50 protein-coding genes, 1 pseudogene and 1 riboswitch (1 of these 52 running past the window's edge) are annotated in these 57,671 nt (G+C 50.1%); of the genes and pseudogenes, 23 read left to right on the top strand and 28 right to left on the bottom strand.

Going from position 1 to position 57,671, the window contains the following annotated elements:
* Positions 1-184 precede the first annotated feature (184 nt).
* Genes BM030_RS00005 through BM030_RS00020 form a run of 4 tightly spaced genes read right to left on the bottom strand, consistent with a single transcriptional unit; the run spans position 185 to position 4,107 of the window.
* Complete coding sequence (locus tag BM030_RS00005) at positions 185-799, bottom strand: PspC-like choline-binding domain-containing protein (protein ID WP_090969850.1); 615 nt, start codon at positions 797-799, stop codon at positions 185-187.
* Entirely contained in the window at positions 799-1,524 is a 726-nt protein-coding gene (locus BM030_RS00010; RefSeq protein ID WP_090969852.1) for a YebC/PmpR family DNA-binding transcriptional regulator, read from the bottom strand. The genes BM030_RS00005 and BM030_RS00010 overlap by 1 nt, the downstream gene beginning before the upstream one ends.
* Before the next feature lie 2 nt (positions 1,525-1,526).
* Complete coding sequence (locus BM030_RS00015; protein WP_090969853.1) at positions 1,527-2,480, bottom strand: NAD-dependent epimerase/dehydratase family protein; 954 nt, start codon at positions 2,478-2,480, stop codon at positions 1,527-1,529.
* Positions 2,481-2,511: 31 nt separating this feature from the next.
* The gene (locus tag BM030_RS00020) at positions 2,512-4,107 is read right to left on the bottom strand and encodes a T9SS type B sorting domain-containing protein (protein ID WP_090969855.1); all 1,596 of its coding nucleotides are present in this window, start codon (positions 4,105-4,107) and stop codon (positions 2,512-2,514) included.
* Positions 4,108-4,209: 102 nt separating this feature from the next.
* Here BM030_RS00020 and BM030_RS00025 point away from each other — a divergent pair, with 102 nt between their 5' ends.
* Together BM030_RS00025 and pncA are read left to right on the top strand one after the other, a co-directional pair.
* Positions 4,210-5,205, top strand: coding sequence for an aspartate-semialdehyde dehydrogenase (locus tag BM030_RS00025; RefSeq protein ID WP_090969857.1), 996 nt, complete (start codon positions 4,210-4,212; stop codon positions 5,203-5,205).
* Between the two features lie 3 nt (positions 5,206-5,208).
* Positions 5,209-5,799: a bifunctional nicotinamidase/pyrazinamidase gene (pncA, locus tag BM030_RS00030; protein ID WP_090969859.1), complete on the top strand. Its 591-nt coding sequence runs from the start codon at positions 5,209-5,211 to the stop codon at positions 5,797-5,799.
* A gap of 12 nt (positions 5,800-5,811) precedes the next feature.
* Here the strand turns inward: pncA and BM030_RS00035 are convergent, their stop codons facing one another.
* A complete protein-coding gene (locus BM030_RS00035; protein WP_170845576.1) occupies positions 5,812-8,586 on the bottom strand; it encodes an outer membrane beta-barrel protein in 2,775 nt (924 codons plus the stop codon).
* A 249-nt stretch (positions 8,587-8,835) separates the two neighbouring features.
* Here BM030_RS00035 and BM030_RS00040 point away from each other — a divergent pair, with 249 nt between their 5' ends.
* Both BM030_RS00040 and BM030_RS00045 read left to right on the top strand, forming a co-directional pair.
* Positions 8,836-9,375 (top strand): TetR/AcrR family transcriptional regulator, encoded by a 540-nt coding sequence (locus BM030_RS00040; protein ID WP_090969864.1) that lies wholly within the window; start codon positions 8,836-8,838, stop codon positions 9,373-9,375.
* A 123-nt stretch (positions 9,376-9,498) separates the two neighbouring features.
* A complete protein-coding gene (locus BM030_RS00045; RefSeq protein ID WP_090969866.1) occupies positions 9,499-11,208 on the top strand; it encodes a glycoside hydrolase family 3 protein in 1,710 nt (569 codons plus the stop codon).
* 7 nt (positions 11,209-11,215) lie between these two features.
* On the opposite strand, the gene BM030_RS00050 is transcribed toward BM030_RS00045, so the two are convergent.
* Positions 11,216-12,772 carry a glycoside hydrolase family 10-like protein gene (locus BM030_RS00050; RefSeq protein WP_090970862.1) on the bottom strand — a complete coding sequence of 519 codons (1,557 nt, stop codon included), beginning with the start codon at positions 12,770-12,772 and terminating at the stop codon, positions 11,216-11,218.
* A gap of 241 nt (positions 12,773-13,013) precedes the next feature.
* Here BM030_RS00050 and BM030_RS00055 point away from each other — a divergent pair, with 241 nt between their 5' ends.
* The 3 genes from BM030_RS00055 (at position 13,014) to BM030_RS00065 (ending at position 16,777) form a co-directional block, all read left to right on the top strand.
* Positions 13,014-14,441: an L-serine ammonia-lyase gene (locus BM030_RS00055; RefSeq protein ID WP_090969868.1), complete on the top strand. Its 1,428-nt coding sequence runs from the start codon at positions 13,014-13,016 to the stop codon at positions 14,439-14,441.
* A 20-nt stretch (positions 14,442-14,461) separates the two neighbouring features.
* On the top strand, positions 14,462-15,145 hold the full coding sequence (locus BM030_RS00060; RefSeq protein WP_244518569.1) for an MBL fold metallo-hydrolase: 684 nt from the start codon (positions 14,462-14,464) through the stop codon (positions 15,143-15,145).
* 186 nt (positions 15,146-15,331) lie between these two features.
* Positions 15,332-16,777: a S41 family peptidase gene (locus BM030_RS00065; protein WP_090969869.1), complete on the top strand. Its 1,446-nt coding sequence runs from the start codon at positions 15,332-15,334 to the stop codon at positions 16,775-16,777.
* Here BM030_RS00065 and lipB read toward each other — a convergent pair.
* The 3 genes from lipB to BM030_RS00080 form a co-directional block, all read right to left on the bottom strand.
* Positions 16,774-17,487, bottom strand: a complete 714-nt coding sequence (gene lipB, locus BM030_RS00070) for a lipoyl(octanoyl) transferase LipB (protein WP_090969871.1) — start codon at positions 17,485-17,487, stop codon at positions 16,774-16,776. The genes BM030_RS00065 and lipB overlap by 4 nt on opposite strands.
* Before the next feature lie 26 nt (positions 17,488-17,513).
* Positions 17,514-18,719, bottom strand: coding sequence for a GTPase HflX (gene hflX, locus BM030_RS00075; protein WP_090969873.1), 1,206 nt, complete (start codon positions 18,717-18,719; stop codon positions 17,514-17,516).
* A gap of 238 nt (positions 18,720-18,957) precedes the next feature.
* Positions 18,958-19,443: an anthrone oxygenase family protein gene (locus tag BM030_RS00080; protein ID WP_090969876.1), complete on the bottom strand. Its 486-nt coding sequence runs from the start codon at positions 19,441-19,443 to the stop codon at positions 18,958-18,960.
* Between the two features lie 139 nt (positions 19,444-19,582).
* On the opposite strand from BM030_RS00080, the gene BM030_RS00085 reads away from it, so the two are divergent.
* Positions 19,583-19,813, top strand: coding sequence for a (2Fe-2S)-binding protein (locus BM030_RS00085; protein WP_090969878.1), 231 nt, complete (start codon positions 19,583-19,585; stop codon positions 19,811-19,813).
* On the opposite strand, the gene miaE is transcribed toward BM030_RS00085, so the two are convergent.
* From miaE to BM030_RS00150, 14 genes are all read right to left on the bottom strand, one after another.
* Complete coding sequence (miaE, locus tag BM030_RS00090) at positions 19,781-20,362, bottom strand: MiaE family protein (protein ID WP_090969880.1); 582 nt, start codon at positions 20,360-20,362, stop codon at positions 19,781-19,783. The genes BM030_RS00085 and miaE overlap by 33 nt on opposite strands.
* A 112-nt stretch (positions 20,363-20,474) precedes the next feature.
* Complete coding sequence (locus BM030_RS00095) at positions 20,475-21,029, bottom strand: hypothetical protein (protein WP_090969882.1); 555 nt, start codon at positions 21,027-21,029, stop codon at positions 20,475-20,477.
* Between the two features lie 170 nt (positions 21,030-21,199).
* Positions 21,200-23,305, bottom strand: coding sequence for an ATP-dependent DNA helicase RecG (gene recG, locus BM030_RS00100; RefSeq protein ID WP_090969884.1), 2,106 nt, complete (start codon positions 23,303-23,305; stop codon positions 21,200-21,202).
* Positions 23,306-23,325: 20 nt separating this feature from the next.
* Entirely contained in the window at positions 23,326-24,225 is a 900-nt protein-coding gene (locus tag BM030_RS00105; protein WP_090969886.1) for an EamA family transporter, read from the bottom strand.
* Positions 24,226-24,612: a RidA family protein gene (locus tag BM030_RS00110; RefSeq protein WP_090969887.1), complete on the bottom strand. Its 387-nt coding sequence runs from the start codon at positions 24,610-24,612 to the stop codon at positions 24,226-24,228. It abuts the gene before it with no gap.
* Between the two features lie 30 nt (positions 24,613-24,642).
* Positions 24,643-24,786 (bottom strand): DUF6728 family protein, encoded by a 144-nt coding sequence (locus BM030_RS20385; protein ID WP_317615080.1) that lies wholly within the window; start codon positions 24,784-24,786, stop codon positions 24,643-24,645.
* 72 nt (positions 24,787-24,858) lie between these two features.
* Positions 24,859-25,725: a cupin-like domain-containing protein gene (locus BM030_RS00115; RefSeq protein ID WP_090969889.1), complete on the bottom strand. Its 867-nt coding sequence runs from the start codon at positions 25,723-25,725 to the stop codon at positions 24,859-24,861.
* A 161-nt stretch (positions 25,726-25,886) separates the two neighbouring features.
* Entirely contained in the window at positions 25,887-26,849 is a 963-nt protein-coding gene (porN, locus tag BM030_RS00120; RefSeq protein ID WP_090969891.1) for a type IX secretion system ring subunit PorN/GldN, read from the bottom strand.
* A gap of 18 nt (positions 26,850-26,867) precedes the next feature.
* The gene (gene porM, locus BM030_RS00125; RefSeq protein WP_090969892.1) at positions 26,868-28,388 is read right to left on the bottom strand and encodes a type IX secretion system motor protein PorM/GldM; all 1,521 of its coding nucleotides are present in this window, start codon (positions 28,386-28,388) and stop codon (positions 26,868-26,870) included.
* A 48-nt stretch (positions 28,389-28,436) separates the two neighbouring features.
* Positions 28,437-29,234 (bottom strand): type IX secretion system motor protein PorL/GldL, encoded by a 798-nt coding sequence (gene porL / locus BM030_RS00130; protein WP_090969894.1) that lies wholly within the window; start codon positions 29,232-29,234, stop codon positions 28,437-28,439.
* 40 nt (positions 29,235-29,274) lie between these two features.
* Positions 29,275-30,579, bottom strand: coding sequence for a T9SS ring complex lipoprotein PorK/GldK (porK, locus tag BM030_RS00135; protein WP_090969896.1), 1,305 nt, complete (start codon positions 30,577-30,579; stop codon positions 29,275-29,277).
* A 381-nt stretch (positions 30,580-30,960) separates the two neighbouring features.
* Positions 30,961-31,734, bottom strand: a complete 774-nt coding sequence (locus BM030_RS00140; RefSeq protein WP_090969898.1) for a uroporphyrinogen-III synthase — start codon at positions 31,732-31,734, stop codon at positions 30,961-30,963.
* Between the two features lie 10 nt (positions 31,735-31,744).
* A complete protein-coding gene (locus BM030_RS00145) occupies positions 31,745-32,698 on the bottom strand; it encodes a DUF4271 domain-containing protein (protein WP_090969900.1) in 954 nt (317 codons plus the stop codon).
* Positions 32,699-32,746: 48 nt separating this feature from the next.
* Positions 32,747-34,126: a 3-keto-disaccharide hydrolase gene (locus BM030_RS00150; protein ID WP_244518624.1), complete on the bottom strand. Its 1,380-nt coding sequence runs from the start codon at positions 34,124-34,126 to the stop codon at positions 32,747-32,749.
* Between the two features lie 150 nt (positions 34,127-34,276).
* On the opposite strand from BM030_RS00150, the gene BM030_RS00155 reads away from it, so the two are divergent.
* A complete protein-coding gene (locus BM030_RS00155) occupies positions 34,277-34,618 on the top strand; it encodes an MGMT family protein (protein ID WP_090969902.1) in 342 nt (113 codons plus the stop codon).
* Here BM030_RS00155 and BM030_RS00160 read toward each other — a convergent pair.
* The 3 genes from BM030_RS00160 to BM030_RS00170 all read right to left on the bottom strand — a co-directional run bounded on the left by BM030_RS00160 (position 34,615) and on the right by BM030_RS00170 (position 37,737).
* Positions 34,615-35,031, bottom strand: a complete 417-nt coding sequence (locus BM030_RS00160) for a CBS domain-containing protein (protein WP_090969904.1) — start codon at positions 35,029-35,031, stop codon at positions 34,615-34,617. The two genes, BM030_RS00155 and BM030_RS00160, sit on opposite strands and share 4 nt — an antisense overlap.
* A gap of 84 nt (positions 35,032-35,115) precedes the next feature.
* The gene (gene hpt, locus BM030_RS00165) at positions 35,116-35,655 is read right to left on the bottom strand and encodes a hypoxanthine phosphoribosyltransferase (RefSeq protein WP_090969906.1); all 540 of its coding nucleotides are present in this window, start codon (positions 35,653-35,655) and stop codon (positions 35,116-35,118) included.
* 6 nt (positions 35,656-35,661) lie between these two features.
* The gene (locus tag BM030_RS00170) at positions 35,662-37,737 is read right to left on the bottom strand and encodes a transglycosylase domain-containing protein (protein WP_090969908.1); all 2,076 of its coding nucleotides are present in this window, start codon (positions 37,735-37,737) and stop codon (positions 35,662-35,664) included.
* A gap of 201 nt (positions 37,738-37,938) precedes the next feature.
* Between BM030_RS00170 and BM030_RS00175 the strand changes: the two genes are divergently transcribed.
* The 12 genes and pseudogenes from BM030_RS00175 to BM030_RS00225 all read left to right on the top strand — a co-directional run bounded on the left by BM030_RS00175 (position 37,939) and on the right by BM030_RS00225 (position 52,296).
* Complete coding sequence (locus BM030_RS00175) at positions 37,939-39,000, top strand: Mrp/NBP35 family ATP-binding protein (protein ID WP_090969910.1); 1,062 nt, start codon at positions 37,939-37,941, stop codon at positions 38,998-39,000.
* Between the two features lie 436 nt (positions 39,001-39,436).
* A riboswitch (TPP riboswitch) is annotated at positions 39,437-39,541 on the top strand.
* A 43-nt stretch (positions 39,542-39,584) separates the two neighbouring features.
* A complete protein-coding gene (gene thiS, locus BM030_RS00180) occupies positions 39,585-39,788 on the top strand; it encodes a sulfur carrier protein ThiS (protein WP_170845577.1) in 204 nt (67 codons plus the stop codon).
* A 20-nt stretch (positions 39,789-39,808) separates the two neighbouring features.
* Positions 39,809-41,677 carry a phosphomethylpyrimidine synthase ThiC gene (gene thiC / locus BM030_RS00185; protein WP_090969913.1) on the top strand — a complete coding sequence of 623 codons (1,869 nt, stop codon included), beginning with the start codon at positions 39,809-39,811 and terminating at the stop codon, positions 41,675-41,677.
* Complete coding sequence (locus BM030_RS00190; RefSeq protein WP_139215763.1) at positions 41,661-42,287, top strand: thiamine phosphate synthase; 627 nt, start codon at positions 41,661-41,663, stop codon at positions 42,285-42,287. The genes thiC and BM030_RS00190 overlap by 17 nt, the downstream gene beginning before the upstream one ends.
* 21 nt (positions 42,288-42,308) lie before the next feature.
* Positions 42,309-42,905: pseudogene (thiE, locus tag BM030_RS20110) on the top strand (thiamine phosphate synthase); the annotation flags it as partial.
* A gap of 144 nt (positions 42,906-43,049) precedes the next feature.
* Entirely contained in the window at positions 43,050-43,823 is a 774-nt protein-coding gene (locus tag BM030_RS20115) for a thiazole synthase (RefSeq protein ID WP_079718083.1), read from the top strand.
* 5 nt (positions 43,824-43,828) lie between these two features.
* Complete coding sequence (gene thiH / locus BM030_RS00200; protein WP_090969919.1) at positions 43,829-44,980, top strand: 2-iminoacetate synthase ThiH; 1,152 nt, start codon at positions 43,829-43,831, stop codon at positions 44,978-44,980.
* A gap of 13 nt (positions 44,981-44,993) precedes the next feature.
* Positions 44,994-46,043 (top strand): HesA/MoeB/ThiF family protein, encoded by a 1,050-nt coding sequence (locus BM030_RS00205; RefSeq protein WP_244518571.1) that lies wholly within the window; start codon positions 44,994-44,996, stop codon positions 46,041-46,043.
* 79 nt (positions 46,044-46,122) lie between these two features.
* Positions 46,123-48,972 carry a TonB-dependent receptor gene (locus tag BM030_RS00210; RefSeq protein ID WP_090969921.1) on the top strand — a complete coding sequence of 950 codons (2,850 nt, stop codon included), beginning with the start codon at positions 46,123-46,125 and terminating at the stop codon, positions 48,970-48,972.
* Between the two features lie 52 nt (positions 48,973-49,024).
* Positions 49,025-50,437 carry a hypothetical protein gene (locus BM030_RS00215; protein ID WP_090969923.1) on the top strand — a complete coding sequence of 471 codons (1,413 nt, stop codon included), beginning with the start codon at positions 49,025-49,027 and terminating at the stop codon, positions 50,435-50,437.
* A gap of 7 nt (positions 50,438-50,444) precedes the next feature.
* On the top strand, positions 50,445-51,443 hold the full coding sequence (locus BM030_RS00220) for a hypothetical protein (protein ID WP_090969925.1): 999 nt from the start codon (positions 50,445-50,447) through the stop codon (positions 51,441-51,443).
* Positions 51,444-51,468: 25 nt separating this feature from the next.
* The gene (locus BM030_RS00225) at positions 51,469-52,296 is read left to right on the top strand and encodes a leucine-rich repeat domain-containing protein (RefSeq protein ID WP_090969927.1); all 828 of its coding nucleotides are present in this window, start codon (positions 51,469-51,471) and stop codon (positions 52,294-52,296) included.
* Positions 52,297-52,404: 108 nt separating this feature from the next.
* Here the strand turns inward: BM030_RS00225 and BM030_RS00230 are convergent, their stop codons facing one another.
* Positions 52,405-55,305 carry a PD-(D/E)XK nuclease family protein gene (locus BM030_RS00230; protein WP_090969929.1) on the bottom strand — a complete coding sequence of 967 codons (2,901 nt, stop codon included), beginning with the start codon at positions 55,303-55,305 and terminating at the stop codon, positions 52,405-52,407.
* A gap of 39 nt (positions 55,306-55,344) precedes the next feature.
* Here BM030_RS00230 and BM030_RS00235 point away from each other — a divergent pair, with 39 nt between their 5' ends.
* A complete protein-coding gene (locus BM030_RS00235; protein ID WP_211657477.1) occupies positions 55,345-56,067 on the top strand; it encodes a Crp/Fnr family transcriptional regulator in 723 nt (240 codons plus the stop codon).
* 57 nt (positions 56,068-56,124) lie between these two features.
* The gene (locus BM030_RS00240; RefSeq protein ID WP_090969931.1) at positions 56,125-57,069 is read left to right on the top strand and encodes an NAD-dependent epimerase/dehydratase family protein; all 945 of its coding nucleotides are present in this window, start codon (positions 56,125-56,127) and stop codon (positions 57,067-57,069) included.
* Here the strand turns inward: BM030_RS00240 and BM030_RS00245 are convergent.
* Positions 57,046-57,671 carry the final stretch of a UvrD-helicase domain-containing protein gene (locus tag BM030_RS00245; protein ID WP_170845578.1) on the bottom strand. The gene runs 2,683 nt beyond the window's last position, so the window shows 626 of its 3,309 coding nt (coding positions 2,684-3,309); its start codon lies beyond the right edge, outside the window; the stop codon is at positions 57,046-57,048. The two genes, BM030_RS00240 and BM030_RS00245, sit on opposite strands and share 24 nt — an antisense overlap.

Consider the following 57,671-nt stretch of genomic DNA (forward strand, 5'->3'; position numbering starts at 1 on the left):
GCAGTTAAGCCCGCCAGAGCCGATGGTATTGCCGTAACAGGCGTGAGAGTAGGTCGGTGCCGGATTTCATTCAATGCCCCGCTGCGTAGAACGCAGCGGGGCTTTTTTGTTAGGCGTACCGTGCTAATAACTAGGTCATTGCTTTAGATTAGCTGTTCCGCAAGGAGCGGTATTCTACAGAAAATTAAGACGAAGAGGAATCGCCTTTTTTAAATCCTGTGATTCCGGGCTTATATCGTGGTTTGAAACCTAAGGGTTTAGCGGGGGGCTGGGATTGTTCTGCCGCTGGCGTACTTGTTGGCTCCGCAGTGTCGTTTTTTTCCCGGGGTTGGGCGGGCTCTTCATCCGTCTTGGCAGGGGCAGTGGTTCCGGCCTTGAATCGTGGTTTGAAACCTAAGGGTTTAGCGGGGGGCTGGGGTTGTTCTGCCGCTGATGTACTTGTTGACTCCACATTATCGTTTTTCTCCTGGGGTTGGGTAGGCTCTTCATCTGTTTTGGCACGGGCAGTTCCGGCCTTGAACCGTGGTTTGAAACCCGCTGGTATCGCTTTTGCGTCTACTTTGTCGGTTCTTACAGACTTGTTGGGATTTGGCTCGTCCGTTTTTCCGTCCGTAACTTCTTCAGTAGTTAATTGGAATTCTTTACGAAGACGGTTGAACCAGTATTTTTTTGTGTGATCAAAGCTCTTTTCCCCCATCAGCGCGTAGTGTTGCCGGAATTCTTGATATAGATCCGGCCTGGCACGCTGAAATTGCGCCAAATCAATCTTTTTCTTTGCAAAAAAATCTTCAAACGTCATCAGGCCATATTGTGGTAGACCGCTTGGACGTCATCGTCCTCCTCAATTCTATCAATAAGTTTCAACACATCAGCAGCATTTTCTTCAGAAACGTCCGAATTTGACAACGCGATGCGTTCCAGTTTAGCGCTTTTTACTTCCACACCTTTTTCTTCCAATAGTCTTTGCATGTTACCGAAATCTTCAAAAGAAGTTTGAGCAACAACTACATCGTTTCCCTCTTCATCGGCTTCTACGTATAACTCTTCCAACCCACCATCGATAAGCTCAAGTTCCAATTCCTCCAAATCAGTATCTTCCGGTATGGTAAACCGGAAGATGGATTTCCGCTGAAAAATGAAATCAAGAGAACCTGTCTTGCCTAAGGTGCCTCCAAATTTGCTGAAATAACTACGGATATTAGCCACCGTCCGGTTAGTATTGTCGGTGGCTGTTTCGATTAGTATGGGAACCCCGTGAGGTCCATAACCCTCATATACATGTTCTTCATATCCCTTAGCGTCTTTGTCCGAAGCTCTTTTAATAGCTGCTTCTATGCGATCTTTGGGCATGTTCACTGCTTTGGCATTCTGAATTGCGGTACGTAGCCGTGAATTTCCCTCAGGATTGGCGCCGCCTTCCTTTACGGCAATAGCGATTTCTTTACCTAACCGTGTGAACTGGACGGCCATTTTTGCCCAACGTTTGAATTTGCGTTCTTTCCGGAATTCAAATGCTCTTCCCATCTTTATATATGTATATTGTCTTTAAGATTTTTAATCATCAGTTGAGTAATATCCGTTAAATCATATTGTGGTTGCCACCCCCAGTCGCGTCGCGCGTCGGCGTCATCAATACTATTGGGCCATGTATCCGCAATGGCCTGCCGGGGATCGTTTTCCGTATAAGTGATCACAAATTCCGGTATAATCTTCCGGATTTCCCGGGCTAACATATCCGGCGTAAAACTTACTCCTGTAAGGTTATAGCTTGAGCGGATACGGATGGCTTCTGCCGGTGCGTCCATCAAAGAAAGGGTGCCTCGGATGGCATCATCCATATAGAGCATGGGTAACGCCGTATTAGCTGATAAGAAACAGTTGTACGTACTATGTTTTAACGCTTCATGGAAAATATGAACGGCATAGTCAGTGGTGCCTCCGCCGGGAGCGGCTTTCCAGCTGATGATGCCGGGATACCTGATACTCCGCACATCAAGTCCGAAACGGAGATGGTAGTACTCGCAAATCCGTTCGCCGGCAAGTTTGCTTATGCCATATACCGTATTAGGATCCATTACGGCATACTGTGGCGTGTTGGTTTTCGGCGAATTAGGGCCGAATACGGCAATGGAGCTCGGCCAGAATACTTTGCTGACACCGTATTCAAGTGATAGGTCGAGTACATTTAATAAGCCGTTGATATTTAGATCCCAAGCTTGCCGTGGGAGCTTTTCTCCGGTGGCCGAAAGGATAGCGGCCAATAGGTATACCTGTGTAGGGCGATATTTGGAAAATAGCGCATGAAGAGCTCGCCGATCGAGCACATCGATGGTTTCAAACAGGCCTGCTGCATCCGGCAATTGTGGTTGGCGTATATCGGACGTCACGACCTGGGTTTGCCCATATTTTGATCGTAACACGGTAGCCAATTCAGTGCCTATCTGGCCGTTTGAACCAAGGATGATGACTTGTTCTTTCATTGGATGCAAACTTAGCAAAATTCCACCGTATTCACAGCTTGGCAGCCAGCGCAAAGCTTAACCGGTAGGTCCGCCTGCGTCCAGAAGCATGATACAGTTCAATAACGGCTATATAAACCCCAACGGGTTGGCGCCGACCATTATCAGCCATTCCATCCCACAGAATAGAGCCATGAGTGCCCAAACTTTGGTTGCGCTGTAGCTGCTTGACCAACCTTCCGTTATCATTGTAAATGGAGATATTAGCCATATAACCACTTTCGGGCAGACGGTAACTGATTTCCAAGTAATCTTCAAAACCATCACCGTCCGGCGAGAATGTTTTGGAAACCAGGCGGACGTTTTCCTGCGAACCGTCAATCACTCCCTGAGAGTTTGCATATCCCGGCGTGGCACCCCCAACGGCAGTTGCGGCAGACTGGAAATTTCCGGGTGCCAGGGTGGGCATCGAAAAGTGCCTGCGCTCAAGGGATACCCCGCGATGATCGACAATAAAGGGCGATTGCATATTTTTGGTGTAAAAGAGACTGTCTATTGTTAAGCTGTCACTGTAAAGTACGACCCCACCTATTTCATTATTGAAATTAGGTAAAGCAGGAACGGTGATGAAAGTATGAGGCACACTGTTCGGATAATGTTGCTGTATGATGGCGGGTTGTGATGTAAGTACTTTGTATTCGTTGGGATATATAAAGGACTGCTGGTTCGTAATAGCACGTTTGGTGCCTGCGCTTCCGGATGAACTTACATTGGCAATATGGATTTTACGCAGATCGATAATTTTGTCCGAATAGTTATAGATTTCGACAAAGTCTGCACCGTTAGTTTTCGGATAGGAAAGAAGTTCATTAATCAATATGTCTTGAGGTAAAACGGTGTTGTGTGAAACGGGATCATCCATCAAATCAAAAGGCCGAATGAGTATGTAATGAAGCCGGAAGTCTGCATAGCGAATAGGCGAAAAATTAACAGCATACCCAGTATAGTAATCGGTTACGTAAATGTCGTTGACGTGCGGAAGAGTTGACGCTTTACCAGATACCCGCTCGAAACTGCCGGAATCATTTTCATCCGCAAATATTTGCCAATGACCATCTCGATTGCATACCACCCGTACACGAGCCCTGAACGCGGCCGACTGGCTCTCAATCGAATCACTACGGAAAATGACTTGGCGTGTATTGCCGTCTTGCCGCCACAGATGATATACATGTTTACCGTTGGCACCGTCGATTTGTAAATGGTAGCCTTGCTGGGAACCGTGTAAAGATGGGTTTGTGGAGATGAGATAGAGCCTAACATAGTTATTCACGGCTAAGGCACTGTTCACATGTATACCCATTTCCCATATCGTATTGCGTAAACGGGTGACAGGCCGGGCGAGATAGGCGGGGCTGGTCGCCTCAGCAAGGAGGGTAAGTCGGTGTTCAGCGATCTCAAAAGCCGTCGTATTGCCCAGCCAGCCGTTGTGCCATCCGCTTGTGAAATCATCAAAAACAACGGCGCCGGCAGTATCGTCGGGCAGTAACTTGGTTTCCCACAGGGTGTCGGTGGCAATATGTTCGCGGCTTCGGATTCCCAATACTAATGGTAGCAAACCGCATAACATGTATAGATGGTTTTTCATGGCATGAGGTTGGTTAAGTTGAGTCAAATTTCGTATGTTTGACAGCTTTAAAAAAATAAAATTAATAATTAAAAATTAGTTCATTAAATCTAACAAACAAAGATGAAAGTGGCAGTAGTCGGCGCAACCGGACTGGTAGGTTCGGAGATGCTAACCGTGTTAGCGGCGCGTAATTTCCCAGTAACAGAATTGATTCCAGCAGCTTCGGAACGGAGCAAGGGCAAGGAAATCGAATTCAAAGGGAAAAAGTATAAGGTGGTGACGCCCGATGAAGCCATAGCCCTCAAACCTGACGTGGCCCTGTTTTCCGCCGGTGGAAGTACTTCTTTGGCGTATGCGCCTAAATTTGCTGAAGCCGGTATTACCGTTATCGACAACTCATCAGCTTGGCGCATGGATCCGGCCAAGAAATTGGTCGTGCCGGAAGTGAACGGCCATTTATTGACTGCAGAAGATAAAATTATCGCTAATCCGAATTGTTCAACCATACAGATGGTTGTGGTTTTGAGACCCCTGCACGACGAATATACCATTAAGCGGGTAGTTGTATCGACATACCAGTCAGTTACCGGTACGGGCGTAAAAGCCGTGAAACAACTTTTCGATGAGCGGTCTGGCGTAACCGGCGAGAAGGCCTATCCTTACCCGATAGACTTGAATGTCATCCCGCAGATTGATGTGTTCCAGGATAATGGATACACCAAAGAGGAAATGAAAATGATCAAGGAAACTAACAAGATCATGGCGGACGACAGTATCCGCGTAACGGCTACCACAGTACGCATTCCTGTTGTTGGCGGACACTCTGAGTCAGTGAATATCGAGTTTGCAAATGATTTCGATATTGAAGAAGTGCGTGCCTTGTTGACAAAGCAGCCCGGTGTTGTGGTTGTGGATAATCCTGCAAATCTCGAATACCCTATGCCGAAAGACGCCCAAGGACGCGACGAAGTATTTGTAGGTCGCATACGTAGAGATGAGAGCCAGCCAAAGTCGTTGAACCTTTGGATTGTGGCAGATAATCTCCGCAAGGGGGCGGCTACCAATGCCGTTCAGATTGCTGAAAAGCTTCTGGAAAAAGGCTTGCTTGAGAAGTAATTCATGCACGCGCTGATTATCGTAGATATCCAGTATGATTTTCTGCCCGGGGGCGCGTTGCCCGTTCCTCAGGGGGATATGATTATTCCGGTTGTGAACCGGATTCAGCAGGATTTCAACTTGGTGGTGGCTACACAAGATTGGCACCCCGCCGGCCACAAAAGCTTTGCCTCCGTCCATGCGGGGAAAAAGCCGTTTGAACAGATTACTGTTTCAGGATTGGAGCAAGTGCTGTGGCCGGATCATTGCATACAAGGCAGTGATGGCGCGAGATTGAGCCATGCATTAGATTCCCGCCGTATTGAAGCCATCTTCCGTAAAGGTACCGACCCGGATATCGACAGCTACAGTGGATTTTATGATAATGGCAGGCGTAAAACCACAGGGTTGGCAGGCTATTTAAGGGAAAGGGAGGTCAAAGCGGTTTCCGTATGTGGCTTGGCCGCCGATTACTGCGTCTATTTTACGGCGATGGATGCATTGGCAGAAGGATTTGATGCCTGCATTTTGGAAGATGCGGTGCGACCGATTGACGCAACAGCATATGCAACCAAGAAAGCCATTTTTCTCCGGCATGGAGGCAGGCTTGTTTAACGGGCTGCAGGGTCAATAGCGTTGCCTGCCCATTGGCCCGGATGGCCGCCCACCCGGTGCTCTGCCGGATGCTCCCCCGCCCCCGAAGTGCCGGAGGTTATAGGTGAAGCTGAGTAAAAAATAGCGCTGTAAAGCGTTATCCTGTGTGTCTTGGATATAGCGTTCACTCACACTGCGATCGATATTCGTGTTCTTTTTCAGTATGTCGAAGGCAGATAGTGTGATTTCGGCCTCTTCCCGTTTAAATAGCTTTTTGCCAATAGAAGCATTCCATAAGCTGAAATGCCGATTGTATTCCTCTGCTAATCCTTGGTTAAAATTATAATAGAAGGAAGATGCAACCCGTACACCTTTCCAAAAGGTGTAGGCAACATCATTACGTATGATCTGATTATAGTAATTGTAACTTAGATCTGTATTGGAATTATTCCGGACAACACTGTATGTTCCGACATAGCTCAGCCCGACTACCAGGTGTTGCCCGAAGCGGCTGTTTACACCGATGCGTTGGTTAATACCATATGAGTTGGAGAACGTCTTTTCGCGATTTACCAGCCCGATATCATGATTATGGTAAAGACTCGTGCTCAGGTTAAGGTTAATTTTCAAAGATTTAATAGGTGTTCCGTATGTGGTGTTAGCACGGATACTGTAATATCCGTTGATATTCTCCGGTCGGGTAAATTGCCCGCCGGCCCCCAAGAGCACATCTGGAGCAATAAGGGTATCGGTGGTGGCGATGAACGTAGAATTCACAATACGGTTATTTGAAAATTCCGCATTGACGTTGGCCGCGAAATTACTTCCCGACTCGCGGTTTACGCTGTTAAAACGAAGATTGAAGCGATGACCATATTCCTGCTTAAGATCTGCATTCCCTGTACGTATGTTTAGTGGGTTTTGGTTATTAATAACGTCTTGCAACTGATTAATAGAAGGTGCGTTCGTTGCGGTGCTATAATTGAGGTTCACTTCTTTATCCCGGGAAAAATTGTAAGCTAAACTCACATTTGGTAGATAGCTCGTAAACCGGCTGCCTGTGGTGATGATATCGGGAAACGTACGGTTGTTATTGATACGGGCATCCTGAAAATCCAGGCCAAGTTCAACACGGAACGAATCCCGCTTGCTGATCTGATAGGAGAGTCCGCCACTTTGATAGGTATAGTCGTTGCGGAATTCATTAGACAGCTGTCTGTTGAGTTCTCCCAACTGTCCTGTTTCGGCCAAGAATTCGAATGTTTCCCTGTTCGAGTAATTCGCTGTGTTCCGCAGGCTGTAGTTGGCCTGCATACGACTGTTTTTTCCAAGAGGTTCGGTATAAGCCAAGCGGCCGGTAATGCCGTTGCCGTAACCGTCCATATGGCTTTCATTGCTTATTGTATCCAAGCGGTTCAAGCTTTGCCTTTCAAAAAATTCGTTGAGCGAATAGGTATGTGCAAGCCCCTTATTGCTATTGGCAGAGCCGTTTGCGCTCAGTGTAACAGTTCTTCCCGGTTTTCCCAGCCGTAAACGATAGTCAAGGCTTCCGCTGAAGTTGAAGTTCGAATTCTCATTGTTGTTGTTGCGTACGGATGCATTTACGGGGTTGTTGTCTACTGTTGACGTGTTGCTGGTAACTATTGAATTGCGGTTGTATTGCTGAAATGATAGGCTAGGTCTGAAATCGATTCGTTGGTTGGAATCCACGTCGAACCGCACGCGTATGTTGGCACGGTGACTGCTGTTTAAGCTGCCAGATTCCTGGTTCTGTCTGTTAAACTGATTGGCGTTTGCGCCAATAAGGTATTCGCGGTTAGTAAGGCTATTGGTGACGTTGTCCGTGGATGAGAATGCGTAATTGGCGTTCAGGTCGATCCGGTCATCCAACCACTCGTCATTGTAATTGATTGAAGCATTGCCGGTATTGTTTATTCCCCGGCCGGGGCCGGATGGCCCCCGGCTTCTGCCCCGGTTATTACGCCCGCCGGACTCTTCTCCTCCTGCTATTGCGGCCATCGAAAAGTCGGATTGATTAATGTTGTTGGCTATCGCAAAAATGGAAATTCGCCGGCTGCCGTTAAACAGGCTTAAATTGCCTCCGGTATTATAACGTTCACTGGCACCATATCCTCCTGCTGCTCTTCCGAAATATCCCCGGCGTCGGTCCGGACGAGTTACAATGTTGATGATTTTGCGGCGCTGTCCATCGTCGAAACCTGTAAACTGAGCTTGTTCACTCTTCTCATCAATAATTTGAATTTTGGAAATGATATCCGCCGGCAGTGTTTTGAGGGCTATTCTGGGATCGGTGCTGAAAAATTCTTTTCCGTCCACAATAATGCGTTGTACATCCTCGCCTTGAGCCTTCACTTTACCCTCTTCGTCTATTTCTACCCCCGGTATTTGCATCACCAAGGCGTCGGCATCCGCGTAGGGTTCTGTACTAAATGCCGAAGCATCAAATTCGGTGGTGTCACCCTTTAGCACTACCGCAGGTGGCGGCGCCACAATAGTTACTTCGTCAAGCGCTTGGTATTCCGGAAACAGTCGGATGGCAATCGGCTGGGGAGGGGTGTCCGGTTTAATGACGATGTCTACCGTTGTGGGGCGGTACCCGAGAAAATTTACCCGAAGGCGATAGCTGCCGGGAGGCACTTGTTTCAACTGGAATTTTCCACCGGATAGTGAGGCCCGTTGATCAATTAACGAGTCTTTGGCAGTAAAAAGCCGGATATCGGCTCCTTGCAAGCCAACGCTGTCAATATTATCCAGCACTTCTCCCTTAATAACAGTTTGGGCCATCATTATGGAAGAAAGAAGCATAAACGCTAAGGATAAAAGCGGATATTTGTAACGGTAATCCATGTTTTAGTATCTGCGAACAATTTACTGTTTTAAGATAGAAATAAAGGAGCTCGGTTTAATCGTAAACGGATTGTTACGCTCAATAAACGCATGTGCCGGTCAAAATAACGGAGTAAAGACCGGATGGCAGTTACTTGCATACAAGTAGCAAGTTGGCTAAGTTTGCAAAAAAATCGTATAAGAAGCGCCATGAAGCAAAAAACAGAGAGCAGAAAGGAAAAAATTATGAAAGAAGCACTCCTGTTGTTTGCTGAGAAAGGGTATATAGATACTTCAACTAAAATGATTGCCCAACAGGCAGGCGTTTCCGAAGCACTTATTTTCAAACATTTCGGAAATAAGGATAACCTTCTGTTTCATTTAATAAAATCAGGATACAGACGGGTGCTGCAGCATCACCGGGGCATGATGACTTACCGGGATGCCAAGAGTTTTCTCCGCAACATGATTAATCTGCCCAAAGAGTTAGTCAATGAAGAGCCGCTTTTCTGGAAGTTGCAGGAACGTCTGTCGCATCATGAATTCTCCAGGCAGCAACATGAACTTTTCATGAAACCTGTCTATCCGATTATTAAACGGGCGTTTTCCGAGTTGGGATACCAAAATCCTGAATTGGAAACGCAGCTCCTTCTTCTAATTATTGAAATCCTTTGGAAAAAGGAAGCCAACGGTGAGCTCGAACATTCCATTGAATTAGCCAAATTATTGGAAGCTAAATATGGGCTTTAATGATGTTGCTGCATAAAACCGCGTTGATTGACGGGAAACATGCATAAACAAGCAAAAATAATGCTTAATATTGAGCGCAATTCCATTAAACCATCGGTATTGTTTTTGTAAGTTTAGCAAATTATGCAGAGAAAGGTTACTACGGTATTCAGTTTGGTCCTTTTACTGGGATTAACAGCGAACGGGCAGCAGCGTGAAGCATTTATTCCGTTTGTTAACTCCACGCATGCCTGGGTAGATTCCGTATTCAATACATTAAGTAATCGGGATAAAGTGGCGCAGCTGTTTTTGGTGCGGGCTCATACCGATTTGGGCCAACGGTATATCGATTCTGTGGCTGGAGTGGTAGAACGGGAACAATTGGGGGGTATCGTCCTGTTTCAGGGCGGCCCCGTGCGGCATGCCCAGCTCATCAATCGCTATCAGCGGCTTTCAAAGGTGCCATTGCTGGTAGCCTTTGATGGCGAGTGGGGGCTGGGTATGCGTTTAGCGGACTCGACGATTTCGTTCCCCTATCAGATGGCCTTGGGGGCTATTCAGAATGAGGCATTGATTTATCAAATGGGACGGGAGATTGCCAGGGATTTCAAGCGGCTGGGTATGAATATCAATTTTGCGCCTGTCGTGGATATAAATAACAATCCACGTAACCCCGTTATCAATTTCCGATCCTTCGGAGAGGATAAATATAACGTGACGCGGAAGGGTTTGGCGTATATGCGCGGCATGATGGACGAGGGGATAGTAGTATCGTTGAAGCACTTTCCGGGGCATGGCGATACGGATGTCGACTCACACTATGATTTACCGCAACTCAACTTTTCCGCCGGGCGGTTGGATTCGCTCGAGATGTATCCGTTTCGTGAATTGATAAAAGCAGGAGCGTCAGGTGTCATGATTGCCCACATGAATATTCCTAGCTTGGATAAAACACGCAATCTGCCGTCTTCCTTGTCTAAGCCTATCGTGACAGACATCCTCAAAGGAAAGTTAGCATTCCGTGGCCTTGCATTTACCGATGCCATGGATATGCGAGGTGTAGTAAAACACTTCAAAAATGGTGAAGCGGATGTACGTGCCATCATCGCGGGGAACGATGTGCTGGAACTTTCGGAAAATAGTGCGCGTGCTATTGACATGGTGCTGCAAGCTATCAAACAAGGGCGGCTTTCCCAGCAAGATATCGATGGCCGGGTAAAGAAGGTGCTGGCTACGAAATACTGGCTTGGATTAAATGACGTTAGGCCTGTGGAGTTAACCAACTTATATCGTGATCTTAATCGGCCCCGGGCCGAAGCGCTTAACCAGCGTTTGGCCGACGCATCGATGACCCTTTTAAAGGGAGATAGTCTCATCAAGGCTATCGATTATACGAAACACACTGCGATCATTGCCATTGGTACGTCTGGTCTAACGGAGTTTCAGAATATGTTAGGATGGCGCTTTGATAACCATATGTGTTATGTGTTATCCCCCCAAGCTACGGCCGACGACGTAGCGGCGGTAGCCGATGAACTGACAAAGTATAGCCAAATCATCGTCGCGCTCCATGATAGCCGTTCCCGGCCAAGGAGTACTTTGAATTATAATGCCACAGTGCGGCTATTTATCAATGAACTGGCCGTGAAAAATAGCGTATTCTGCTTGTTTGCCAACCCGTATAGCCTTGCCGGACTGCCGGGCATTGAGCAGGCCAAATCTTTGCTTATCTGCTATCAAAACGAGCCAATTATGCAGCGTGCGGCAGCGAAGGTCATCCTGCGGAACCTGACCCCTACGGGCCGGTTGCCTGTGACGGTGAATGCCTATTTCCGCTATGGCGACGGTACGTGAGTGTGTGTTAGTTTACATACAATTCCCGCATATTGGATGGCCGACTTTCGTTTTTTAGCCGATCGATGGACGTGACCACATAACGGTAATGCCCGTGCTTACGGATCAAATTGTCGGTATACGAGGTCTGGGAACGATCGTAGGTAACATGCAGTATATACTGAGGATTATCCAGATCCATTTCTTCCCCTTCATTAAACCGATAAATCACATAACCGTAGGCTTCATCACCGTCTTCGGCCTGTGGAGGGGCCTGCCAATGCAAGGTAATGGACGACCGGTTTTCGGCGACACGGGCGAGTAACCCGAATGGCGGCTCGGGAGCAATGCTATCCAGCCATGGCATGGTAGGTGGAAGTGATTTGTAACGATATAAGTTGTACTGCAGTGAGTCGCGTAGGCCGACTACGTTGTTGCTCAGGTGTTTGGAGCTGTAATATATGCTGCCTTGTACCTGTTGGCGCCGGGCATAACGTACTTGGTTGGGTATCTGGTTCCGGTTCCGCCATCCATCCCGGTTTTCGGTAGCTCGGTATGCAGCATGGCCTACATAAAGGTGGCGGCCGTTCGCATGGCGCCCCCACCAGTCTACCAGTACTTCATAGGGAGCGGAAGGGTGGCCGAAAGGGAAATAGATTTGAGGATTGATGTAGTCTATCCAGCCTGCTTCAAGCCATGTCAGAGCATCGGCATACAACTGCCGATAACCACTGAGTCCGGCTGACTCCGAGCCTCGCGGATGATCTTTTTTATTGTCCCATATACCAAACGGGCTGATGCCAAATTTTACATGCTTTTTTTCATTGCGTATACCGGTTGAAATACGTTCAATAAGCAGGTTGACATTGTTCCGGCGCCAGTCGGCCACATTACGAAAACCATTAGGATATTGCCTGAACGTTTCTGCATCGGGGATGGGTTTGCCCCCGTCCGGATAGGGATAAAAGTAGTCGTCAAAATGGATGCCATCGATATCGTAATTGCGGACAATGTCCATGACAACGTCGGTGATGTACTCCCGCACTTCAGGAATACCCGGGTTAAATAGCTTTTTGCCGCCATAGGTAAAAAACCACTGGGGCTTTTTGCGAGTAATGTGATCACTTGTGGTATTGGCGGCAACCAAATCAAATGTAGCCCGATAGGGGTTTATCCAAGCGTGGAGTTCCATTGCCCGCTTGTGGGCTTCCTCAATAGCAAATTCCAACGGGTCGTAAAATGGAGAAGGCTGTTGCCCGGGTTTTCCGGTAAGGAAGCGGCTCCAGGGTTCCCTGCTTTTCGCGTAAAATGCATCTGCAGCGGGGCGTATCTGCAAGATGATGGTATTAATTCCTGCACGCTGATGGTTGTCGAGCTGCTGGATAAGTTCTTTCTTCTGCGTTTCGACATCGAGCCCCGCGGCGGAGGGCCAGTCTATATTCACCACTGTAGCTATCCATACCCCGCGCAGTTCACGCTTTGGCAGTATATCCAGGGGAGGCTTCGGGTGAGCATACCCCGGTAAATCTATGAACGATAGGATAACTATACTAAAGAACGCTAAATACACGCGAATATAACTCATCTCCAATGCCATAATCGCGGTAAATATAAAAAAAGCTATCGGCAATCGAGGTAGCATACGTTATTTAATGCGCATATCCGGCGCCATAGTTTTAATAAGTGTTTATGTTGGGATGGGAATGGTTGATGGTAAATAACTGGCTGACTTTTAGCTGTATGAAAATTTGAATTTGAAAAATGAAGCTGTAACGTGCCGATAGCGGTACCTAAAACGGTAACTTTGTGAAAATTCCATTGTTGCTATGGTCCAAGAACAGGTTTCTATATTCGATATGTTCAAGATAGGTATCGGCCCGTCAAGTTCCCATACATTGGGGCCTTGGCGGGCTGCCCAGCGTTTTGTTGAACGTTTAGCGGAGCGGGGATTGTTGACTGAGGTAGAATCGGTTAAAGTTTTGCTGTACGGGTCGTTGGCCAAAACGGGTGTTGGACATGGCACAGACGTCGCGATTTTATTGGGACTCGGCGGTGAAGATCCTGTCACAATAGCGGTAGACGAAGTGAATGCCAAAGTAAGCCAAACCAAACAGCAAGGGCAGCTGGCGTTGGGAGGCAAATATTATATCCCGTTCGTGTATCAAGATGATATCTTGTTTTTGGCCGGAGAGAGCCTGCCTTTTCACCCCAACGCGGTAACTTTCCAAGCGTTACTGGCGGGTGGCAAGGCGCTCAGCGAAACCTACTATTCCATTGGCGGTGGGTTCATCGTGCGAGATGGAGAAGAAAGCAGCACCAAGCAAGAGGTAGATCTGCCTTTTCCGGTGCAGCACGCGAACGACCTGTTGCATTGGTGTATCCGTACGGGGCTGAAAGTTTCTGAATTGGTGTTGGAAAACGAGCAGGCTTGGCGTTCGGAAGCCGAGACAAGGGACGGGGTACTTCGCCTGTTTGAAACGATCCGCGATTGCATTTATCGGGGATGCCATACCACTGGCGTGCTGCCGGGAGGGCTGCATGTCGACCGCAGGGCTTACAAGCTCAATAGAAAGTTAATCGGTGGGCGACCTTATCACGACTACCAAAGTTGGGTGTCGGCTATCCGTGCGGGGGGTGATAATTTCCAATATACCTTGGATTGGGTAAGCTGTTTTGCGTTGGCGGTCAATGAAGAGAACGCTTCTTTTGGCCGCGTAGTAACAGCACCCACAAATGGGGCTGCGGGAGTTATTCCGGCCGTGTTACAGTATTTTATAGTCTTTCACAATGGTTTAGACGAAGAGCATATCATCCGGTTTATTGCCACGGCATCTGAAATAGGCAGTATTTTCAAAAAAGGCGCTACTATTTCGGCGGCCATGGGCGGCTGCCAGGCCGAGATAGGCGTTTCATCAGCCATGGCAGCGGGGGCATTAACCGAGCGGCTGGGCGGTTCGCAGCGGCAAGTGCTTATGGCAGCGGAAATCGCCATGGAACACCATCTCGGGTTGACATGCGATCCCATCGGCGGATTGGTACAGGTGCCTTGTATTGAACGTAACACGATGGGAGCTATTAAGGCGATCACGGCGGCGCAACTGGCATTGCAGTCCAATCCGGATAAAGCAAAAGTAAGTTTGGATGCAGTAGTCAAAACCATGTGGGAAACAGCCCAAGACATGAATATAAAATATAAGGAAACCGCCGACGGCGGATTGGCGGTTAATATCCCGCTGAGTTTGCCGGAGTGCTAATTTTTCCCTTACTTTGTCTTATGCCGCTTTTCATTAGTTCAATAGCCTCAGGTAGTAATGGCAATTGCTATTACATAGGGAATGGTGATGAGGCCATACTGGTGGATGCGGGCATCTCTTGCCGTGAAGTTGAAAAGCGGATGGCCAGGCAGGGGCTTTCCATGCAACGGGTAAAAGCCATCTTTGTTTCCCATGAACATACAGATCACGTAAGGGGGTTAAGTACGTTGGCTAACAAGTATCAATTGCCGGTTTTCCTTACCGAAGGTACCCGAAAGGCATGCAAATTGGCCATTCCTGAGCGACTGTTGCATCCGCTTACTGATTTGCAAACCATTAGCATTGGGGATTTGGCAATCACGTCTTTCCGGAAATACCATGATGCCGCTGATCCGCATAGTTTCATCATTGGCCACGGAGAATTAACAGTCGGTGTCTTTACTGATATCGGCAGGGTGTGTGAGCGGGTGATGGAATATTTCAGTCGTTGCGATGCGGCGTTTCTGGAAGCCAATTATGATGTGGATATGCTGATGGGCGGGCGTTATCCTTATTTTCTAAAGAATCGCATTCGCGGCGGATACGGGCATTTGTCAAATGCCGAAGCACTGGAATTGTTTGTGAATCACCGTTCTTCCCGTTTGAACTACCTTTTCTTTTTTTGTCGCACCTTTCACGCGATAATAATGACCCGGCTTTGGTAGCCGAGTTGTTCAGTAGGCATCGCGGTGATACGGAGATTACCGTAGCGGGCAGGTATGCTGAGACGGCGGTTTATAGCCTAGGCGCTCCGAAGGGCAATGAGTGCTTACTCGGTCAAAAATACTTGGCGGCCAATTGTTGAAGTGTTCAGATACTTCCGTACATTTGGAGTATAGACTTATGAGCATATGACAAGTAACCGCATTCTCCAATCGGTGGCTGGGTTGGTTCCGATGGGTGTATTTTTCGCTATACTTTTGGTTTCGTCATGCAAAGACGACACTCCGCGCGTGACCCATGCAGAAATTAACCAATGGATAGTGGATTCCATGCGGTATTGGTATTATTGGAGCACCGCTATTCCCGATAATAATCAATTGGATTTTAATGCGTCGCCTGAAACGTTCTTTGCAAGAATTCTGAATAAACCGACCGATCGGTTTTCAGTAATAGCAAAGGCCGAGGATCTCAAAAACCAAAGCGCGGGTATTATTAGGACGAGTGGTTTAGGTTTTGCATTTTTCGGAATGGGATCCGGGCGGGCAGGAGTGGTGGTGCGGTATGTACTTGAAGGGTCGCCGGCCGATAAGGCAGGCATCGAGCGCGGCGATATATTTACGCGGGTTAATGGTATGGCACTGACCGTAGATAATGGCGGGGCCGTGCAGAACTATGGACCGTTGCAAGGCAACGAAACGTTCCGGCTAACCAAGGGCATCCTTGAAGAAAACGGAACCATTAGAGAAGGGGGGGAGGTGTCGCTTACGCCAGTGGCGGGATTCCAGGAGAAGGCCATTCATAAGGAAAGCGTAATCACCACCGATAACGGCACGAAGGTAGCTTACCTTTTCTATAACCGGTTTCTTAATCAGCCGCAGGAACTGGTTGACGCTTTCGGACGGTTTAAAGCGGCCGGGGTTACCGAGCTCATCGTGGATGAACGGTATAACCTTGGCGGGTCTGTAGAGATTGCTGCGCTGTTGTCTGCATTAATTCACCAGGGATTTGCTATTAACAGTCCTTTTATCCAGTACGATTTCAATTCAAATTTCAATGACGTGACGCGCACCTATGCAGATATGTTCGGAGCGGTTAATGGTCCGTTGGTTGCCAACCGGAACCTGGGATTGAGCCGGGTGTTTATTTTGGCTACCAGAAATTCGGCATCGGCCAGCGAATTGCTGATTAATAACCTTAGGCCCTTTCTGGGAATGTCTGGCGTGATTCACATTGGAAGCACTACCTATGGGAAAGACGAGGCATCCATTATCATTGAAAACTCCTCCCCCCGCTTTGATGGACAATACGCTTGGGGTATTCAGCCTATTGTACTCAAATACAAAAATAAAGATGGAGTGGGCGATTTCGGACTGGGGATCCAGCCCACGTATGAAGTGCAGGAGACGCTTCCGTTTGCGCCCATCGGATCGCCTATCGATCCCCTGATTGCCAAAGCACTGAGTATCATCGATCCCGGCATGCAGGCGGGTTTGAACAGGCAAATGGGAATCGAAAGCCAAAGGCGGTCGATTGGCGCCGGGCTGCTAGAAGCGGCTAATAAGGATCTGGCCAAGCCGCGCCCCTTGGACGTTACCGAATCACTAAAGGGGGGTAACGCCCTGCAGTTTAACTAAGCAGCGGGCGGTTTGTCCAACAGTTCCATTCCGAATAAATCAGCAATATGCGTTTTTAAGCGCTGTTTCACCGCGTCGATGTTCTGCGGGGTGCCGAGTTCGCGCTGCATAGAGGTAACGTCTTTGTCGTCAATGCCGCAGGGAACGATATTGCCGAAATAAGTGAGGTCGGTATTAACATTAAAGGCAAAGCCATGCATGGTCACCCACCGGCTGGCGCGCACGCCCATGGCGCATATCTTGCGTGCTCGGGCGTTGTCCGCATCTAGCCAGACCCCCGTATAACCGGGATAGCGGCCTGCAGCAATCCCGTAGTCGGCCAGTGTACGGATAACCGCTTCCTCTAGCGTACGGAGGTAGCGATGGATGTCAGTAAAAAAGTTATCCAAATCAAGAATGGGATATCCCACAATCTGTCCCGGACCATGATACGTAATGTCGCCGCCCCGGTTTATTTTGTAAAACGATGCTTGCTTTCTGTTCAGTCCATGCTCATCCAGGAGCAGGTTTTCTGGTTTTCCACTTTTGCCCAGGGTATAGACATGCGGATGCTCGGTAAACACCAGGTAATTTTGCGTTGATTGCGCAGCGCTGTCCGAACGGTTGGCAGACTTCTGTTTAACCACTTCGGCAAAGAGCGTTTCTTGCCGATCCCACGCTTCCTGATAGTCTACCAAGCCCCAGTCCTCGAAAATGACTTTTTTATTCATGTAGTTTGGTTGCCGACACCTTATTTCTAATATAGTAGATTATCATATGGATACCGCTCGGTGTGCATTTTTACGACCTTATCGTATAGTAATGCCCTGAACTCATCGATGTTGATTTTATCAGTGGCCGAAATAAATACGGCTGGGCTGTTGTGCCGGGCCATCCAGCTGTTCTTGAAGTCCTCAAGGGTCATCGGTTTCGCTGCTTCCTCGGTTTCCGACAATGGGTCATCATCTGCTTGTTCCGGTTTGTAGGCATCCACTTTATTGAACACCGTGATTGTCGGCTTGTCCAATGCGTCCAGATCTTTTAACGTTTCGTTAACGGCCCGGATATGGTCTTCAAAGCTGGAGTGTGAGATGTCCACTACATGCAGCAGTAAATCCGCTTCACGGACTTCGTCCAGTGTGGATTTGAAGCACTCTACCAAATGGTGAGGCAGCTTGCGGATGAACCCGACTGTGTCAGACAACAGAAACGGCAGATTGTCTATCACAACCTTGCGCACTGTCGTATCCAGCGTGGCAAATAGCTTATTTTCAGCAAATACGTCCGATTTGGAAATCAAATTCATGAGAGTTGATTTCCCGACATTGGTATACCCCACAAGTGCCACGCGGATAAGCTGCCCACGGTTTTTACGCTGTGTTTCACTTTGGCGATCAATGGCCTTAAGTCGATCTTTAAGCAAAGCGATTTTATTCAGAATCATCCGGCGGTCGCTCTCTATCTGGCTTTCACCCGGTCCACGCATCCCAATACCTCCTCGTTGGCGCTCCAGGTGCGTCCACATCCGGGTTAATCTGGGCAACAGGTACTGCAGTTGCGCCAGTTCCACTTGGGTTTTGGCCTGTGCCGATTTTGCGCGGCGGGCAAAGATATCCAGAATGAGGTTGCTGCGGTCCAGAATCTTCACGTTAAGTTCCCGTTCAATATTGCGGAGCTGCGAAGGTGATAGCTCATCATCGAACACAACGATATCAATTTCCTCTGCCTTCACGAATGCTTTTATTTCATCCAGTTTCCCGGCGCCTACAAACGTGGCCCGGTCAGGGTGGTTGAGCCGTTGGGTAAAAACTCCCTTTACAATTCCCCCTGCGGTGTCCACCAAGAAAGCCAGTTCTTCCAGGTATTCTTGTTCTTTTTCGTCGTGTTCACCCGGCAATATAATGCCTACTAAAACGGCGGTTTCCGGTTGTATAGCGGTATCAAAAATTTTCTGTTTGGCCATGTAATAGCGGATAATTAATGTCAAAAAAATAAAAAACTAAAAAACAACGGCGCTTATCTCAAGCGGCAAACTAAACTACAAAGGGGTATTGCAGTGGTATTACATGGCATGCGTTATGTTAACAGTTGGCAAAGATAAAAGTTTTAGGTGAATCATCCAATACCGCGGAACTCATGCTGGCCGGTAACACCGGTATGAATGGCCTCGGCTTTACTCCTCATTTATTGTATAAAAGGAATTACTGTAAAACAGCCCCTATGGCGCCGATGAAAGCGAGGATGTTCGCCACCGTCCGGATGCGATGGTAGCGCGTCCAACTACGCTCAAAGGCGGCCCGTCGCCGCTGAATGGCCTCGGCGGCGGCAGCGTCAACTTCAAATTCCTCCAATGCATCATTCAACGGTACGTTGCCCCTTGCTGTAACGAGGAATACCCCAAAGAAATACAATATACTGCTGCTTAACAGCAAGTAAAATGCTGTCGTGGTACCTAACAGCCGGTACTCTAGCCAAGTCGAGAGCGGAAGCAATATCAATGAGCCGAAGAACGTTAAAAAAAATAAAGGGTTCAGCACCGCTCGGTTGATGGATTGCATGGCTTTTATATAGGAGGCATCAGCCAGGCCGCGGAGCCCGGCATTGACCGAGCATGAGTAGGCATAAAAAAATCCGCTTATCAGTCCAGTGGATAGCACGGTAAGCAGGTGTAGTAAAGTCATTGTCATGCGAATCGTTATCCAAGTGGTAAAAATACTAAACGTTTGGCAGTATAGTAACAATCAAGTCACTCATTTTTTACCATAACATTACCCGGTGCTTGCTTGCCGATCAAGGCGTCCGGTTGTTTACCAAATTCATGAACTGATGAATCTACGTATTAATGGCAAGGATTATGACATTGATGTTCCGGCAGATACCACGCTGCTGGATACGCTCCGGATTCACCTGAAACTAACAGGCAGCAAGTATGGATGCGGAGAGGGCAGGCGGAGATTGCGCTATTGCCTCCTTTCTCCGGCGGCTGAGCAATATGAATATTCGGCCATAAGGCTAATCAACTGCTCAGCCATGGATATGTTCCTTTTTACCGTATGATTTGATGAGCTCTCCTTCAAAATCGAGCCACTGCTTCCAACGCTTTTCGACATCTACGTCAATGGTGTAGCGCCGGGCAAAATTCAGGAATGTGGTATAATGGTTAGCTTCTGATACCATGAGGTCATGGTAAAATGTGGCCAATTCTTTGTCCTTGATGTTTTTGGATAATACGCGGAAGCGCTCGCAACTGCGTGCTTCTATCATGGCAGCAAACAAGAGGCGATCAATGAAGGCGGTGTTGCGGCTACCGTCCCGTTTGATAAACTTCATCAACTGATTTACGTAATCATCCTTGCGTTCACGACCTAAAGTATAACCCCTGCGTTTGATGATCTCGATGACCTGTTGGAAATGCTGCATCTCTTCGATGGCGATGGCCGTCAATTCGTGCACCAGACCTTGGTGTTCGGAGTTTTGGGTAATCAGTGAGATGGCGTTGGATGCTGCTTTCTGTTCGCACCAGGCGTGGTCGGTCAAAATCTCCTCAAGGTTTGACTCCGCGATATTAGCCCAACGCGGATCAGTCAGTAGTTTAAGTCCAAGCATATGTGTATTGTTACATGACAAACTTACGGATATTTTGATAAACAATGCAGCCCCCCGCGGTGAGTGGGGGCTGTCCAAAGAAAAGTGCCGGGTTTTAAATGGAGATGTATAGCTATCGTGCGGCGATGGTCGCTTTGGAATCGTTAAAGTGATTCGCTCGGTCAATTGCGTTGGCAAGATAGTGTTCTGCTTCACGGAGCAGCGGCAATGTTTCATTGTTGATAAGATGAGCATTTTTTTTGCACGTTTTTTCGAAGCTCTTTTGCTCCCGTTTTAATTCTGTCCTTAACTGCTCTTGAAGTCTTGCCAGTTTTGTTTTTTCGTATGCGTCGCGCTGAGCGCGTTTTTTGGCATACAGTTCCTCTATTTCGGTAATGGCCTTTTTGCTTTGGGCTATCCGGATGCCGTTATCGATGTCTTTTTGATACACGCCGATAAAGAAAGCCCTATCACGTTCCAGTTCAGCATGATTGCCGTGGCTTTGCTTGATGCGCGCTTCGGCCAATCCATACTGGTTCCAAAGCATATCCACATTGCGTTGGTGGAATGCGATTTCCGATTTGAATGTTGCTGTTTTTTTCTGGTCGTTTGGAAGCTCGCCATTTCCGGCTAAACTTACTCCTGCTGTTGTTGCGCAGATGATGGCGCTTAATACCAATGATTTCATAGTTACGGGGTTTTGTTTGCTTTTTTTTTCGTTTCTGTAGATAAGACGACGACCTTGTAAAAACGTTGCACGCAGCGTCGGCGGTAATAGACAAACAGCCTACTGGCGCCGACCAAGGGAGGGTGTATTAGACGAAAAGCGGATTTTGATAGACGAAATACAACGGCAGTCTAGGAAATTTTTTCCCAACTGATAGTCGGCTCAGCGCGGGTGAGGTATTCGCGCAGTAAGGCGTTTATCGGGTTAGCCAGTTGCGGGTCGGTTTTGAAAAGGTCGATAACGCTGTTGCGTACTTCGGTCAGCAGTGCCTGATCGGTAGTTAAGTCTGCCAGTTTAAGGTTTAGTACACCGCTTTGCTGTGTTCCTGCGATATCGCCCGGGCCGCGCAACCGCAGGTCTGCTTCGGCAATTTCAAACCCATCGTTTGTACGTACCATGGTTTCCAGTCGAAGCTTACTTTCCTTACTTAGTTTATGATTCGACATCAGGATGCAATACGATTGTTCGGCGCCCCGGCCCACGCGTCCCCGTAACTGGTGTAACTGCGACAACCCAAAGCGTTCAGCGTTTTCAATGACCATCACAGAGGCGTTGGGTACATCCACCCCCACTTCGATAACCGTAGTGGCAACCATGATTTGCGTCTGACCTTTAACGAACCGTTGCATTTCCCATTCCTTGTCCTTGACAGCCATTTTGCCATGAACAATACTGATGTGGTATTGTGGTAATGGAAATTCCTTCATCAGCAATTCCAATCCGGCTTCAAGGTATAACAGATCCATTTTTTCACTTTCCTTGATGAGCGGGTAGACGATATAAACTTGTCGGCCTTTGGCAATCTCTTCCTTGATAAAGCCAAACATCCGCAGCCGGCTGCTTTCGTAAAAATGCAGTGTTTTAATGGGTTTTCGGCCCGCTGGCAGCTCATCGATGACCGAGATGTCAAGGTCGCCGTACAGGGTCATGGCCAGTGTACGCGGAATGGGGGTAGCCGTCATCACCAGCATGTGGGGAGGGATACTGTTTTTGCGCCACAATCTCGCGCGCTGTTCCACGCCAAAGCGGTGCTGCTCATCAATGACCACGAAGCCAAGGTTTTTAAACCGCACGGCATCTTCAATCAACGCATGTGTGCCTACTAAGATGTCCAAGGTTCCATCTTCGAGCTGCCTGTGGATGATTTGCCGATCTTTCTTGGGCGTGGATCCGGTAAGCAACTGTACAGACGCGATGCCGTTGCCCAGCAGTCTCCGTATGCTTTGGTAGTGCTGTTGTGCTAATATTTCCGTAGGAGCCATAAGACAAGCTTGAAAACCGTTGTCTACGGCTAATAACATACTCATGAGGGCTACCACGGTTTTACCGCTGCCTACATCACCTTGTACCAAGCGATTAAGTTGTGCTCCTGAGGCAGTGTCTTTGCGGATTTCCTTAATTACTCGTTTTTGTGCGTTAGTGAGTGCAAAAGGCAGCTGTTCATGATAGAACCGGTTGAATCGCTCGCCAACAACGGCGAAGCGGTGCCCTTTGTATTTTTGGGTGTTCAGCAGTTTGTTTTTCAGGAGCTTCAATTGGATATAGAACAGCTCGTCAAATTTAAGACGACGAATAGCAGCGAGAAGTTCCTGTTGGCTGCGTGGAAAGTGAATCGCCACCAGCGCCTGGGGGAGCGGCATCAATTGATGCTTATGGACGAGATGGTCCGGAAGCTCTTCGGTAAGTTGAGTGAGGATACTTTCCAGCAAAGCGGCTTGCAGTTTTTGAATCCCCTTACTGTCCAGATTGTACTTTTTGAGTTTTTCTGTTGAGCTGTATACCGGCTGTAAGCTCATACTACCGCTTAGTTTCGTCCCGGGCTGGTAAAGTTCCATCTCAGGGTGGGTCATGGAAAGCTGGTTGTTAAATACCGTAGGTTTGCCATAGATGACGTAAGCCGATCCGACCTGCAGCGACTTCCGGAGCCAGCTGACACTTTGAAACCATACCAGTTCCATTGTGCCGGTGTCATCTCGGAAATGCCCCACTAAGCGTTTGCCCCGGCGTTCCCCCGTTTCTTCGAGGTGCACCAGCCGCCCAATGATTTGGGCGGCTGGCATGTCTGGATTCAATTGGGCGATTTTATGGAACTGGGTACGATCGATATAACGGAAAGGATAATGCCGCAGCAGATCGCCAAACGTATGTATGCCCAACTCGGTTCTGAGCACGTCAGCCCGGCCGGGTCCCACGCCTTTAAGGTATTCAATTGGAGTTATGGTACTGTATGGTGCCAATTGTACTTGCTCTCAAGGTTTCACGCGAATTTATGAAAAACCTTCCGAAGTGTTTCCCAATTGAACAAGAATACGGCTATCAACAGCACGGCATAAGCGAGCAACTGGTAGGTGTAGATGTGTTCGTGGAAATACAGCACGGCTACCGCAAAAGCAATGATGGGATTGATATAGATTAAAATACCTACGCTCGAAGAGGATATCCCATTGAGTGCATAAAGGCTTAAATATAAGGGAATAATGGTGAAAACGATGGCTATGATACCGATATTGAGCCAGAATGTCGCGTCCACCGGAAACGGGTGATGCTGGCCAAGCAGGATTGGCAGGATGGCTATACTGCATATTGTAAGCTGTATAGCCAGTACATTCAGCCTGTCTACCTGCTGGATGATGCGTTGCACAACCAGGTATAAGGCATATAACGAAGCTATCACCACAGACCACATCACTTCCTGGAAGGAGCCGCGGGCCAGCATCACTACACTGACCAGCGCGATGCCGATACTGATTTTTTTTAGGGTAGATAAGTTTTCCTTCAGGATGAGGAATCCGGCCAGGGTAGTTAACAACGGACAGACCAAATACGCAAAGGCGGCAGATTGGATACTCACATGGTTAACAGCATAGATAAACGTAAACCAATTACCCATAATGAGGAAAGAGGCAGCCAAGGTAAGCCACCCCAGGCGTTTCTGGGCTTTGCGAGGCAGTGTCCGGACGTATTGGAGATCGGCTCTTAGGTGTTTCTTCCGGAAAATCGCGATGAATAGCCAGCAGAACGTAACTGATGCAAAAATGCGGTAGTACAAGATGTCTTCGGCGGGCCACGCTTTGATTTCGCGTAACGGAATAGCCATGAACCCCCAAAGCGCGGCGGCAAAAAGAGCCGCCGAAAAGTATTTCAGACGATGCTGCATTTACGCTTTCCAAGCTACCAACGAAATTTCTACACGGACGTTTTTGGGTAACCCTGCTACAGCGACAGTTTCCCGGGCCGGGGGCTGTTCGGTGAAATATTCACCATATACGGCGTTGACCGCGGCAAAGTCGCCCATGTCGCGCAGGAAAATAGTGGTTTTTACCACATCTGCAAATGAATAACCGGCAGCGGCCAATACGGCGCCTATATTGTCGAGTACTTGGCGGGCCTCATCGGTTACGCTGCCTTGTATCAGCTCTCCTGTTTCCGGTAATAGCGCAATCTGCCCGGATACATAAAGCGTATCCCCCGCCTTTATGGCTTGATTATAAGGTCCTATGGGCGCGGGGGCCGCCTGTGTGTTGATAACTTCTTTTGTTGACATACGTTTTACAGCTGATTGGTTCAAAAGAAACTATGATTTCGAAAAAAGATATTCGCCTACTTTATAAAGGATCGCCAGCAAGAAGAGGATAATGGCTGTCCAATTGATAATATGCATTACCCTGAGGTTAAAGCTTGTTGGCCGAGTCGGATCCTTTTTTCTAAAAAAATACATCGTGCTACTGTCTTAAAAATAGGCAACCACTCCCGGGATACGAGAGCGGCTGTTGCATGCGCATTGTTTTTGCTACTGAACCTTTTTCAAGGCTTTTTCGGCACGCCGTTTAGCGGTGCTGATTTTGTAATTGAACCAGCGATCCTTGAAAATCTTACGCATGGTGTTGTCAAAATTACGCGTGATAATCAAGTTCCTGAACCCGCGCCACCTATCGTATACTTTTGACGGTAACGCCCGTACGCTGATGGAATAGCCTTCGGTAACGTACTGGATATAATGCCACCATCCGGACGGCATAAACAACGTCTCGCCCGGGTGGATTTCCGCTTCATAACCGTTCAGGTACTTCAATGCCGGGAATTTATCGTAATCGGGATTTTTGAGGTTGGCAATGCTGTGGAAATTGTACGGTAATTTGTACATTAAGTCCGACTGCTCCAGCGGGAATAACCAGATTTTTTTGATGCCTTTGTATTGCGTGAGGAACACGTGAGACATGTCTATATCAAAGTGGTTGCGTGTGCTGGAGCCTTCGCCTCCGAAAAACAGATAAGGCAACCATTTCAATACCTTGCCGCCCGTCACGTCGTTGTAAATCAGATCGTGGTTAAGTTCCGGCTTCAGTTTCATCAGGTTGAATAGGAAGATGCGCAAATCAGTCGGCTCCCGCTCAATCAAATCCAGGTATTCGCTGAATTTCATTTTTGCGACGGGCGCACTGGCCGCGCGATCATTGGATGCATCTTCTCTTCCATGTAGAGAGATAACATTATCTCCGGCTATTTCCTTGAAATAGTCATAGTTCCATTTGGTCCAGGCCGGACTATCTTTGCTGACAAAATCATCCATGACCACGGGTATGCCCTTGTTCAGGTAGTTTTTGATGAAATCAGCCGAACTCATCCCGGAGATTTTTTCTACTTTTTTTAGTTGCACGACTAATATCTGTTTAAAACTAATTGTTAACGCGTTAATGCAAACTTAGGAAATCTTTATCCACCCAAACAGGCTGTAAACCAATTTTACATTTGCATTATAAAAAGGCATACAACTATTTACGTGCCAAAAAAGCCAAAGTGACGAAGATCATAAATAACCTAATAAGACCACAGGTCCTGTTCAAAATCTACCAACGTCTTTTTAATACGCTCGGCTTCATAGAGTCTGTCAACCCCGTTGTCGATATAGTCCCTAATCCGCAAATCCTCAGGGTTCGATTGCTTTACGATATAACTCGAGAAGAGCCGTTTGATAAATACATCGTCATAACTCAACCCGGTAGCGTCGTTATGCCGCGATACCACTTCTTTATTTACAAAGATATGCCTTGCTTCGGGAAAATAAATCCAGAAGGCCGGATAGGCGTCGGCGGCTAAGGCATTGGCGTTGTTATCGCTTATCCCCGGAATGTCCGCGGCAGCGCCGCCAAAGTCGTCGGCCGATCCGCCCATGATTTCATCCATTTTGGGCGTAACCAGCGGAGCAATGCCAATAATCCGGGGTTCAAACACCGAGCGTTGTTTATCAAATATCCAATCTTCCTTGATACGGAAACGTACCACGTCATCAGGGTTAAACGATGTTGCTTCAAAATGGGATGCAATGACGTTACCGTTTTCATCGTATTCTTCTACCAGGGTACTATCCAGGCCGAACCGGGTAAGCACTTGGTCGGGAGCCAGGCGCGCCATGGTACTGAAATCATCTCCTGTGGGGTTGTCTTCCGTGGGCGTAGGGTCGTAAGCCGTAAGCTCACCTGCCATTACCGCTTTCATAATAACGTCAATCAGTCGGGCTTTCGGTGAGGCATAAAGGCTATTCATTTTCTCCCGCACGTCAAACTCCCGCCATATCCGTTTCACGTAAGCTACATCGGTAGGACGTATAGGGGCATAAGGAATTACCTGTCTGTTGAGGATGTCCGATTTGACGTAATAGCCATCCACCGGCGGTTCTTCTTCCGGAATGGTGGGTGCTGTGCTAGTAGAAAGGTTGCCTTCCTGAGCCGAAACAATGAGCCCCATCAGGCAAAACAAAGCAAAAAGACCATACGTTTTCATGTAACCTCCTTCTATTCATTAATTGACCCTAAACGAAATCGGATCCAACTCCTGCTGTAGGCCATCGGGTCCCACGGCGATGATATTGTAAAAAAACACAAATGAACCCGGTGTAACGGAACTTAATGCGTTTTGCATGGGTTCCGAAAATGTGCCGTTGGTGCCTTGGTAGGGACCCATCGGATCTACGCGCGGCTTCTGTATCAACATTGAGAAACGGGAAATGTTGAATTTCGCGTCAAACTCAAAGTCGTCCAAACCAGCAAAAATCCGGTTTTGTCCTCTGATCTGTGCCGCAGCCACTGCGCCACCTGATCGGCCCGCCACTTTAGCCTGCGGTTTAGGGATCCGTTTTACCCGGAACTCCGTGGATCCCAGGGATTGTGTCTGTTCGCCTATCCGGGCCGAAACGTTAATACGGGCTGTGCCGGGCTGTGTAACCCGTGCCACATATTTTCCGCCCGAGCCAGACACACTTACTCCTTGCCCACTTACCGCCAGACTTTCTTTAGGGATGCCCGGCGCAGAAACCGAAATGGGATTATCCAAGCCAATATACAATACATTCATCGCGTCTGGCGATACGACGGCCGAAGGCCGCGCTACCTGATAGGTTTGTGGTTCGGTCTGATATTCTTTGATGGTGCCATCTGTCTGTTTTACGCGGATAACCCCGGTCCAATTATAAACCCCCTCGCTTGATGTATTCACGGAGTAGGTACCTTGCCCATCGGCAACCGGCAAGGCATTGCCGCCTACCGTAATCTCCGGGTTGGATTTGGAGTCGTATGCCGTTAAAAATACTTTTGCCGTATAAGGCTGTCCTTGTATGATATAAGAAGAAGGCGCTACGGCCACAGCAGCAAACCGGTCAAGATTCACCACAGCCATATCCATCTCGCCAAAAATGTGCTTTACCACTGCTGCCTCGGCGTTTTTCACATCAGCTTTTATTTTTTCCAGTGAGGTTATCGCTGCCGTCAGCGGTATACCATCACCGAAATTGGCTTGTTCCCAACTTTTCCGTATGCCTGCCCGGGGTGGCGGATCCTGAGCGTCGAGCGAAAACCCAACCTCATTGTTCGATATTTCCAGTAGCTTTTCCCGGGTTTCATTAATTAGTTCGCGTAGCCTTTCAGCCCGTTTTTCACGAACCATCAGCCTAAAGCTGATATCAGTACTGCCCCGGTTCTTCAAGTCGCCCGTAGAGGTACTTTCACCTCCTCCAGCATCTGTCAGTAACGCTTGCAGCGAATCCACATGTGCTGCAAGATTATTGGCCAGTAGGCTGGCCTGTTCCGCCTTGGCCAAAATGGGTTTCGCTCGTTCAGGCTCGTCCTTTAGTTTGGTTTCCCGGAACGCACTGAACATGTTATCTATACTTGCTTGGGTATTCTGTGTTGAGGTACCCAAACTTGTCGCTAAATTCTTGAAAGCATCAAGTACGGAATCGCTCACATTTAATGCTACTAAACCTAGTAGCACCAAATACAGTATTCCAATCATTTTCTGCCTGGGGGTCTCTTTTCCGCCTGCCATGATGTAATTTTACTAACAATAAGGTCTATGGTTCTACCACTTAATTCATTACACCCTGGGCTGGTTCATCGCAGCCAACATATTGCCGTATATGGCATTTAACGATGACAGGTTTTTATTTAAATTGCTAACATGTTCTTTGAGTTGCTGGGTATTTGAAGCCGACTCGTTGAAGTTCTTCAACGTCTCGGCGATATGATCATAATGCTGGGTGATGGCCTTCAACTTTTCGCCTGATTCCTTCAGTTCAAGCTCGTAAACGGCGTTTAACTGCTGAAGATTGCCGGCCAACTTGCCAACTTGTTCCTGATAAGTACGGGCATCTGTACTTGCCGCGCCGATATTAGCCAAATCATGTGTCGCGCTTTCAAACGCACTGTTGAGCTTGTCAAAGTTGTTGGTGGCGCTCTTTACCTTTTCGGTAAATTGATTGGTGGCCAATGATGCATCAGATACTTGAGTTATAGCAGCTACCTTATCACCGAAGGTGCGCAAGCCTGAACCGAGTGTTCCAATCAAATCTGGTGTGATTTGGGCATCCTGCAACATTTTGTCGAGCGCTGCAGTCGTACCTACAGCCGCTCCCGGCCTGGCAGAGGCTTTGGGTAATTCCCCGTTGTAATCTTCCGCTAACTCGGGGTATACACGCGTCCAATCGGGTTCTTTTGTCTCGGCCTGGAATCCTAAAATGAAAAAAAGGATGGCCTCCACCGTTAATCCTACTGCAATCATCCATTCTCCTCCTTGGAAATGCAATATCTTGAACATCAAGCCAACAATAACCACAGAAGCCCCCCAGGAGATCAGGGTGTTAATACCGAATTTGAATTTGCGTTTTTCTGCCATTTTAAGTAACTGTTTATGTGTTGATTATATTTTTTTGCCGTTAATTGTTCATCGGATCGACGCCGGGAAAGGCAGATACGCTTCTAAAGCCAATATAGGACTTGGCGGTATCTTGATATTCATAAGCCCGCACAGAATTCTGAAGGAAATACCCGATATCTTTCCACGATCCGCCCCTCACAACTTTTCGTTTCAGCGATTCCGGATCATCCGGCTTCGCATCGTACCGATAGGTTGGGTTCATGTCATGGACAAATGACGAGGCGGATTCATTAAATGTGGAAGAGGTCCATTCCGCTACGTTACCTGCCATATTATAAAGACCGAAATCATTGGGGAAATAGGAATACACAGGTGCGGTATAAGCGGCACCATCGTCGATATAATTCCCTCGGCCTGGTTTAAAATTAGCCATTAAACAACCCTTTGCATTGCGGGCCGAAGGACCGCCCCAAGGATACGGTGCTCCGATTTTGCCTCCTCGGGCGGCATATTCCCATTCCGCCTCAGAGGGTAGCATATAGGGTTGCCTGATTTCACGGTGGCCCGATTTCCGCGCCCGCTGATAATTTTCAAAGAGGCGAGAGCGCCAGGTATTGAATGCGTGGGCCTGCCGCCATGTAACCCCTACCACGGGATATTCATCAAACGATGGGTGTGAAAAGTACCCTTCAACCATGGGTTCATTCTGTGCAAAGCTGAAGTCAGCCAGCCACACCGTTGTATCCGGGTATACCAGAATAGTATCCCTGCGGATAAAGTCAGATCGCGTTTTCGTAGGGTCGTTTTTAGCCGAAGCAGCCGCACGGAGGTCGTACCATTCATAGTGGTACCGAAGAAGGCGTACATCCAGCTCGTCTTTGCCAAAGATACGATCTTCCCCTTGGTAAAACATTTGGTGGATCCGTTCGCGTGTGGCCTGATCTTTGGACCGCCACGGCGAGCGTTTGCCATCCAATTTGGACCAATCGATATAGCGCTCGTCTGTACCGTCCGCCTGTATGAAATAACTATCGTCCTGCAGGTAATTATATATCAGTATGGAATCACGTACCCAATTGACGAACTGACGGTATTCGCTATTGGAAATCTCCGTTTCATCCATATAAAAAGATGAGATGGTTACCTGCCTGTTTTGGGCAATTTGTGCAAACGTGATGTCCTGATCGGATTGCCCCATAATAAATGTGCCGCCTGGCACCAGGACCATGCCGTGTGGTACTTTGTTGGTCTTCAGCCGATCACGCTTAACGCCCACCAGCTCCCCGCCTCCAGATCGGCTGCACGCGGTAGCTAAGGTAGCTAATATGACGACTGATAGTATGGGTAGAAACGTTCTTTTCATTTAGATATCATTATAGCGACCGTGTCCGTTCGTTGCTTTCTAGGCTCAAATGCATAGCATACTCTGATCATGCCGTATGGTCAATAACTATACCCGTCGTTTTTTTTTCACTCTCCTGTAATGAGCGTGCTGATAATAACGTGTTATGACAACAACTTTCAGACCAAAGTCTTTATGGCCCAATTAATTCAGCTTCGCAAATGTAGTTATCTTTCCAACATGTTCAAAATAGTGTTTTCTCGCAGCAGATGAAATCATATGTAGATGTACCTAACTATCCTAGCCGGATAACGGGCATAAAATTATCAAAAGAAATGACAATTTCTTATAGCAGAAGACTATATTTTAAAAAATGTGGTCTTTCAGGTGCCGGTTAACGGATCATTTATTGACCATTTTTATGTATTGCTCAACGGCCATGGTCATACTGGGCGCTTCCGGTGTGGGGGCAGCAATATCTAAAATCAGTCCTCTGTCCAAAATGGCCTGGTGGGTGGTTGAACCAAAAGCAGCCAGCCGGGTATTGTTCTGTTTGAAATCCGGGAAATTTTCAAATAATGATTGTACGCTCGATGGGCTGAAAAAGACGATAATGTCATAAAATACGTCTTTTAGGTCAGATAGATCGCTAACCACGGTACGGAAAAGTACCGCAGGTGTCACATTATATCCGTTGTCTTTCAGCCAATTAAACGTTTCTTCGTTGGCTACGTCAGAACATGGGTATAAGAATTTTTCCTTCGCGTGTTTTTTCAGTACGTCCGCAAGATCTTTGGCGGTTTGTTTACCGAAGAAGATTTTGCGCTTACGGTATTGTATATACTTTTGCAAGTATAGCGCAATAGTTTCGGAAAGGCAGAAATACTTCATGTCTGCCGGCACTTCGTAACGCATCTCCTCGCATACACGAAAAAAATGATCGGCTGCGTTTCGACTGGTGAAAATCACCGCTGTGAAATCCGCAAGATTGACCCGCTGCTCCTTGCGCACGTCGCGCGCGGGCACCCCTTCCACATGTATAAATGCTCTGAAATCGAGTTTTAGGTTGTACTTTTGTGCCAAAGCGAAGTAAGGGGATTTCTCGTTCTCAGGCTTAGGCAACGTTACTAAAATGCTTTTTACTTTCTTTGCTCTATCTGCTTCTGACACTTGCATGTTTTTTACGTTAATTATCAAGTACCTTTATTAAAATCAGTACTGGAGCGATTTCGAGGCAGCAAAGATACATAAATAAATAAAACTTTGAAAATCGGTGGCTGGTCAATAGGCTGTTGGCTGTCTTTATGAAGCGGAAGGTAAACAACGCAAGTACAGTTAACAATGCCATCGGAATTACCCATAACATTTGGTCTTGCGGAACTAAACTCAATATGAATACGATTGGAAGAAACACCAAAGCCGCATTAAAATAACTTAAATATAACACAGAAACGTATTCCCGGACGATACGTTGTATGTCAAATACAAACCCCAAGAAGCGGGTGATGATAATTTTCAGAATAAACAGCACCATCACAAAGACCGACATGCTTAGGAATGCCTCGAACCCCGCACTTTTCTCCGCCGGAAGGTAATATAAATTGCACAAGTAAATAAACAACCCAACACCAAAGCCGAACAGAATATACAGGAAAACAAAAGGCCATGAGCTATAAAGGGTGGCTTCCTTATTGATCTGTAGTAATACGCGGTCGTTAAAAAAAGCCTGGAAGATGGAAATCACCTCGTTGGGAAAGGCCGCTCTGACAATGCCAAGCAGCAGCAGGAGTAAGCCGATGATGGCCATCACCCACCGCTCGCGGACCGCTTTCAGGTTATCTGGTTCGAGTTGGGCTTCCAAGGAACGTGCAAACGCTATCCAGCCTATGAAATCGCTCCCTTCTACCACCACAAGTTTGCGTATACTGTCCGCAAACCGGTTTGGTCGGTCAGGGTCGGGGAGGCCAATGTATTGCCACATCAGCGAATCCTGGACGCGCTTGATGGAATCGGCAACGCGTTTTTTTTCCGCCAATTGGGCTTGCCTGAGCGAATCAACCGGCTGCTGGATACTGCCCTTGCAGGGAGCGATGGCAATGCTTATTGCAAAAAAGAAGAGTTGGAGCAGACCGTGCTTCATTCGCCTATACTAAATTCGTCAGGCAACAAAGTTATCAATATTTAACGGTCAAAGCTGTTTGATTTTTATGTTTCTAAAGCTTACTTCGTCGTTATGATCCTGAAGCAGGATATGCCCAGTTTCAGCTTCGCCGAAATGCTTCCACACGTTATATTTACTTTGGCTGACCAGATTTCGGTAGGCGTCGGAACCGCGCACGTATTCTAAGACCTTTTCTCCGTTGAGGTAATGAGTCACCCGGCCATTGGGCTGCACCACTATTCGGCCGCTGTTCCATTCGCCGATTTTGCGCAATGTGCGTTTAGGTCGTTGGGCAGCAATGAGATCATAGAGGGAGGCTAATGTACGGTTGCCTCCTTTACCCATTTTTGCATCCGGATGTTCGGCATCATCAAGTATCTGATACTCCAGCCCAATGGAGGCGCCCTTGTGTTCTTCAGCCAGCGTAACAAAATATTTTACACCGCTGTTTGCCCCCTTGGTTAGTCTGAACTCAAAAGAAAGGTCAAATGCACCGTATTTGCTGGTTGTTACAATATCACCGCCACGTGCTGATTTATTGCCTTTGGAAGACAGCACGGTAATGGTTCCATTGTTGATTTCCCATCCTTTTTCGGGAAATGTCTTTTTATAAGCACCGACCCAACCGTTATGGCTGTGCCCGTCAAACAGCAGTTTAACACCATTACGTTTTTCATATGCGGATAGCGTGTTTGGTGTTAGGTTAACCGTATAGATGCCTTTGGGGATTTTCCGCGGGCGTAAATTTTTGGTCCGTATCCGGATGTTTTTGAAGTATACTTTTTTGCCCGCCAACGCTTGGTCGGAAATACTATGCACTTGCAGTCCGATGAAACCCGAGGCATCCAGTGTATCCACAACGTGTGCTGCGGGGATACCGTTTACCCAGGTTGTCGTTTCGTTGCCGATTGCTTCAATACGGATACGGTTGAAAGCGCCTTTTTTATAGGCGTTTTTCGCCTGTTCATTTAAATCCAGCGGGTAAAGCCAGCCCCGGCGGGCTTCGTCATATATGCCGCCGGTCCAAGCCCGTATACTGGGATCTATTTCGACTTGCCGGCCGTAAACCCGGCCCCGGTTTTCGTCCAAGTGGCTGCGGATCTGAATGCCAGAATTGGTTGTTTCGCCTTCCAGTTTTATGTCCAGTTCCAGAATAAAATCGCCATATTCCTGCTCCGTGATGAGAAAAGAATTCGGGGTTCCGGCCGTCATGGTGCCAACGATAACACCACCCTCAACCGTAAAAGGTGCTTCACCGCCCACGCGCTTCCACCCATTCAGGGTTTTACCGTCAAATAACGGGCGCCAGCTTTGTTGTGTAACGCCCCATGCAAGGCCCATATAGCCGCATGTGTACCCGATAAAGAGCAGGATTTTAAGTTTCCCACCGAAAGATAATGTGTTCATATTACTCACAGGTGCTGCTTTTTTTCCAAAAACAGTTAGTTTTGTGGTTATTGACCTATAATTGATTCTTCAATTCAATTATAGTGATTTTCAATTGAAGACGGTCTTTTGGAACAGGTTTTTTTACGAAAACGATATCGTAGTAATGCTATGGAGCACAAGTTAGTTTCAGGTTTTTTTGAACGGGTATACCACTTAGTGCGACTAATCCCCGAGGGGAGGGTAACCACGTACGGCGCTATCGCCCGCGCCTTGGGGACGGCAGGTTCCTCACGTATGGTGGGTTGGGCTATGCGTGCCGCTCACACCTCTTATCCGCCCGTACCGGCACACCGGGTGGTTAATCGTGCAGGCGTGCTGAGTGGCAAGCATGCGTTTGGCAACCCTATGTTAATGCAGCAATTGCTGGAAAATGAAGGGGTTAAGATAATGGACGACAAAGTAGTCGATTTCGACAAACTTTTTTGGGAGCCCGGGGGGAAGCGGGATTAGCCTGCCAGTAAGAAACGTATGATCTCATGGATGTCAATAACGCCGATGGCCTTGCCGTTATCCACCACCGGAAGGGCAACTAAATCCGTGTCGTTCAGCAGTTGCGATGCTTCCATAACGGTTGTACGGCTGCTTACGATTGGCGGATTGGTGGCCATCACCTGCCCGGCTTGCAGCATGTCGAACATGCCAAGCTCAATATCTTCAATCTGTTCATATTTGTATCCAAATCCCAGCCGCTTGATATCGCTGCGGCTGATAACTCCACAGACCTGCTCATCGGTACCTAATACTGGCATATGTTTTAATTCATTGGCCTTCATCAGCCGATACACGCCGCTCAGCGGATCCCATGTATGGACAGTAGCCTGGCTTAGGGAAATGATTTCGGCAATTAGCGCACGTTTTCTCATTCAACAGCACATTCCTTTTTGGAATACCGGGAACCGGTTACAATATCTGTTCCAAGTTTTAAAACAGGCGAACTGTTCAACGTATTAAGTGGTGATTTCCCGATAAATATCAGGCAGGGTGCGGCCCAGGCCTTTGTAATCCAGTCCGTACCCCACGACAAAGTCGTTGCTGATCTCAAATCCCACGTAAGCAATGTTGTCAAACTGGTATTGCATCGCCTCTGGTTTGAGCAGTAGCGTACATACGGCGACAGACGCCGGGCGTTGGGCATTAACGAGGTCCAGTGTGTGCTTCAGTGTGTTTCCTGTATCCACAATATCTTCCACGATGACAACGTCCCGGCCTTCAAGGTTAATATCCAACCCAATGAGCTCATCAGGCTGATTCTGCCGTTCGGTACCATTATATGAAGCCAGTTTCACAAATGAAACCTCCGAGGCAATGTGAATCTGCTTCATAAGGTCGGCCATGAACATGAAGCATCCATTGAGCACGCCAAGAAATACGGGGTGTTGGTTTTCATAGGTTACATTGAGCTGGATGCCGATAAGGCGGGCTCGTTTCTTGATTTGATTATAGTCTATGATGCGCTCAAACGTCTTCTGGTTAATGGTAATGTTCATAGCTCTTTAAGGGTTTTCCGTTTGGTTGCTATCTTTTCCGAATATTCGGTCCAGTAGTCCGCGCATTTGTTCCAAATCTGCATCGAAATCCGTCGGAGGCATGTCCAGTTGCAGCGTATCTATCGTAACAGGCCTTTCCGGACGGAGCGATTCGCGGAGGCTTACCGAATAAAAACCGTAATCGCCCGAAGAATCAGACGGGGTTAAGCCCCGCCGCGCCATGATATTTCCGATGTAACGGAAATAAGGCAGGATGTACGGTTTAAGGCCGCCGCTCCAGGTAAATGAATACAATCCGGATTTAGGGCGTGGCACAATACTGGCCAGGTAAATACTCTCTCCGATGGAAAGATCGGAGGGATGCTTCCCGAAGTAATAACGGGCTGCCTCTGTGATACCATACACATTCCTGCCCCATTCAATGATGTTAAGATACACCTCAAACATCCGCTCTTTGCTTACTGCCCGCGTGCTTTCCATTAACCATACGATAAGGATTTCTTCGAGTTTTCGTACGATGGTCTTGTTACGGTTAAGGTAAACGTTTTTGACCAATTGCATGGAGATGGTGCTGCCGCCCCGCTTGAATGCCTTTTCTTTATAGTTAGTGGCGATTGATGATCGGATGGCCTCTTCCACAAATCCATTATGGGTAAAAAACGACGGATCTTCGGTAGTAAGGATGGCATTTTTGAGGTTAGATGATATCTCGTTCAGCGGTATGAAGTCCGGATTCTCCGGGCCTACGATAATATCGCGCACCGGTTGCTCCTCTTCGTATGGCGTATACACGAAAGTACCATTGATTTTCGGGATGTTGGCCTTGCCCCAAGCGTTCACCTTGAATCCTTTCTGCTCCATATCCGAATTGAACCGTACACTGTCCGGATTGCTGGTATCCAGGAATGCATCCATTTTATAGCGTATGCGTCCGGCAACGCGTATCCCTTCTAATGATTCAAAAAGCCCTTTAGGGAAAGCGTCAAATAAATCCTGGGCATCCATCTCGGGGGTTTCCACACCCACTGCATAAGTCTTTGTGGGAAAGGTGGTATACCGGAAATAGGGATGTATTTTTAACTTTTTCACAGTTACCGTTGACGAATTGGACAGTTCGATGTGCTTTTCGCCAACAACGACCTCCGCATCGATATGGGCATCAGGTACCACGACGTGTTCTTGGGCAATGCGCCAGTGATCGATCAGCAGGTTTTTGACAGCCCATTCCCCTTTGATATGGAGCCGTTCATTGTTGGTCCAATAGACTTCACTGAGGCGGGTTTCTATGGTGTCGAAACTCAGTTTCAGTCCGAATTTCCGTTCAAGCAACGGCAACGCTATCCGTTGCCCGTTTGCATGTACTTTTACATAGAGCTGGCGTTTGCCGGGGCGTAGCTTCCCCGAAACCTGCCAGGCCGCTTTGTTATCATTGAGGAAAACCGCAGACGTTAAATTACCATTGGTAATGTCGGCTTTCGGCACGCTAATGCGTTGATGTGTGCTGTCATCGTGGTATGTTATTGTAAAATTTCGCAACTCCATATCCTCCGGGATTTTATACAACACATTGTTGAGCATACGGTTTATCGTCCGGGCCATATTGATGGCCGAATCATCGCCTTCTGTCAGGCGCTCGTCATCGGTTGCCAGGGCTGCTGAATCAGGTTCCTGGAAGATAAAATCATAATTGCTTAAGCTGTCTTTTTTCATGAGCCGGATATGGGCATCATATGCCCGCAACTGCCCAAGCCTGACGTCCCCCGTAATCAACGGGAAAAGTTTCACGCTTACCGAAGCGTGTTTTACGCCTGCCAACTGCTCCCGGCCCCGGGGAGTTACATTCACGTTTTCAAGACTTACGGTAGCCAATCCGGAAAAGTAAGCGCGACCGATGTTGAGGTCAATCTGGTAGTCATTGGCGAGCTTGGTTTGCACGCGGGTAATGGTAGACGCCAGTAACGCTTCCCGTTTGTGATAGACTATTGCAAACGCGATGATAAACCCCACAAACAAAACACCTAATACAATACCACCGATGATCAGCTGTTTTCTGGTGATTTTGCTTAATAACGCTTTAATCATATAATTCGCAAAAGTCGCTTATTCCGTGACTAAATACGGGATAATTATCCTTAAAAACAAAGAGACGACAAGTTTGTGTGCTTGGTTTTCCGGTTTTTTGCCGATGTCTTTTCATCTGATGGCAACGCCAGTATGGTAAAAATCCACGTTAAGTCGTTATTTTTTGCGAAATTTGTGGGTAGCAAACAGCGATAGAACGAGATGATTACGAAAGAACAAGTATTGCATGCCTTAAGCCACGTGGATGATCCCGATCTCAAGAAGGACTTGGTAACCCTGAACATGATTCAAAATATTGAAATCACGCCGTCCAAGATCCGGTTCGATGTGGTGCTTACCACCCCGGCATGCCCAATGAAAGGGCATATTGAACATGCTTGCCGCAACGCCATCGCGCTCTTCGTGGATAAAGATATTGCCGTAGACATCAATATGACGTCCAATGTGGTTGGCTCCAGGCACAGCCAGTTGGGCAACATCAAAAATATTATTTTGGTCGCATCTGGCAAGGGGGGGGTAGGTAAATCTACCGTTGCTGCTAATCTGGCGCTGGCCCTGCAAGCTACCGGCGCCAGCACGGGACTCCTGGATGCAGATATATATGGGCCATCGCTGCCCATCATGTTCGGGCTGGAGGGTGCGCATCCCAAGGCTTCCAAAACAGCCGATGGCAAGACGAAGATTGAGCCCATTGAAAAATACGGCTTGAAATTACTGTCTATCGGATTCTTTACGGATCCAAACCAGCCCGTTCCGTGGCGCGGCCCGATGGTCAGTACGGCCGTCAAGCAGTTGTTTAATGATGCAGACTGGGGCGAGTTGGATTATCTGATAGTCGATCTTCCTCCGGGCACGGGCGACGTACACATTACCGTAGCCCAGGGTTTCCCCATCGCCGGAGCGGTGATAGTCACTACGCCGCAGCATGTTGCTTTGGCAGACGCCGTTCGTGGCATCGGCATGTTCTTGATGGATGCCATCAATATTCCGCTGCTGGGCGTTGTCGAAAACATGGCTTACTTCACGCCGGCAGAATTGCCTGATAATAAATATTACATCTTTGGCAAAGACGGCGGTAAACGCTTGGCTGAACGATTTGAAGCACCATTCCTTGGCGAAATCCCGTTGGTGAAGAGCATCAGTGACTCCGGAGACAATGGCTTGCCAGTAATGTTGGACGAAAACAGTTCAGCACGTGCCGCTTTTCTTGAAATTGCCGGTAAGGTAGCGCAGCGGCTGGCGATTGTACAAGCTGTCCCGTAACACTCTCCTTCGGTACGCTTAATAGTGTAAATGGTGTAGTTTTGTCCGCTTTTCGCCATCCTAAGGCCCCGATGCGATGTCCCGTTTGCGGCCTGACTTCAGGCAGGTCTCCATACTAATGACTTAAACCAACCTTACCCCAAATTTACATGAAACAGGATAATGGTATGAACATCAGTTGCATTTTCTTTTTAGTTTATTCGGTTAACAACCGAGCAAGCTCCGAACATGATCCGAATAAACACCGAATAAATATCGAATAAAAGGTAAGGTATGTGTAAATAAGAAGTAGCGAAGAAGTACAGCAGGGGTAACCTATGCAGGCGCGGCTACCGAACCCAAGCAGTGCCCAGCATGCTGTCGCGCTGACCATGAGGGACGATATACCTGGACCGAAAAACAGTTGCCATTATCCAAAAAAACCTTATCTTTGGCACCAATGCTTTAGGGGTGTTTCCCGCGGTAATACGTGGGAGGCTGAGAATAACCCTCATAACCTGCTCAGGATAATGCCTGCGAAGGGAAAAGTAACGGATTCCTCACACCTTTGGTGGCTTCCTAAAGCATGTTAACACATGCTCACTATGGAAGTCATTATTAACCACCAAACAGTTGTTACAAAACCGGAGGCGCCACTTTCGGAAGTGTTGCGCACCTATGGCGTTGTACACGCCAAAGGCGTGGCTGTAGCGGTCAACGAAACCATTATCCCACAAAGCCATTGGAATACCAAACTCCTTGAACCCCGGGATCGCATCATGGTAATCAAAGCGGCCCAAGGGGGATAACCCATCCAAAATAGAACGATATGAAAACCGAAAAGCTCCCTAACGAAACCACCATCACACGGACACCATTTCCGCAATCAAAGAAAATCTATGTGTCAGGAACGCTCCATGATGTCCGTGTGCCAATGCGTGAAATTTCGCTTTCCAAAACCACAGACCGCTTCCGCAATGAGGTGGAGGATAACCCGCCCGTAACCGTGTATGATACGAGCGGACCGTATACCGACCCTAATGTCGATATCGATGTGCGGCGCGGGTTGCCCCGCATCCGCGAACGCTGGATTGCCGGACGTGGCGATACCGACATGCTGCCGGGGGTATCTTCCGCGTATGGCCAATCGCGCCTTTCCGACCCTGCACTGGACTACTTGCGGTTCGAGCATAGTGCGACACCCCGTGCGGCCAAAGCGGGAAAAAACGTGTCGCAGATGCATTATGCCCGGCAAGGTATCATTACGCCGGAAATGGAGTTTGTCGCCATCCGCGAAAACCAGCGGCTGGAGCAATGTTACCGCAAGGACGACGCGATGTGGCAGCGGCACAAAGGCCAGAATTTTGGCGCACATGTGCATGATGGCTTCATCACGCCGGAGTTTGTCCGGCAGGAAATAGCCCTGGGCAGGGCAATACTTCCCGCCAACATCAACCATCCCGAGACGGAGCCCATGATTATCGGGCGTAATTTTCTCGTGAAAATCAATGCCAACATCGGCAATTCGGCGGTGACCTCCAGCATCGAGGAAGAGGTCGAAAAACTCGTGTGGGCAATCCGCTGGGGCGCCGACACGGTGATGGATCTCTCCACGGGTAAAAACATCCATGAAACCCGCGAGTGGATCATCCGCAACTCGCCCGTGCCCATCGGCACGGTACCTATCTACCAGGCGTTGGAAAAAGTGGGAGGTAAAGCGGAGGAATTGACATGGGAAATATTCAGGGACACCCTTATCGAACAGGCCGAGCAAGGGGTGGATTACTTCACCATCCACGCGGGGGTGCGGTTGCCTTATGTGCCGTTGACGGCGAAACGGACAACCGGTATCGTGTCGCGTGGTGGGTCTATTATGGCTAAATGGTGCCTGGCCCATCACCAGGAGAGTTTCCTGTATACGCATTTCGAGGATATCTGCGAAATTATGAAGCGGTATGATGTGGCGTTTTCCCTGGGTGATGGCCTGCGCCCCGGCTCCATCGCCGACGCCAACGACGAGGCGCAGTTTGCCGAACTGGATACCTTGGGTGAGCTGACGGAAATCGCCCGGCGGCACGATGTGCAGGTGATGATAGAAGGACCGGGGCATGTGCCGATGCACATGATAAAGGCCAACATGGATAAGCAGCTGGCCGCATGTAAAGAAGCCCCATTCTATACGTTGGGGCCGCTTACCACGGATATTGCGCCGGGCTACGATCATATCACTTCGGCCATCGGGGCCGCGATGATCGGCTGGTTTGGCACCGCCATGCTTTGCTATGTAACGCCCAAGGAACACCTTGGCCTGCCTAATAAGAAGGATGTCAAAGACGGGGTTATTACTTACAAAATAGCAGCACATGCCGCAGACTTGGCCAAGGGGCACCCGGGTGCGCAGCATCGGGACAATGCCATGAGCAAGGCCCGGTTTGAGTTCCGCTGGGAGGATCAGTTCAACTTAGCGCTGGACCCCGATACGGCCCGCGAATATCACGACGAAACGCTGCCGGCCGAAGGGGCCAAAACGGCCCACTTTTGCAGCATGTGCGGGCCGCATTTCTGTAGCATGAAAATCACGCAAGATGTGCGGAAATATGCCGAGGAGAATGGTATAGACAGTGCGGAAGCCCGGGCAAAGGGGATGGAGGAGAAGGCGAAAGAATTTCGGGAAAATAATTTTGAACTTTATTCTTGATGGCCGTATGCAACTGCTGGTGATTACGCAAGAAGATTTCTTTCCGGGAGAAGCCGATGTGCTCAACAGCATGTTTGAAGCGGGGTTATCCGGGCTTCACCTGCGCAAGCCCCAATCGAGCCGATACGAGATGCGGGCGCTGTTGCGAAGAATCCACGCCGATTTCCATAAACGTATCGTTATCCACGGGCACATGGCGTTGTCTGCTGAATTCGGCCTGCTGGGAGTGCATCTTCCGTTGGGTGTCCTGCTTGAAAAAGGGGTGCCACCCGTTGAGGGGTTGGTTTCTTGTTCGACGCACACACCTGCCGAGGTTTCGGCGGCTGCCCGGGTGGCCGACCGTGCGTTCATCAGTCCGGTGTTTGACAGTATTTCCAAAAAGGGATATCTGGGCAATGCACCGTTACTGACTAGCCACCGGCCTCAAGGAAATACGTTGTGGGTCGCTTTGGGCGGAATTACGCCAGAGCGGCTGCCCGCCGTGTCGTCACATGGGTTTGGTGCTGCTGCCGCCCTGGGATATATCTGGAAGGGCGGGCAACCACTCCAACGGTTTGAGACGTACCAAGCGGCGGCTGCGACCCTGCGACCGGTATCGGCCATGAATTGACCATGATTAACGAGGAGAAACGTGAACACCATTGATAAATTGCATTACATCACGCACCCATTACCCGATTATCCTATTGCCCAGCAGGTGGAAGACGTCTGTCGGGGCGGATGCTCGTGGGTACAGTTGCGCATGAAAGAGGCCCGTACAGAAGAGCGGTTGGCTGAGGCGCTGCGGATACTTCCGCGAATAAGACACTACGGCGCCACGTTGATCATCAACGATGATGTCTACGCGGCAAAAGCCGCGGATGCAGACGGTGTGCATCTTGGTGCAGACGATATGCACCCGTCGGAGGCACGGCATCTGCTTGGTGCCGGCAAGATAATAGGCTGCACCGCCAATACCTTGGACGATGTGCTCCGGCTTAGCCAATACGACATCGACTACATCGGGGTAGGGCCTTTCCGTTTTACATCGACAAAGGAGAAGCTAAGCCCCGTACTGGGAGGGGAAGGTATACACCGGATTGTAGCCGCTGCGCGGATCCACGGTGTCCGCATCCCGATAATAGCTATTGGCGGCATTACCCCCGAAAATATCGGCGGACTGCTAAATACGGGTATACATGGTGTAGCTGTTTCCGGAGCGATACACGCCGCCATGGACAAGGTAACCGCTTGCGAAGCCATTATCGCACAGCTGACCACCGGCCACCCTTCGCTGGCCACCGATCACCGACCACCAGCCACCCATCACCCATCACCGATCACCGACCACCCATCACCGGTCACCCATCACCGACCACCAATCACCAAAAAAATGAACGACATACTAAAAATAGCTGACAAGACATTTTCCTCCCGCTTATTTGCAGGTACAGGGAAATTCGGCGACCATCAACTGATGGAAAATGCCCTGCTGGCTTCGGAAACCGAGCTTGTGACGGTCGCATTGAAGCGCGTGGAGCACACCGGGCAGGAAGAAGATACCTTGCTGCGGCATTTAGCGCACGCACATATCCAACTACTGCCGAACACCTCCGGCGTACGTAATGCCACGGAGGCGGTATTTGTTGCGCAATTGGCGCGGGAAGCGCTGGAAACCAACTGGTTGAAGCTGGAGATTCATCCCGACCCGAAATACCTCATGCCCGATCCGATTGAAACGCTGGCCGCCGCCGAGCAATTGGTTAAGCTGGGTTTTGTGGTGCTGCCGTATTGCCATGCTGATCCGGTGCTGTGCAAACGGCTGGAAGAAGTAGGCGTGGCAGCCGTCATGCCATTGGGCGCACCCATCGGCAGCAACAAAGGGCTGGCCATGCTGGATATGCTGCGCATCATTATTGATCAGGCCAACGTACCGGTGGTGATAGATGCGGGCATTGGAGCGCCCAGCCACGCCGCACAGGCGATGGAACTGGGTGCGGATGCCGTGCTGGTCAATACCGCAATGGCTACGGCGGGCGACCCGGTGCAGATAGCTGAAGCGTTCAAATGGGCGGTCCGTGCGGGGCGGCAGGCTTTTCTCGCCGGGCTGCCCGGCGAGCAATCGGTCGCTTCCGCAACAAGCCCGCTTACGGCATTTTTGGATTAGAAAGTATGTTTACATCGATATTCAACCAATACGATTGGAACGAGGAGCTACGGTCTATTTACAATAAGACCGATGCGGAGGTCCGGCGGGCGTTGGCCAGGAAACAACGGACATTGGACGACTTCAAGGCGTTGATTTCTCCAGCGGCCGCACCTTATCTGGAGCATATGGCGCTACTCAGCCAGCAGGCCACACAAAAACGTTTCGGTAAGACCATCCAACTGTACGCACCGCTATACCTCTCCAACGAATGCCAAAATATCTGCACCTACTGCGGATTCAGCCTGGATAACCAAATCCCCCGCAAAACGCTAACAGCTGCAGAACTGCTGCAGGAATTGCTTGCCGTGAAGGCGATGGGGTATCAGCACATCCTGTTGGTCACGGGCGAGGCCCAGCAGCTCGTGGGGATGTCCTATTTCCGCCAGATGCTCCCCTTGGTGAAACAGCATTTCCAGCATATTGCCATGGAAGTGCAGCCATTGGACGAGGCTGACTATGCCGAGCTGCGTGCACGGGGAGTGAGCACCATCCTCGTTTATCAGGAAACCTACCACCGGGAAGATTACCGGAAGCACCACCCCAAGGGCAAAAAGTCCAACTTCGATTACCGATTAGCATGCCCTGACCGTATTGGCCGGGCCGGTATCCATAAAATCGGCATTGGGGCCTTGCTCGGGCTCGATGATTGGCGGACCGATAGCTTTTTTGCGGCGCTGCACCTGCAATACCTTGAGCGGACGTACTGGCAAAGCAAATTTTCGGTGTCCTTTCCCCGCCTACGTCCCCATGTGGGCGGCCTGCAGCCCAAGTCGGTCATCACCGACCGGGAATTGGTGCAGCTGATCTGTGCATGGCGGCTGTTCAATGGCGAGGTGGAACTGTCCATGTCTACCCGCGAAAGCCCGCGGTTTCGCGACAACATCATCAAGCTGGGGATTACGTCCATCAGTGCCGGGTCGAAGACCAATCCCGGTGGTTATGCTGTGGAGCCGCAGAGCCTTGAGCAGTTTGAGATTGACGACGGGCGCAGTCCGGCCATCATCGCACAGGTCATCAGGGAAGCAGGGTATGAACCCGTCTGGAAGGACTGGGATCACGCGTTGCATGGCGGCGAAGCCAACGGCAAATTCCCGTTACCGGAAGAAATTGGTTAAGTTTGTCTTGAATATGGCACAGCAACTGACGCAAACGGAAATCCATTATTTCGACCGCCACCTGAAATTATCCGGCTTCGGGCGGGAAGCCCAGCAGCGCCTGAAAGCCGCCCGTGTATTGGTTGTGGGGGCAGGGGGGCTGGGATGCCCCGTGTTGCAATACCTGGCCATGGCCGGCATAGGGCACGTCAGCGTCATCGATGCCGACACGGTAAGTTACCACAACCTGCACCGGCAGGTGCTGTTTTCGCCAGGCGATGTCGGGAAGAACAAAGCCGAAACGGCCGTGCGGCGGTTGGCGGCCCAGCAGCCGCTTGTCCGGTTCACTGCCTATGCCGAAGCGCTGTCAACCAGCAATGCACTGTCGCTCGTCGGCGCGCATGACCTGGTGATAGACGGCACGGACAACTTTGAAACCCGGTATTTGGTCAACGATGCCTGCGTCATCCAAGGCGTGCCGTTCGTGTCGGGCGCTATCGACCGCTACACGGGGCAGGTGTCGGTATTTAATTATGCGGGAGGGCCCACCTACCGCTGCCTGTACCCTGAGCCGCCGGCCGAATGCGGCTCATGCGCCATCGATGGGGTGCTCAACGTGTTGCCGGGCATCATCGGTACCCTGATGGTTAATGAAGCCCTTAAAGTGTTAGGGGGGTATGGCGAAGTGCTGGCAGGCAGGTTGCTTTTGGTGGATATCCACGGCAACGGTTATCAGCAGTTCAGCTTTTCAGCCGTTGAGGAAAACAAGCATATCCAGGCATTACAGACGAGCTATGTCCCGGAAGCGGAGTCCGGGGGAAGGCCTGTTGAAGTGAGTGCTCTGCCCGATGGCGCTTTGTTGGTGGACGTACGGGAAGCGTGGGAGTACGAAGAAGGTCACGCGGATGACCACATTAACATTCCGCTTCATGAATTGCCGCAGCGTGCGGCCGAATGGGCCGGTAATGACCGGACGGTTGTTTTTTACTGCACCACGGGGAAGCGCAGCCGTATGGCCGTGGAGGTGGCCAAGCAACATGGCATCGCCGCATTTGCAGAGCGGTTGGGTGAGATATTATCGTAATATTATGTTAATACCCATTTAATATAACTATACGATTTTTGCGGGGTGTCGTAATAGTTGTTTCACGAAACCCGATTAGATGCAGAAACTTGTACTTATTATCTTTTCCCTCTTTTCTTTTCAAACGGTCTTCTCCCAAAATTGCGAATTAACCGGCAGCGTGACCAGCTCGCTGGGCGACCCCTTGGTCGGTGCAGTGGTACGCGCGGTTAACACTGCCTCAGGCGTGGCTAAAGAAGCGGTGGTTGGCCTGGATGGCTCATACCGGTTAGGAAAGCTGCCCCCCGCCGCTTATCGCGTGGAGGCATCATTGATGGGTTTTGAACCGATCGCTGTCGAACTGCAGGTAGCAGGCAGCCACGAACAGCATTTTGAGCTGGAGGACAAGACACTTACGTTATCGGAAGTGTCGGTAGAGCGGACCGGCCGGGGCACCGATGCGGAAGCCCGGCGGATGGAGAAGAATGCGCAGAACGTACTGAACGTCATTTCGGCCAAGCAGATACAGCTCTCCCCGGATATTTCGGTGGCCAACGTCATCCAACGGGTATCCGGCCTGTCCATTGAACGAAACGCGAATGGAGACCCGCAATATGCCATCGTGCGGGGGATGGACAAGCGCTACAACAATACGCTGGTCAACGGTATCAAGATTCCCTCACCCGATAACGAAAACCGTTTCATACCGCTCGACATCTTCCCCGCCATCTTCCTTGACCGCCTGGAGGTTTATAAGTCACTGACCGCGGATATGGAAGCCGACGCCATCGGGGGAACCGTGAACATGGAAATGAAAGACGCCCCCTTGGTTGGCCATATCCTCGATCTGGATGTACAGGTGGGGTATAACCAGATGAATTTCGACCGCGATTTTACGACCTATGACCGATCCCGGCTGAACAAACGGTCGCCAGCAGAATTGTTTGGCGCGGATTACCATGCCGTACCGGGTGATTTCCCCGTCGAAAACATGATTGAAAAGCCCGTGGCTGCGCTCCCGGACATCATTGCCAACGGCACCTATGGCCAGCGGTTTTTGGACAACCGGTTGGGGCTGATGGTCGGTGCCAGCTTCCAGAACACCAATCGGCCTACAGATAATTATGTATATCGGCCGGGCATATTCCCGGTTGAAGGCAATCCGATACGGCTGGAGCAACTGGATTCCCGCTATGCCAGTGCGCAGCAGCAGCGCCTTGGCGCGCATGGCCGGCTCACCTATGATGTAAATGCGAAGAACAAATTTTCACTCTATGCCGGGCAGTACATGCTCAATGAGTTCCGGGTAAGGGAAACGGTCCTCCGCGAAAACTTTGCCGCAGCGACCAATGCGCCGGTTTATCCAAGTACTCGCTTTACGAATAGTTTTCAAACCATCAGCACGGTTGACCTGAACGGTGATCACCAATTCGGTGATCGCTTGATGTTCGATTGGAACGCCGTCTATTCCCATGCGCTTAATGACCGCCCTGACGATGGCACCTATCACCGGTCCGCAACGTTGTCGGTAGAAGACGGGAGTATCTCGAACGAACGCATTTATTTCCAGAATTCACCGCATACCCGGATCTGGGAGCGCAATAGCGACCAGACCGCATCGGCTTACCTGAACCTGTCGTTCAATCCGGATTGGGTGAATGAACATACACGGATCAAGGTAGGCGGGGTGTCACACTTCCGCTGGCGGGATAATTATTACAATTACTACAGCTACGTGCGGGTCATCCCTTCCGTAATCGGCGTCCGCGGTGAAGGGTGGAACGATTTCGGGGACATTCCCTATGAAGACATGGCCACGCCATTCGGAAGCGGGGGCGGTAGCAACCTGATCTACGACGCGAGTGAACGCATATTGGCGGCATACATCAATACGTCGTGGCGTTTCGGCCAATCGCAGGTAGAGGTCGGCGTCCGGGCTGAACATACCGACCAGCGCTTCGACATCGATCCCAGGGCATTTCCCAGCAATCCGGGGGCTGAATTCGAGCCTTCGGCCAGCCAAGCGTACCTCAACCTGTTTCCGGCGTTCAGCTTCAAGCAATTGCTCAATGCGCATACCAACTTACGGGCCACCTACTTCAGGGGCATCAGCCGGCCGGGTTTCTACGAAATCGTCCCGACGATACGTCCCAGCGGCGGAAGCGAATCCTACTTCAGCGAACGGGGTAACCCCGACCTGAACCCTTCATTGGCGGATAACTTTGATATCCGGTATGAATATTTCCCCACGGTGCTCGACCAGATCCTGGTCGGCGTGTTTTTCAAGCGCATTCAGGACCCGATAGAGTACGGGTTTCCGCAAATAGACCCAAACCTGCCCGAAAACGAACGAGAGAGCGCCGGCCGGGCAAGCCGCATCATGCCGCAGAACTTCGGCACTGCCCGTAACTTCGGCATCGAACTGGATATCACCAAATATTTTAACCAGTTCGGCATCCGGGCGAATTACACGTACACGCACTCCCGGCTGGTGACCAACAAGTTAGTTGCCAATACAAACGACCAGATTGCCCAGGGCGCACCTTCGTTCAGTATCGTTGATCAATCCCGGGCGCTCCAGGGCCAGTCGCCGCACATCGCCAACCTCAGTTTGTTGTACAAAAATCAACCGGCGAAGCTGGATGCCCAGCTGGTGATCAACTACACCGGTGAGCGTATTGCCCTGGTATCTCCCTTCTTTGAAGCTGACCAGCGCATGCGCGCGATGACCATCATGGACCTGTCAGTAGAAAAAGGCGTGGGCAACCATCTGGTCTTTTTCGTCAAGGCGAATAACCTGCTGAATACCCCATATGCGCTATTTGTCGATAAACCGGTGTACCAGGCCGAGCTGGGGCACCCGCACCAACGTGATCCCGCGCAGCATACCAACATCCAGCGCGACACGTATGGCCAGCTGTACCGCTTGGGCGTAAGGTACCGGCTGTAGTGGCTTAGTATACCCGTAATGAACTAAATGTTAACGATAACGATGAACAACGATGAAGAAGAAAATCCTTAACTATTTGATGTTGGCCACCCTGATGGGCATGGTGGTCGCATGTTCAAAAAATGACCCGGCACCCGCGAATCCAGGCAATGGCGATGATGACCCCAAGCCCGGTGTTGAAGGGATATCCGGCGACCTTTCGGCCATCGATTTCCAAGCCAATGAAACTTACCTGGTGGTTGGAAACCTTGAGATTCCTCAAGGAAAAAGCGTTACGATTCCTGAAGGTGTAAGATTGGAGTTTGACCTGGGGCCGAACAACCAACGGTGGACCCTGGACGTAAAGGGCTCGCTCTACGTGAAAGGAACGGCTAACAACCGGGTGGTCTTCACCGCCAGCGAAGATGCCTTGGCATCCCGCTTTAATACGGGTACGGGCGGACTCTGGGGCGGAATCATCGGTACATCTCTGGCCGGAGATATCGTATTGGAATATGCAGACATCATGCATGGCGGTGGCCCTGCGAAGGAAGGTGATGCCATCACCACGTCCTTAACCGGAGGAAGCGGCCGTGCCAGCGTGGGTGAAGATACCTACATGCTCTACTATTGCCGGCCGGCCGGCGAGCGCCAGGATGGGGTGTTCATCCTGAATCATTGCCATATTGCGTATACGATGGACGATGCTATCCGCACAAATGGCGGCAAGACGTTAATGATGTACAACACGTTTGAAGTCATCGGCAGAACCGGTGGTGAAGCGGTGAACATCAAGGCGGGCGGCCCCGGCGATTTCGCCTTCAACCTCTTTTACAACATTGCTACCAATAGCCTGAAAAGTGCCGACACCCAATCCGGCGAGCGCGGACTGCTGGAAACCAATTTCTATAACAACACCATCGTGAACTCCGGATACCGGCGCGTGGAGCGCGCCCGCGGCGGAAGCCTGAACTATGAGGCCAATGCCTATGGCAAAGCCTACAATAACCTGATCGTCAACAACCGTTATGGCTTGCGCCTGCCGTTGGACGACCGCCCGGATATGGAACGGCTGTTGTATGGATACAATTGGTATTACGGGTCGGTGGATGCCGTGACCAGCAACTTCTACCCCACCGGAGAAGACGACCCTTCGCGCGGCGTCATCGGTGTTGACCCGGCCTATCCCATCCCGGCCTCGGATGTCCTGGGCGGCCCGAAAGAAAACGATCCCCTTTTCGTGAACTACGATGTCGCCAGTTTCGCGGTTGAGTTCACTTCCGGAGGCGACAACAATAACCTGGCGGACAATGTAGACGGTATTCCAGCAGACGCTGATTTCAGGTTGCAAGCCGGTTCGCCGGCGGCCACCGGTGCGTTCACCGGTTTCCAGCCGGTGTTTGCGGAGTATATCACGCTGACCGGTGAGGTCTTCACCGCGCCGCAGCCGCAAGCTTACTTCGGTGCTTTTGCCCCGGTAAATTAAGCGGATAATGCACAAACGATTGGTTTTATATACACTGGTCGCAAGCTTCAATTGCCTATGGATCGCCTCCTGTTCCAAAACAGGGGACGATCCTGGTTCAACGGAGCCACCTGTAGTTCAGGACGGCTGGGCCGATCACATTCCTTTTGAAGCGGAATATACGCCTGCCATGCTGCAATGGACGGCAGACTACCAGGAAAGTATAGCCATCGGTCGCCATGCCCTCGAAGAAGCATCGGGCATTGCCTGCAGCCGGAAGAATCCGGGCATGTTCTGGGTTCATGAAGACAGTGGCCACTCCAACATCCTCTACCTGCTTGATTCCGATGGGAAGACGGCCGCGCGGTACCGGATAGTCGGGGCCACCAATATCGACTGGGAGGATATCGAGATCGCCGTAGGTCCGGAAGCAGGTGAGGACTACCTGTACATCGCCGATACCGGCGACAACGGAGAAACCCGTGGTAACTACGTGGTGTACCGCATCGTAGAGCCGGTTTTCAATGAAAGCGACCGCGATGCATTTATCACTTACAACCAGGCAGCATCCCAACTGGAGGTGATTCCGGTTCGCTACCCCGATAAATCGCACGACGTGGAGGCCATGTGGGTCGACCCGGCCACGCTTGATATCTACCTGGCCACCAAACGCGATGCGAGTTCCATGTTATTTGTCTTACCGTATAGCCGTTACGACAACGGCGATGCAATGACCGTGCTGGCAGGTACGTTCGGCTTTCGCGAAGCGTCCGCCGGCAGTACGGATGCCGACGGGAGCCGGCTGATTGTCAGAAACCGCCAACAATTCTTCTACTGGTCGCGGCAAGGCGGGGAAAGCATGGTGGACATGTTGGCCAGGGAACCCATGCTCACCACCGCAGCAGGTGAGGTGCAGGGCGAAGCGGTATGCTTTGACGCCGCAGGCAATTATTATTCCACCAGCGAGATGGGCAATACCACCCTTCCTCCACCAATTTTCAAGTATCCCTTAGTAAATAACCCATAGTTTAATAAACAAAATCAGTACGTTAATGAAAAAATTACTATCCATTCCCACTTATCTGCTATTCTCCCTGTTGTTCACCGGAGTAATTTTCCAATCATGCAGCAAGAACGATCCGGAACCCGAGCCAGAACCGGAACCAGAAACCATCCAGATTCCGAATGAACAATTACGGTCGCTGGTCCTTGCTGGCCTTGGTCTGCCAGCAACCACCGTGGATATTCCTCTGGACAAAATGGAAGACCTTGTCAGCATCAACGCCAACGACCTGGAGACAGTTGATCGCCCGCTGTTGGATGACCTGACGGGTTTGGAACATGCCACTAACCTGATCTATCTGCGGATAGGCGAGACAGGCGTGACAGACCTTTCACCGGTCAGCGGACTGGAGAATATCAGGTATTTCCGCATCAACGACACGGAAATCTCCGATTTGACCCCGATTTCAAATTACACCAAATTGGTGTATTTTAACGCGAATAGCGCTACCCAAATCACCGATATCAGTCCGTTGGCGGGCAATGTGGACCTGTTGGAAGCCATCTTGAGAAATGTACCTTTCGGTAACGAAGGCATGGAAACGATTGGCAAGTTCACCAAGTTGTATCGGTTGAATATGCGGAATACTGGCGTGAGCGACATCACGGTCTTGGGCGAGCTGATGGCGAATGGGGAAGCCCTGTTGAGCTCCAATCCGTATGATGTGGATGACCATTTCCCGGACGAACTTAAACCCGGTAAGGAACAAGCGCTTGATCTGCGTGAAAACCCTATCGAGTCTTATGATCCCATCCGCCCATTTGTAGAAAATGGTACAGCGGTAGAAACCAGCCCCAGCACGCTGCCAGCAAATTAACCTTTAGGTGGCTAATTAATTGTTAATAAGCGGGACCGTCCAACTACTGGGCGGTCTCGTTTGTTACAGCCATTGCCATGCTCGGCGATAGCAATCAGGATTTATCGGTTATGGCTCTTCATCGATGCCTTGGGGCATCCCGATAAACTCCCGGTACGGGTCGTTGGGATAATGCACCGCATCAGGATTATGGCGGAAGGGAATGTCCGGGTTGAACAGCTCCTCCAGCGTCTGCCGCAGGAATACCTCGAATTGGGCTTTGATATCTTCCAATGCTGCACCTTCGGCAAGGTACCGCCCGCCCCGCCCGCTCATGTAAAACAGCGGCCCTTCTTTGCGTAGCCTGCGGGCAATGTACAGGTTGGGCTCCACGCCGCGCTTGCCTGTTACCTGCTCATACACATAGGTATAAAACAATGTCTGGATCATCGCCTTGTTGCTCTTGGCCGATGCCGGTGCGAACAGCGTGTCCAGTCCATTGTATTTCACCTCGTCGCGCCCCGTTTTGTAGTCTACGATGCGCGTTTTGCCATTCACTTCATCCACCCGGTCAATAATGCCGTATAGCCGCACCGTGCGGGGCTGGCCCTGCACCGTAATGGGAAAGGCAAAGGAATAATCGCGCTCGTTTTCCAGCTCCACGATGCGCAGCGGGGCCACGTGCGTGGCATCATAATGCAGGAACACCGCGGCATACTCTTCGGCGACCTTGAGCAGGATGCGCTGCATGCTGTTGGGCGTTTGTATCCTTCCGGCCTCGCCGTATAGTTCCTTTGACAGCGCTTGCAGGCAGGTACGCGGCAACGCCTTAATTTGCTGGCGGATGCCTTGAGCCGTGATGGGGTCGTTCTCCGCTTTCAGCTGGGTATACGCATCCTCCATCGCCCGGTGCACCACGGAGCCCAGTCGGTTTAGCTCAAACTCCTCCGTCACCCTGGGCGGTTCCTTGATGCCTGCTACATATTTGAGGAAAAACAGCAAGGGCGATTGCAGGTAGGTGGTCAGCGCTGAGGCCGAGAGCTTCGGCCGGTCTGGGTCCGTATCGTCCAGGTAGCGGCTCAGCTTGTGCCACGCCGCCCCGGTTTTCGGCAGGTTGAGCGAAGGCGGTGCGGATATCGTTTTGATGGGTTGCTGCTGGCTGCGGTGGGTAAACGCAAACCGGCTTTCAAAAGCCAGCTGGCGTACAAACCGGCTCACCTCGCCGCTGTTGCTGTCATCCACCACGGCATTGTATACCACGGTAATGCGCCTGGGGTGGTGCAGCAAGCGGTAAAACAGGTATGCCGAGAGGGCATCCTGGTTTTCCAGCACCGGCAGCCCATGTGCGCGTCGGATGGAGTCGGGAATAAAAGTAGGCGCCGCCGTGATGTTGGGCAATGTCCCCTCGTTCGCTCCCACGACATACACTTCATCAAAGTCGAGGCAGCGGCTTTCCAGCAACCCCATAATCTGGATGCCTTTTAACGGTTCGCCCTCGATGGGAGCCGACACGCCTTGGAGCGCCTTCCGGATGAGTGCACACAGGAAAGGCATCGGCAATTCAGGGTGGTTGGCCAGCCCTTCCTGCAGCAGATTGAGCGCTTTCTTCACCGCCAGGATGAGCACGGCTTCCATATGCCGCAGGGTATCGGTACGCTGGCGGTGGTGTAGCACGCCGTCCAATAAGACGTGCAGTGCCTGGAGCGCGGCCTCATTGCTGCTATGCAGAACGAAGAAGGCCGGATAGCTGCCTGACTTCAGCCGGAGTTCAGCGGCGGGCACTTCAAGCCATTCGTTGGCGGTTATCTGTTCTTGCAGCGCCATCCGCTCTTCAAGCGATATACCGCTAAGCGGGTGGGTGAGCATGGCTTCCACATCCAGGTGATGTACGAAACGGCCTTGATTGGCAGCCAGCTGCTGCTGGACGGCCAGCCACCCGTCGATGTACCCGAACAAGGTAGACTGCATGAGTGGATAGCCCATGGTCACGTTAAAATCCAGGCCATCCGGCAAACTTTGCAACACCGGAATCAACAGGCTCTCATCAGCGAGGATGACGGCCGTGCTGGTGGGCGCCTCACGGTCCGCCGCCCGGTCGGCCAACAAGTTCGGCAGGAGTTTGGCCTGTGCCACCTTGCCCGCGGTAGCCAACAGCTCAATGCGGTCGGTTTTTGCGCCCAATACGGCCGGGAAATCGCCCAGCGCATTCCGAAGGCCGTATTGCCGGATATTTTTGCGGAGGAAGAGCCCAGCCTCCTGCAACTCGTCATCGAGGTAGTAGCTGTCTGCGTCGAAATAGAACAACGCCTTTCCGGCGTCTTGCCACCGGGTGAACAGGCTTGCTTCGCAACGGTTGAGCGCGTTGAAGCCTACAAATGCGGCCTGTTTATATGCCGCAAGGAAATTAGGCTTGGCGGCACGCCCCTCCACGAGGTCGCGGTAAATGCCAGCCGTTGTGGCCAGCCGCTGGCGGGCCAATTCTTCTTTGAACCGTTGGTACAGCCGAGGCAGGCGCCCCCAGAGCTGCAGGAATTTCTGCTGGATGGCCGTTTGTTTGCCCACTGAAAACGATTCCCAAAACTGTCGCATAAACCGCTGCTGTTCGGCCGAGAGGTGGGGGAAGCGCTGCTGAAGCAGGGCGATGTCGCGCAGCTCGGCGTAAACTTCTTCTGGCTGCACGAGGTCATAGTCCAGCTGGGCAAAATCACTCAGGATGGTTTCGGCCAGGGGATAAAACTCATCCGGCGACTCCTCGGGCCGTCCCTCCTCCCGCAGCAATCCGTTATGCAGGCCATGCAGGACAAAAAATTGGGTGAGCGGACTGGCTTCCGGCAGGGAGGCCGACTGCCGAAGAAATTCCTGGATGGTAAAAAATGACGGACTCCAAAGCGGCTTGCCCGACAGGTCGGCCAGGTGCTTCCGCAGGAATACGATGGGACGCTTGTTGGTCAGCACGACAGCCACGTCTTTCAGGTCATCGCCAAAGCGCGATAATAAATCTGCTGCAACTTGTCTGAGGAATGGGGGCATGCCGGGAATCTGGAGTTTAACGTTCGCCGAGCAAACATAATGAAAATCGTTTACAAATTAACGGGCAATTGTCTTCGTTCAACCACTTATTGCAACGACCACTCCGGACGCGGGTTACAGGCGGTCGCCCTTAAGGCCGATTTGCGGCAGCAAGGAAGTTTCTGTACCTTTAAAGCCGTGGATAACTTTTTGGCTGCTTTGCGAAAATATGTGCCGATATCCGAAGAGGATGCGGCATATTTCTATTCTTTTTTCAAGAAGAAGCAGTATCAACGCGGAGAATTATTGCTTAAGGAAGGCGAGGTGGCTCATGAGGTGTTTTTTGTGATGAAAGGCGCGTTGCGTCAATATTTCTTCAATGAGCGCGGTGATGAACGAACATGTAACTTTACTTTTGAGCATCAATTTGTGACCGATTTGGAGAGTTTTTCAAGGCAGGCGAAATCGGCCACGCATATTATTGCCTTAGAGCCTGCAGCTTGTCTGGTGTTGACTTGCGAGGATGCCGTAACCTGCCTTAAGGAGTCGCCGGCTGTAGCCTCGCTGTTCGGCCTGATTGTCGAAAATTTAGCTACTGATACTATCCGGCGGATTCGATCGCTTTTGTCCAAAACGCCCGAAGAGCAGATTGAAGAACTGACGAAGACAAACCCCGAGATGCTGCGGCGCGTGCCGCAGCGGTATATCGCCCAATATCTTGGCGTGGCACCCGAAAGCCTCAGCAGAATTAGAAAACGGATGATTGCCAATCAAAAATCTTAACCCAAGTCATCGTCCGAGATAAATACCGCACCGTAGTTTTGTATAAAATTAATTGGTATGCAAACGATATTAGGTTCTGGGGGAGCAATCGGTAACCTGTTGGCGAAGGAACTGACGGCGTTCACCTCAAAGGTAAGATTGGTCGCCCGCAATCCCACACGCGTAAATGAAAATGACGAGTTATTCCCTGCAGATTTATTGGATGCCTCGCGGGTATCGGAAGCCGTTGCAGGCTCGGATGTGGTGTATCTGACAGTCGGATTGCCTTATGACAGCCGGGTATGGCAGCGCCAATGGCCGACGGTAATGCAGCATGTGATCGATGCCTGCTTAGCGCATCAGAGCCGGTTGGTGTTTTTCGATAATGTATACATGTATGATAAAGACAGTATCCCACATATGACCGAGAAGAGCCGGATAGAGCCGCCTTCCAGGAAGGGAAAAGTGCGCGCGCAATTGGTGCGTATGATTGATAAAGCTATGGCTGATCAGTCGTTGCGAGCACTCATTGCACGAAGTGCCGATTTCTATGGACCGGACGCTAGTAACGGGTTGCTCAATCTGCTGGTGCTGGAGGATATGGCGAAAGGAAAGAAACCCAAATGGCAAGGCGACGTTCACAAAATCCATTCGTTTACCTATACGCCCGATGCGGCAAAAGCTACGGCGATTTTAGGGAATACCGCCGGTGCATACGGCCAGGTATGGCACCTGCCTACCTCGGCCGAGCGGTGGACCGGCCAGCAATTTATCGAAACAGCGGCTGCCCTGTACGGCACGAAGCCGGCATGTATGCTGCTGCGGCCATGGATGCTGCGGTTTGGCGGGCTTTTTAGCCGGACAATTGCTGAGTTGGTAGAGATGCAATATCAGTACAACCAGCATTATTTTTTTGACAGTGAACGGTTTTGCCGCGAATTCGGGTTTACACCGACAACCTATGAGGCGGGAATGAAGGCGGTGCTGGCCTCCCGCTATTCAGACTTCCACCAACGTGCCTAACATTCCATAATACACATACCCTTTCACGTCAGGCATGCCCATTTCTCGGAGCGTCAGCATGTAATCGGATACTTGCCTGCGGTGTGCATCGTCTTCGTGCTGCGTAAATTTGAAGTCCACCACGATGGTTTCATCCGGACTCACCAGCACCTTGTCAGGGCGCATGGTGCGGCCATTCGGCAGGATGATGCTCCGCTCGTTCCAGTGCTCATAGTCACCGCTGAACCACTGGGCCAGTTGCGGGTGGCTCAAGGTCGACAATGCGAGGGTACGTACGTCCGCCCGATCCTCTTCCATGAGCATGCCCTCCGTCTGCAATGCGTCCAAATGCGCGTCCAAATCCGCTGCCGAAACCAGTCCGGCCATCAGCTCATGCAACAATTGCCCCTGGCGTTTGGCGGCATCCAGCCGTACGATGTCCAGTTCGGCCTGTATCTCCGGCCGGGCCAGCTCTTCTTTCAGCCGCGCGGAGGCGGGGTAGTAGGCAAAAGACCAGCCGTCGGGCGCGGGGGCTTCGGTTACGCGGGTATCCGGTGCTGGAACGTCACCCACCTGGATGCCGCTGCGGAACGCCACTTCCAGTTCATCCGCAATGCCGGGCA

It is taken from the genome of Parapedobacter composti (genome assembly GCF_900112315.1).
Taxonomy (GTDB): Bacteria; Bacteroidota; Bacteroidia; order Sphingobacteriales; family Sphingobacteriaceae; genus Parapedobacter; species Parapedobacter composti.

Coding starts and splice junctions, on each gene's coding strand:
- BM030_RS00175 (WP_090969910.1), top strand. CDS start 37,939: ATGATTACGAAAGAACAAGTATTGCATGCCTTAAGCCACGTGGATGAT.
- BM030_RS00025 (WP_090969857.1), top strand. CDS start 4,210: ATGAAAGTGGCAGTAGTCGGCGCAACCGGACTGGTAGGTTCGGAGATG.
- BM030_RS00205 (WP_244518571.1), top strand. CDS start 44,994: ATGGCACAGCAACTGACGCAAACGGAAATCCATTATTTCGACCGCCAC.
- BM030_RS00005 (WP_090969850.1), bottom strand. CDS start 799: ATGACGTTTGAAGATTTTTTTGCAAAGAAAAAGATTGATTTGGCGCAA.
- BM030_RS00065 (WP_090969869.1), top strand. CDS start 15,332: ATGACAAGTAACCGCATTCTCCAATCGGTGGCTGGGTTGGTTCCGATG.
- BM030_RS00145 (WP_090969900.1), bottom strand. CDS start 32,698: ATGAAGCACGGTCTGCTCCAACTCTTCTTTTTTGCAATAAGCATTGCC.
- BM030_RS00140 (WP_090969898.1), bottom strand. CDS start 31,734: ATGCAAGTGTCAGAAGCAGATAGAGCAAAGAAAGTAAAAAGCATTTTA.
- porL (WP_090969894.1), bottom strand. CDS start 29,234: ATGGCAGAAAAACGCAAATTCAAATTCGGTATTAACACCCTGATCTCC.
- BM030_RS00160 (WP_090969904.1), bottom strand. CDS start 35,031: ATGAGAAAACGTGCGCTAATTGCCGAAATCATTTCCCTAAGCCAGGCT.
- BM030_RS00170 (WP_090969908.1), bottom strand. CDS start 37,737: ATGATTAAAGCGTTATTAAGCAAAATCACCAGAAAACAGCTGATCATC.
- BM030_RS00155 (WP_090969902.1), top strand. CDS start 34,277: ATGGAGCACAAGTTAGTTTCAGGTTTTTTTGAACGGGTATACCACTTA.
- hpt (WP_090969906.1), bottom strand. CDS start 35,655: ATGAACATTACCATTAACCAGAAGACGTTTGAGCGCATCATAGACTAT.
- BM030_RS00055 (WP_090969868.1), top strand. CDS start 13,014: ATGGTCCAAGAACAGGTTTCTATATTCGATATGTTCAAGATAGGTATC.
- porN (WP_090969891.1), bottom strand. CDS start 26,849: ATGAAAACGTATGGTCTTTTTGCTTTGTTTTGCCTGATGGGGCTCATT.
- BM030_RS00095 (WP_090969882.1), bottom strand. CDS start 21,029: ATGAAATCATTGGTATTAAGCGCCATCATCTGCGCAACAACAGCAGGA.
- BM030_RS00080 (WP_090969876.1), bottom strand. CDS start 19,443: ATGACAATGACTTTACTACACCTGCTTACCGTGCTATCCACTGGACTG.
- hflX (WP_090969873.1), bottom strand. CDS start 18,719: ATGGCCAAACAGAAAATTTTTGATACCGCTATACAACCGGAAACCGCC.
- pncA (WP_090969859.1), top strand. CDS start 5,209: ATGCACGCGCTGATTATCGTAGATATCCAGTATGATTTTCTGCCCGGG.
- BM030_RS00225 (WP_090969927.1), top strand. CDS start 51,469: ATGAAAAAATTACTATCCATTCCCACTTATCTGCTATTCTCCCTGTTG.
- BM030_RS00230 (WP_090969929.1), bottom strand. CDS start 55,305: ATGCCCCCATTCCTCAGACAAGTTGCAGCAGATTTATTATCGCGCTTT.
- BM030_RS00235 (WP_211657477.1), top strand. CDS start 55,345: ATGAAAATCGTTTACAAATTAACGGGCAATTGTCTTCGTTCAACCACT.
- BM030_RS00050 (WP_090970862.1), bottom strand. CDS start 12,772: ATGAGTTATATTCGCGTGTATTTAGCGTTCTTTAGTATAGTTATCCTA.
- porM (WP_090969892.1), bottom strand. CDS start 28,388: ATGGCAGGCGGAAAAGAGACCCCCAGGCAGAAAATGATTGGAATACTG.
- BM030_RS00110 (WP_090969887.1), bottom strand. CDS start 24,612: ATGTCAACAAAAGAAGTTATCAACACACAGGCGGCCCCCGCGCCCATA.
- BM030_RS00105 (WP_090969886.1), bottom strand. CDS start 24,225: ATGCAGCATCGTCTGAAATACTTTTCGGCGGCTCTTTTTGCCGCCGCG.
- thiC (WP_090969913.1), top strand. CDS start 39,809: ATGAAAACCGAAAAGCTCCCTAACGAAACCACCATCACACGGACACCA.
- BM030_RS00045 (WP_090969866.1), top strand. CDS start 9,499: ATGCAGAGAAAGGTTACTACGGTATTCAGTTTGGTCCTTTTACTGGGA.
- lipB (WP_090969871.1), bottom strand. CDS start 17,487: ATGAATAAAAAAGTCATTTTCGAGGACTGGGGCTTGGTAGACTATCAG.
- BM030_RS00040 (WP_090969864.1), top strand. CDS start 8,836: ATGAAGCAAAAAACAGAGAGCAGAAAGGAAAAAATTATGAAAGAAGCA.
- thiS (WP_170845577.1), top strand. CDS start 39,585: ATGGAAGTCATTATTAACCACCAAACAGTTGTTACAAAACCGGAGGCG.
- BM030_RS00020 (WP_090969855.1), bottom strand. CDS start 4,107: ATGAAAAACCATCTATACATGTTATGCGGTTTGCTACCATTAGTATTG.
- BM030_RS00085 (WP_090969878.1), top strand. CDS start 19,583: ATGAATCTACGTATTAATGGCAAGGATTATGACATTGATGTTCCGGCA.
- miaE (WP_090969880.1), bottom strand. CDS start 20,362: ATGCTTGGACTTAAACTACTGACTGATCCGCGTTGGGCTAATATCGCG.
- BM030_RS00015 (WP_090969853.1), bottom strand. CDS start 2,480: ATGAAAGAACAAGTCATCATCCTTGGTTCAAACGGCCAGATAGGCACT.
- porK (WP_090969896.1), bottom strand. CDS start 30,579: ATGAAAAGAACGTTTCTACCCATACTATCAGTCGTCATATTAGCTACC.
- thiH (WP_090969919.1), top strand. CDS start 43,829: ATGTTTACATCGATATTCAACCAATACGATTGGAACGAGGAGCTACGG.
- BM030_RS20385 (WP_317615080.1), bottom strand. CDS start 24,786: ATGTATTTTTTTAGAAAAAAGGATCCGACTCGGCCAACAAGCTTTAAC.
- BM030_RS00215 (WP_090969923.1), top strand. CDS start 49,025: ATGAAGAAGAAAATCCTTAACTATTTGATGTTGGCCACCCTGATGGGC.
- BM030_RS00150 (WP_244518624.1), bottom strand. CDS start 34,126: ATGAACACATTATCTTTCGGTGGGAAACTTAAAATCCTGCTCTTTATC.
- BM030_RS20115 (WP_079718083.1), top strand. CDS start 43,050: ATGAACGACATACTAAAAATAGCTGACAAGACATTTTCCTCCCGCTTA.
- BM030_RS00240 (WP_090969931.1), top strand. CDS start 56,125: ATGCAAACGATATTAGGTTCTGGGGGAGCAATCGGTAACCTGTTGGCG.
- BM030_RS00060 (WP_244518569.1), top strand. CDS start 14,462: ATGCCGCTTTTCATTAGTTCAATAGCCTCAGGTAGTAATGGCAATTGC.
- BM030_RS00010 (WP_090969852.1), bottom strand. CDS start 1,524: ATGGGAAGAGCATTTGAATTCCGGAAAGAACGCAAATTCAAACGTTGG.
- BM030_RS00220 (WP_090969925.1), top strand. CDS start 50,445: ATGCACAAACGATTGGTTTTATATACACTGGTCGCAAGCTTCAATTGC.
- BM030_RS00210 (WP_090969921.1), top strand. CDS start 46,123: ATGCAGAAACTTGTACTTATTATCTTTTCCCTCTTTTCTTTTCAAACG.
- BM030_RS00035 (WP_170845576.1), bottom strand. CDS start 8,586: ATGATGGCCCAAACTGTTATTAAGGGAGAAGTGCTGGATAATATTGAC.